Genomic DNA, 57671 nt, shown 5'->3' on the forward strand with positions numbered 1-57671 from the left:
TTGACCGTATTCTTCTCCCATCCAGCTTTTCGCCAAACTCAAAATCGGCTCTCCAATGGCAAAACCAACAATTAAAGCTCCCATCATCGTGCTGGTAAACAGCGCATTGGCTGCCAACAAATTCTCTCGTTTCACCAACAAGGGAATCGCTGCTTGTTCAGCTGGTGCAAAAAACTGCGTCACCGTGGAAATGGCAAAAGTCAGGATTAACAGAATCAAGAAGTGTCGTGGTAACAAGGGAAGACACAGCGTTAATATTCCCCGCACGACATCTGAGCCGACCATAATCAGCTTTTTTGGCAAACGGTCAACAAAGATACCACCGGCAGAGCCGAACAAAATTGCTGGGATTGTAAACGACAGCATCAAGGTTGAGTACATCGAGTTTTGTGCCAAACCAGGAAGCGGTGGGTAGTTCTCCAGCAGAGCAATCAGCAAAACGAAGAAGACCTTATCTGCTAACTGGGACAGGAGTTGCCCAATCCACAGGAGCATAAAACCACGGTTTTTTAGTAGTGCGCCAAAGCCGTTATTAACAGCAGCCGGTTCAGTTGGAAACATTAGATACTTATTTTGGGTAGATGGGGCATAGGTCATGGGGCATAGGGCATGGGGCATAGGACATGGGCTATGGGGTATAGTTTTTCTTGACTGTCACCTGTAACCTGTTCCCTTCATCACTCCTCACTCCTAACTCCTGTTTACTTACTCCATTGTCCGGATTAATTTGCTTCATAGTGCTTTAACAGCATAAGCAAAAATTCAGTTGCTGTCAGACGACCTTTGGGTGGAATAATCTCAATGGATGAATCTACCCAGCAGCCTTGTACAATTTGGGGCGATCGCCAGATGGACAAATGATCGACTGCTGGCTCTGCATAAAAGTTATTTTGCCCACTGCCTAGCAAACATGAACTCCAATGGGTGAAATAATCATGACTCATCCGATGAATAGGGAAATTACCCTGTAAAGGGACTCCCCATCCATCTATAGCAATCAACGCTTTGACACGACCACCCAAGAGTTGCCACAAATGTGCTGCCCCTATTGCCCCAACTACGCCAGCACTAAAGCTGATGAATATAATTGGTGATTCTAGAGAGTCGGTTAAGCGATACCTGCGGTGAGCTACGCTAACGCGCAAAAACTGCAAAATGTGCAAGGCTGATAAAACTAAAACATCTTTACCCGGATAAATCAGTATATTTGTAGGGTTGTGTGCGATCGCGCCATTAGAAACTAAATCTAACAATCCGACTCTAAAGCTTTCTGTTAACTCTGGCTCATGAATTCCAGGGCAAATAATTATATTCATCTGTCTATTCTGATTGGGCATTGGAAGATAATTCTTTGTGCTTATACTCGGATATATATCGTACCAGCAGCTTTTAGTATCATCAAAAGTTAGATCCCCGACTTATTTAAGAAGTCGGGGATCTGCATACCTCTAAGTATTGTTACTAGTCGGAAAATAGCTCTTTGCCCTCGCTAGCCACATACCGAGTTTAAAGACTCCCGTATACCAATCTTTGGTGGCATTGAAAATTTTTCTGAATTTTTCTTTTAACTCATGCATTACTTTCAAAGTTGGACATAAGCTTTTAACTTGTAGCAGTTTTTTAACTTGCTCTTCATTTAACTTATCTTCATTCTTCAGCAGGATGTGATTTTAATGCTTTAGCATAACAGGTACTGAAGAACCATATTTTCTTTGTAGATGACATGATATACATAGCCATTGAAGAAGCAGTATAAAATAATATATTTGAGTCTAATTTATTTACAAGTATGTTGAAGTTTGCGCCTTTAAGAGAATATTTTGAAACTCTCAACTTGATGTTGGGAATTGTTGAAGACTTAAATCTTGATAGACGCATTTAGCAAAAAGCTCTACCAAATTAATTTCACTGAAAACGCGGCTTTTTGGCATCTTAAGCACTTTCGCTATTCCACGCAACATAGCAGATGCCGTATTGGTTCAATTTTCCATGCCTACCTGCCCTGAGCGTCCCGCAGGGAAGGGATGCCCAATGCCCCACGTAAGTTTTGTATGTCTTTTGATGTATTATCTTGATTTCCCCACCATCCTATCCCCCTGGATGGGATAATAAGTTACAAGTAGGGAAAATGTGCAAACTATTCCCTGACTTTATAATATTTCTCTGCACTCTGGTTATATTGAGGAACTAATTGTGGTTGCCACGCCGGAAAAAGTACAACACACCCACGAGCATCTATCAGGTAAAGACCGTGTAGCCGTACTGCTTATGGGCTACGGCGAAGTCGAAAGCTACGAAGATTTCGCCAACTATAACGAACAGGCTTTAAATCTACTGACAGCAAAATTCGCACCAGTACCAACCTGGATTTATCCGCCTCTGGCAAAGCTTTTGGCGCTATTTGACCGCCACGAGTGGGGACACACACACCACGATTTTATCTCCCCACACAACGCCATTTTTGAACAGCAACGGGCTGGGATTGAGAAGAATTTACAAGAGAAATGGGGCGATAAAGTTCAAGTTTTCAAGGCTTTTAACTTCTGCGCCCCTTTTCTACCCAATCAAGTCTTGGCAGAAATCAAAACCCAAGGCTTTGAGAAGCTGCTAATTTACCCACTGCTGGTTGTTGATTCTATCTTTACTAGTGGAATTGCGATCGAGCAAGTTAACAATGCTCTGGTTGAGTTGACTGACGGTGAAGAACACTGGGTGAAAGCACAGCGCTACATTCCTTCTTTCTTCAACGAACCAGCTTACATCGATTTAATGGCTCATCTGGTTGAAGAGAAAATTGCTGAGTTAGCAGGAGCTTATCTCCCTTCTCAAATTGGCATTGTGCTAATGAACCACGGCTGTCCCCATAAAGCTAAAGGCTTTACTTCTGGGATTGCCGAAAGTGAAGCAATGTACGACTTGGTTCGGGATAAGTTGATTAACCGCTATCCCTTAATCTCCGTGGGTTGGCTCAATCATGACACGCCCTTAATTGATTGGACGCAGCCAAATGCAGAGCAAGCTGCTAATAACCTGATTCAATTGGGTGCGAAAGTAGTGATCTTTATGCCAATTGGCTTTGCCACAGAAAACCACGAAACTTTATTGGATGTACACCATATCATCCATGCTTTAGAGAAACAGCATCCTGGCACGAACTACGTGCAAATGGCTTGCGTCAACGATCATCCAGAATTCTTGGCAATGGTGGCGCAATGGGCTGATGCTCATATAGCAGAGTTGTTGTCGGAGCAACCTTTGGCAATTAATCCCCAACTAGCTGGGGATCACCATCATCACCACCATCATCATTAAGTTTTGAGTTTACTAGGGTGGGCAAAACTAGACCCACCCTACAATTAATTTACGCCCCGTAGTTTGCGAGTGTTATCAACTAAACTCTGAGCAAATTGATCAAATCTTTGAGAGAGCTTTTCATCTACTAGTTTGCCTTCAGGACTGAATGCACCCCAAGCTTGTCCGATCGCAATTTGTTCAGGGATAGACCAACAATGAACCCATCTGGTAATTAACCGTAGTTCATTTAGAGCGTTGCTATTAGACTGACCACCCAAAACACTAATAAATCCTGCTACTTTATCAGATAGTTGATCAAAACTCATTAAGTCCAGAGCATTTTTTAGGACACCACTAACGCCACCATGATACTCAGGTGTCGCTAAAATTAACCCATCGGCCTGACTAACTGTTTCTTGCAACCGCTGAACATCTGGATACTCTGGATACTCCTTTGCGCCAGTGCAAAATGGTAGCTGTAACTGTCGTAAATCGAGAATTTCTACCTCTGCACCTACAGCTTCAACCCTTTGCGCTGCGACTTCTAAAGCAAGCTGGGTATAAGAGTTGGGTCTTAAACTACCACCAATGCCAATAATTTTCACCATAATTAACCCACAAACTATTAACTAGCTACTATCACCAGATTTCTTAAAAAGCGGAATCGTTATGACTATGTTTATCTTAGCGATTTGTGCCGTAATGTGTCAAATTAATATCTACTGGGGAATGGGGAGCAGAGGAGAAGTTGCAGTAAGATTTTTCCACTCTGCAACTTTGCCCCTCTGCCTCTTGTACCCAATGCCCAGTTTTAACAGCTGCATACTAGATAACGATCGCTCAACTTTATGTAATAGCCTGAAGAAACTTGGGAATGCTTTTGTGAGGAAGTTAGACTAGATAAGAAAAGTGTAATTTCCAGTTATTACAATTTTTGATAGAAGAATAGGCATAAAACCAGCGCTTAACTTGTGCCAGCAGACAAAGGGTAATTATTATGACAAATTCGGGAAAAAAAGCATTGATAAAAAGGCAGTCCTCAAAGCGCGTTGCTTGGTTTGGTGCAATTGCTGCTAGTTTGATTATGTTGCCAGGAATTTTCGGAAGTACTCCTGTCATGGCACAAAAGGCAGAAACCGCCTCGCTAAATTATGGTGACTTGATCAAGAAAGTGAAGGCGGGAGAAGTCGAGAAAGTAGAGCTTGACGAAACCGAACAGCTAGCAAAGGTTTATCTCAAGGGACAAAAAGATAATACACCACCGCAACAGGTGAGACTTTTGGCGCAAAACACAGAGTTAATCAACATTCTCAAAGATAAGAATGTTGATTTTGGCGAAGTTTCCTCTGCGAACAGTCGAGCTGCTGTTGGACTGTTGATCAACTTGATGTGGATTTTGCCACTAGTAGCTTTAATGCTATTGTTCCTCCGACGCTCTACTAATGCTTCTAGCCAAGCGATGAGTTTCGGCAAATCCAAAGCTCGCTTCCAAATGGAGGCAAAAACTGGAGTGAAATTTGAAGATGTCGCCGGGGTTGAAGAAGCTAAAGAAGAACTTGAAGAAGTTGTGACTTTCCTAAAACAGCCAGAAAGATTTACTGCTGTAGGCGCACGGATTCCCAAAGGAGTGCTGTTAATTGGCCCTCCTGGTACTGGTAAAACTTTACTAGCAAAAGCGATCGCTGGTGAAGCTGGTGTACCATTCTTCAGTATTTCCGGTTCAGAATTTGTGGAAATGTTCGTTGGTGTGGGTGCATCTCGCGTGCGCGACCTCTTCAAGAAAGCCAAAGAGAATGCCCCTTGTCTAATATTTATCGATGAAATTGATGCAGTAGGTAGACAACGGGGTGCTGGGATTGGTGGCGGTAACGACGAGCGCGAACAAACCCTCAACCAACTGCTCACCGAAATGGATGGGTTTGAAGGTAACACAGGCATTATTATTATTGCTGCCACTAACCGCCCAGATGTTTTAGATACAGCGTTACTCAGACCGGGACGCTTTGACAGACAAGTGATGGTCGATCCACCCGATCTCAAAGGGCGACTGGAAATTTTGCAAGTCCATGCGCGGAATAAGAAAATCGATCCTAGCGTATCATTAGAAGCGATCGCTCGCCGCACTCCTGGTTTTACCGGCGCAGATTTAGCTAACTTACTCAACGAAGCCGCTATTCTCACCGCTAGAAGACGTAAAGAAGCCGTCACCCTTTTAGAAATTGATGCTGCTGTAGACCGAGTTGTTGCAGGTATGGAAGGTACCGCCTTAGTAGACAGTAAGAGCAAGCGCTTGATTGCTTATCATGAAGTTGGACACGCTTTAGTGGGCACATTGCTCAAAGACCACGATCCTGTGCAGAAAGTTACATTAATTCCACGGGGACAAGCACTGGGATTAACTTGGTTTACTCCCAACGAAGAACAGGGGTTAATTTCCCGTTCCCAACTCAAAGCTAGGATTACTGCTACTTTGGGTGGCCGCGCCGCCGAGGAAATCGTTTTTGGTAAGCCAGAAGTGACCACAGGTGCAAGCAATGACTTGCAACATGTGACAGGGATGGCGCGGCAGATGGTGACACGCTTCGGGATGTCAGAATTAGGCCCATTGTCCTTGGAAAATCAGAGTGGAGAGGTATTTTTAGGACGCGACTGGATGAATAAATCAGACTATTCTGAGGAAATTGCCGCCAAAATTGATTCTCAGGTGCGCGAAATTGTTAACAATTCCTACATTAAGTCCAAAGAACTGTTGCAAGAAAACCGTGTAGTTTTGGAACGTTTAGTAGATTTGCTAGTAGAACAGGAAACAATTGAAGGCGATTTATTCCGCAAAATTGTTGCTGATAATGCTCAGGTAGCCGATGCAAAGTTGGCTGTACCTCATTAGAAAGATGAGTGAAAAATAATGTAGATACGTAGCAGTGCTACGTATCTACAAGGATTCTGGATAAAGCATCTTTTATTTCACCAGATGTCTATTAAGGAATAGGCAAAAGCTAATAGTCCATCAACTTTAGACTACTAAAAATCCAAAGGTTAAGATTCCCGACTTTTTAAAAAAGTTGGGAATTTTGTTGTAAAAAAATTACAATACTACCTCAGCTTTCCCAGAAAGTAGCACACATCAAGTCTTTTCACTGTAAAGCTTAGGCTATTGTATTATATATACCCAAACAATGTACTACAAGTAAACATAAACATCATGAAATATAGATATTGGGCAAGTTATCTGCTTGCTGCTTTAGCATTTCTGCCCTTCGAGCCTGTAACCATGACTCAGGTTTTGGCAAAAGAGTCAGTTTACCAACTGGCACAAGGAAAATCTGCTTACACCCAATATATGCAGCTTGGTTATAACGAAACCAAACGGAGAAACTATAGAAAAGCTTTATTGAATTTTCAGCAAGCAGAGCGGCTACGTCCTGGAGATAGATATGCGACTTCTGCAATTAGAAATGTTACAAGTTACATTCAACGCGGTAGAAATCGTATCGCCTTTGTCCCAGGTAGACCTGGTAGGGTAAGGTCAGCAGGAACACGAGGAAGTTGCTTTCAAACTGGACAATATCTTATTCCCTTGACACCAACAGATAAAGAAGCTCAACGCACCACATCAGAGCATCCCACATTCTTTTTCTACGTTCCTCAAACCTCGACAACAGTGCAAGCACTAGAATTTGTTTTGCGGGATGGTGATAGCATTGACCCCTTGTATAAGGGAATTTTCAAACCTGTTGGGCAGAATGGTATTGTTAGTGTAAACGTACCTGTCGATCAGCCATCTCTACAAATCGGTAAAGAGTACAATTGGACTTTTTCGATGATTTGCGATCCTAATAATCGCGATAAAGACTTTTATGTAGAAGGTACAATTGTGCGATCGCAAGATGAAAACCTATCTCTTCAGCTAAACCAACCAAACACAGACTTAGATCGTGCCGTTTTATTCGCCACAGCCGGATTTTGGGAAGATGCTCTGAGAACTTTAGCTAATTTACGCCGCCAGCGTCCTAACGATCCCGAAGTTCAGAAATATTGGGAAGATTTGTTAAATTCAGTAGAGATTAAAGAAGTTGTAAATAAGCCTTTATTGCCCTGTTGTACTGCTCAGAAATAAATTAACAATTACTTAAAAACCCGGTTTTCATAGAGAAGCTGGGTTTTTTACCCTTCAATATAAGATTAAGCGATCGCAAATACCTACCCAAACCTATACAAAGCGGAGTCTGATGCAGCAATGTAGTTAAGGTGCTTGACATCACTTTGTAGTGCGATCGCAAACCGCTTTCATGAGAATCACTTAGAGCAGACAACATCAATTCTCGTTAACTACTGCTGTAAGTCAACCTGGTAGAGAAATAGGAAGTGCAAGATCAAATGAAACGCTACATTTTGCGTAACTATCTTTTTAAGTTCGGTAATCCACACTACATATGTATTATTATACTAAAGCAAATCTTCCATAGTAATGCTAATTTATACATAACTTTGACTAAAGTTTCATAGGTAGACAACCTTGTGAGACAGTCAATTGCAACTGTTTGAGTATTTTATGAGTTTATTTGACGGTGTATTTGATGATGCAAAAAATGCTCTCTTTCTTAGAGAAGATTCTAGGACAGAAGGTAAGTTGCCGCTTGCTATTGAGCAAATAATTGAAACAGAATTAGGATATTTTAATCAATCAGTATCTATTACTAACCAAAATCAGATTCCAGACACGCCTCAAATACCGATTCAGAATCCTACAACTTGGTTAAAGGTTCCAGATGTCATCTGTTGCTTTGTAGATATGGAAGGATCTACAAAACTTAGTGCCGGATTACATGACAAAACAACAGCAAAAGCGTATCGATTTTTTACAGAAACTGCTATCCGAATTTTTCATAAATTTGGAGCTGCATATATTGATATTAAAGGAGACGGAGTTTTTAGCCTATTTAACAAGAGCCAATCTTATACAGCACTTGCTGCAACTATATCATTTAAAACATTTGTTTATGAACATTTTACGCCTAAAGTTCAAAAACTAACTGAACAGAATGTTGGCGGTCATTTTGGAATTGATCAGAAAACTGTCTTAGTTCGTAGATTTGGGTTGAAGAGTTATCAAAATAGGACAGATAGGCAGAATGAGGTCTGGGCTGGAAAACCCATAAATATGGCAGCAAAACTAGCTAGTTTATCTACAAATAATAGGCTTTGGGTATCAGATAGATTTTTCTCTAATCTCAAAGATGAGCAGGCTATATATTCTTGTGGATGTCCAAATGGTGTTAATGAGGAGCTTTGGACAAAAGAAGATGTATCCAATGATAGTCGATTTGACTTTGATAATGCTTACAGTCTCGGCAGTAATTGGTGTGAAAAACATGGAAAGTCTTTTTGCTCAAATTTAGTAAAGCTAGACACTGTAAATTAGGCTTAATTTTTATGATTACATCCAAGCTTACTTCAATTTCTGAAATAGTAAATAATTGGCTTAAATTTGCTGAGGCTAAAAATGCTATTCTTCTGAGTTTTTCGGGTGTTATAATTACCATTATTTTTACATATATTAAAACTAGTACAAATATATCATTTACAGTTTATATAGGATTTACGATTGTCGTTTTTATATTATTTATTAGCTTGTTAATTTGTTCTTTATCCTTTCTTCCTAAAATTGATATCGAGCATTTTATTTGGTTAAGATCAAAACCATCCAGAAAATCTAAAATTTTGCTGAAAGATACGGATAACTTCTATTTTTTCAACGATCTTAAAAAATATCAACCTGAGACTTTGTTAGACTCAATGAATAGATTATATTTTGATAATCAAGTACAAATACCATATAGAAAAGAAGACTTAGATATAGCAAATCAAATAATTATTAATTCAGAAATTACATCAATAAAGTTCATATTTTTCAGAATAGCTTTATGGCACCTAATATTTTCTATTATTACTATTGGATTTTCATTACTGATTAGTGTATTGCTACATAGTAAATTATAAGTTCTAAGCATCCTACGCGCGAGTAGACAGGCTGTACTAAAAAATTTATTAGTTTAAAGTGTATTCTTTAAGACAAGACAAAAGACAAATATAGTTACAGCAATTGCAACAGCGCTCCACAATCAGGCATCCCGTTGATATAATTTACCTCTAAACTGAGTTGAGCAATTGTCAAAGCTTTTTGGTACAGTATTCTAGAAAATCCATATCACGAAAATAGGCGATCGCTAATTACAATTGCCAGTTTATTACTCAAAATCTAGAACGCAGTTGCTATGATCAAACGCCTGCTTGTAGTAGAATCTCCCGGAAAAGTCAAAAAACTCAGTCAAATTCTGGGTTCGGATTGGAAAGTTTTAGCTAGTTGTGGTCACATCCGAGAACTCAGCAATGAAGGGGACGATTCCTTGGGCTTTGTCATGGACGGCAGTAATGTCCGATGCAATTACGTTCCGCGTGACCAACGAGCGAAAGAAACAATCCAGAAGCTCAAGTCTGCGGTGAGGCAGGTTGATGAGGTTGTCTTAGCAACTGACCCAGACCGGGAAGGCGAAACAATTGCTTGGCATCTCAAAGAAACGCTGGGTTTAAGGGAACCGAAACGAGTAATTTATACTGAGATTACAGCATCGGCGGTGCAGAGTGCGATCGCTAATCCTAGAAAGCTAGACCAAAACTTAATTGGTGCTGGACTGTGCCGAGATTGCCTAGATAAGCTGGTGGGTTATAAAGGTAGCCCTTTAGTTTGGGCATTGAATAACGGCGCTAAGAGTGTTGGCAGAGTTCAAAGCGCGACGTTGCACTTGATTTGTCAGCGAGAAAACGAAATTCTGGCTTTTGTCCCCCAAGATTACTGGAGTGTTTGGGTAGATTATGCTGAAGGATTTCGGGCTTTTTACAAAGGGACGATTGATTCTGCGAAAGATGCGGCAGAGCAAGAAACTGAAACTCACGATGACGCAAAGGTAGGTAATAGTCCAGAAACACCGGAGTCTAAGCGCGTTCTTTCGGAAGCAGAGGCTACACGTTTAGTTGAAGAAGCACAGCGACATCCTCATCAGGTGATTCATTATGAAGGAAAAATTGTTAACCGCCAGCCACCGCCACCATTTACAACCTCCAGCCTTCAGCAAGCAGCCGGTTCAAAGTTGAGGTTTGCTCCCGACAAAACCATGATTGTTGCCCAAAAGCTTTATGAGGCAGGGCTGATAACATATATGCGAACAGATTCAGTAATGCTGAGTCCAGAATTTTGTGCCAGCGCCCGTAAATGGTTGGAGCAAAATGATCCGCCGAATGTACCGCAGCAAGTCGCCAAGCATCGTAGTAGCAAATCGGCTCAAGAAGCACATGAAGCCATTCGTCCAACTGATGTGTTTCGTCCCTCAGTTCAATTGCGCTTAGAACTTCCTGATGATGAGTTTAATCTGTATGTGATGATTTGGAAACGGTCAATTGCTTCTCAGTGTCGTGCTGCCCAATTGCGTAAAACTTTGGTTATTACTCGGTCTGGTTCTCTACTGTGGTCAGCCAGAGGGCAAGTAATTGAATTTTACGGTTATGCTCGGTACTGGAACAATCTCAGCAAGGATAGTGTTTTACCTTCATTACAACAGGGACAAGCATTAAAACTGGAGAATGCTGGACATGAAAAGAAGCAGACGCAGCCACCACCCCGTTACAGTGAACCAAAATTGGTGCAACTGATGGAACGTAAAGGAATTGGTCGCCCAAGTACTTATGCTCCTACTGTTGCTACTTTAAAAAAACGAAATTATGTCGAGTTGAAAAAAGACCATCTGCAACCGACAGCGTTAGGGTTAGAAGTTGATGCGTTTTTGCTCAAAGCACTGCCGGATTTACTAGAAGCGGAATTCACAGCAAAAATGGAGGATGCTCTTGATGCAATTTCTGAAGGAAAGAATTCTTGGCAGCATTATTTAACTAGTTGGAATCAGAATTACTTTATACCAGCGCTCTCCAAAGCTAAAACTGTAGTTGCGAGTTCCCCAAAAGGTAAAGCTAATGTGATAACTGAGTGCAAATATGAAACTTCTAAAACGCGATGCCCTGAGTGCAAAAATTTTCTCGCCAAAATTCCGAGTACTAAGGTTAAAAAGAAATATTTCCTCAAATGCACAAAAGGCTGTGATGTCGTGCTATTTTGGAGCGACTTTAATAAAACTTGGCAGCCACCACAAACTAAAGCAGTCCAAGCTGAGAATCAACAAAAACCTCCCGTCAAGATGACAGCATATCCCTGCCCAATATGTAAGAAACCTCTAGAGGAGTACAGTTATATCAAAGAGGGGCAGAGTAAGACAATGTTACGATGTTCTGACTCACAATCCCGTAAGGATACTAAACATAAAGATGTGGCTTATTTCAGTACACCAAAAGGGTGGTGGAGTCCTAAGTTTGGGGAGATATCAAAAACTTAACTAATTTTAGCTATTAATGTTGCAGGTCATTAAATTTTAGTCTTTTACTTCTTCAGTTTCTTTAAAAATATCCTCATCATCTTCAATTTCATCAGATTCCTCTTCGTCCTCCTCAGAAGAGTCAAGCAAATCTCGAACTTCAGCAAAGGAGTCATCTGATTCAGAAGATTCCTTTATCTGCTCATCAATAAAATCAACTTTAGGTAATTCTACATGAAAATCTTTTCTCCAAGTGGAAATCAAATTTTCATTCCAGTTAACCTCATTACTGACATCATCTTTAGTACGTTTTATCAAATCTCTCACCCCATCAGAAGAATCAAGCAATATCATTCTGACAAGATCAATACATCTTTCAACTCCAGATCCTGTAGTGATAATGGTTAGGTTTTGATTTGGGCGTACTAGAACATTAGACCAATGAGATTGATCTCGACTGAAAAAACCATCTTTATCCATTTTAGTAATACTAAGCGATATCGCATTAAGAATTGCTGGAATACGATACTCTATTCTTATCTTAAGTAAGAACCTTGAAACAGCAAAAAAAAGAATTTTTTGTCCTAAAAGAGTATAAAGAATGCTGGAATCTCGTAATTTTTTTATACTTGCTTTTTGACTTGCGTTTAATCGAGATTGCTCTGGTTGAATAGGAATATCTATACCTACGTGACTAATCTGTGATACCCAATCTTTGAATGGCTGAAGTTCAGTGAAAAACCACTTAAGCAATTCTTTTGTACCTATTTCTGGAAGTTTAGGATGAGACTCATAATAAGTCTCCAAAGCAATATTACGCTCAGTTGGTGAATTAAATGATTTCTTTAAAGCTTGCTTAGGATAATCTTTTAATAGTTCAATAGTACATTGACTAACCAAATCTAGAGTCGTTAAGTAAGGTTCTGATTGGTTTAGGCTTCTTGCTGTGGAAGACCATTTAACGAATCTATCTTCAAGCACTCCTTCCTCTAAAAGCTTTCTAGGAATTAATGCTGATATTTTACTATCATCAAGCAATAGCTGAGTTTGTTTATCAATTGATTTTGCAGTCTTGTTTATCACTGTAAAGATATTACGAGTTGCTTTAATGATCTCATCTCTTACAGTTTCGCTTAAGTCTGAATGGCCAACTCTGCCTAGATTGCCAAACACTAGATAAACAACTGGTATGTCAAAAGTTTCTGAACAACTAAAATTTTCTTTTATTTGTTGAGAGTTTAAAGGCTCTTTTCCAGTATGGGCGTTCCAATATCTTCTTAATGAAAGAAGTCTATGTTGACCATCAATTACAATTCTAGCTACATTTTTATATAGCTTTAAATTGACCCATTTTTCGACAGTTTTCCCCTGACTACTAACTGTAGAGAAGTCCCAAAACTCTCTTTGGTCATTTGAGTTGGGTAAAAGTACAACTACAATTGAATTAAAAAAGCGAATTCCACCCTGTGCTAGGTAAGAAAATATTTCTGTATTCGCTCTGTTTTCATCTAGTTTTCTTTGAACTCGTTCAGAGAAGCTCCAACTGCCTTGAATTTCATCAGCAAATCTAATATTTTCAACTGCATCACTTTGCTCAAGAGTTGTTATGAAGTACCTTACCTCACCAAACTCACCACTAATTGCCTTATATTCAATAGTCTCTGGAGACTGGTTATCTAATTCCATTTTTAACTCCTCTGTGTATTAAATTTAGGCTGACATAGCTGAATTAACAGGCTTTCCAACTCTCTAGAAATGTTTTTTGGGCAAGGTAAAAATACGAACAAAAATTCATCATTGGGTCTTAAGTTTGCGTACTTTGAGAAAAATCCATCATCTCGCTCCAAATGCTGAATGAATCTATCTCTTAAGTTGCTTGCAGTGCCAATGTAATCTGGGCGTTGGAGAATGCTACATGAGATTAGAAGATTTTTTAATATTCTTCGCTCTTTAGGCTGAGAAACAGCTTTAATAAATTGATCCATTTTTGGAGACAAACCAATTGACTCTCCACAAGTATCGACAATGAACTTACTTCTATTATCTTTCTCAGAAAACTTTGTTTTAAATACCGTATTTTTCATACGAGTATCTATATGATCAGATAATTTATTTTCTAAAAAATCAAATGCATGATACAAGGCATAAATACCTGATGTTTCAGGAAGATAGTCTGCGGCAGATATAGTTGCTGTAACTACAGTAAAGTTCTTGAAAAAGTTGTCGTGGACTGTTTCTTCCATAGATAGAAATCACAAAAAATTTAGATCAGAAAGCTCCGTTCCATGACTATGAGCAGAAAGCTATCCCTTTCCTCAATACCTGGCATTCAAGACGTTATCTATTCACGCCTGAAGAACAAGAGTACATATCAAAGACTAACAATGCTCCTAAAACAGAATATAGACTGTTTAGAGGTTTCAATGTGTACTTGAGCAGAAGTAAAGAGCAGCTAGAAGCTGGTGAATATGAGTCTATGTCTTTTTTAACACAGTTGACTTGCTTTAGCCGCAAGTTCTGCGGGGTTTATCTGCTCGTAGTGTTCAAAGGGTTGGTGAATCCACGGGTTGTCAGGCAGATAATCAACATAATAATCGGGTGCTATAACTGAACAAGCTTTATACCAAAGAACGGCGGTGCGAATTTCCTCAATGGGAAAATCAATATTTTGCTTGAGCCAAGGTATAGTCTGTTGGAGTGTTACCCCAGAGTCTACCAAATCATCCACTAGGAGAATGCGCGAACCTAACTTTTCGGCAGTCATTGTCAAGTGGCGGGAGAAAATTAGATTATTTCTTTCTTGCTTGCCAGGACCACTGTAAGATGAGGTTGCTAAAATTGCCAGTGGTTGCTGGTATATCCGGGAGAGAATATCTCCAACTCTTAATCCTCCTCTGGCAAGACAGATAATCTGGTTGAATTCCCAACCTGATTGATAAATCTGAATAGCCAGTTGTTCAATTTTTTGGTGATAATCTGACCAAGAAACATAAAGGTCTGGCATAAGTCTAACGGGAGTGGTAGATGACTGTATTGAAGGCGATGTCTACGACGGGCTATTGGGCGTCGCAGATTTTTTATTTTAGTATGAGTGCAAAGTTTTATGAATGATTCTGCTGCTGATGGCGGTGCCAAACGAGATATTCTCAGTGAAAAACTCGACTTAAAAACAAAGCTGGCTTACGGTGCAGGAGATTTAGGGCCAGCAATCACCGCAAATATCTCCGTCTTTTTTCTGCTGGTTTTCTTCACGAATGTTGCTGGTATCCCTGCGGGTCTAGCGGGCAGTATTTTGATGATTGGCAAAATCTGGGATGGCATAAACGATCCGTTTGTCGGCTTTCTGACTGATAAAACGAAATCTCGTCGTTGGGGGCGTCGTCTTCCTTGGATGTTTTATGGGGCAATCCCCTTTGGAATTTTCTTTTTCTTGCAGTGGATTGTACCGCAATTTAGTGCAAATCAGAGTGAGAATATTTGGCCATTATTTTGGTATTACGTAGTCATTGGGGTGATATCTCAGGCGTTTTACACGGTTGTGAATTTGCCTTATACGGCGATGACTCCAGAATTAACTCAAGATTATGACGAACGCACCAGCCTTAACAGCTATCGCTTTACATTTTCTATTGGTGGCAGTATTTTATCGTTGATTTTAACGCAAATTGTTTTTTCGCTGATTGCCGATCGCAAACAACAATATCTTGTTTTAGCAGCAGTTTCTACTGTAATTTCAATTTTAGGATTATATTGGTGCGTTTTTGGAGTCCGCGATCGCATCTTAGCTTTTGAGGCTAAACGCAGCCAAACCGAGGAACCTGCATCTCTCCCTTTCTTTGAACAGCTAAAAATTGTCTTTAGCAACCGACCTTTTTTATTTGTTATTGGTATATATCTTTGTTCTTGGCTAGGTGTGCAGGTAACAGCCAGCATTATTCCCTATTTTGTAGTCAATTGTATGGGACTCAAAGAATCAGATGTCCCCACAGTCATGATTGCAGTCCAAGGAACTGCTTTGTTGATGCTATTTGTCTGGGGAGCGTTGAGTAAAAAAATCGGCAAAAAAGTTGTTTATTTTCTGGGAATGAGTTTGTGGATTATAGCCGCCGCCGGACTATTTTTCTTACAGCCTGGTCAAATAGTTTTGATGTATGTGATGGCTGTGATGGCAGGTATTGGTGTATCCACAGCTTATCTAATTCCCTGGTCAATGATTCCAGATGTGATTGAATTAGATGAACTGCAAACCGGACAACGCAGAGAAGGCATTTTTTATGGCTTCATGGTTTTGCTGCAAAAATTTGGTTTAGCTTTGGGGCTATTTTTGGTGGGAAATTCTTTGCAAGTATCGGGTTTCAAAGAATCTGTAGCCGGAAGTCCACTACCCATCCAACCGGAATCAGCACTGTTTGCTATTCGCGTTGCCGTTGGCCCCATACCGACAGTTTGTTTGATTTTTGGCTTAGTTTTAACGTATTTTTACCCAATTACCCGCGAGATGCACGCTGAAATTATGCTGAAACTCAAAGAACGGCAAGAGAAGAGGGGGAGTTGAGGGGGCTGGGGTGCATGTTAAAGGTTACTGGGTTTGGGAAAATTCCATACCTTTACCCTTTTCCCCACAATGCCAAGAAGTCTATAAGATCAAAAATCAATAAAGGCACAACGGCTTAAAACAATTTCTCTCCAAAAGGGGTAGGCTAAAAAATAAATTATTAGTACACTAATGTTTAGTTTAACTAATATTGCGCTTATCTAATTAGAATCAATCGCAACCAACCATTTTGCGGAAGATGCGATGTCTAAAGACAAGCTAGTATGTGTCTGTGCTTCCCCTTTCCCCCAGATTGTTGATATGCGCTGTTTAGCTCCTGTTCAGACGATAAAGCCTTCGTCTTTGGCTGCTGAAACTGTTCCTCGTTTTCAGAGCATGATTCAAAGAGGGCGGTTCTCGCTACTTATATTAAGTCTAGCCTACTTGTGTAGTGCCTGTAATGCTTCCGAAGCCCAATCAAGTGGCAAAGAAGCAGGAAAAAAACGAGCTGTGCCAGTGGTGGTTGCTACTGCGACTCAAAAAACGATTCCAATACAGCTATCAGCGACGGGAACGGTGGAAGCATATTCTATAGTATCTGTCAAGTCTCAGGTGGGCGGTCAGCTTACTGGTGTCTATTTTCAGCAAGGACAGAACGTTAAAAAAGGAGACTTGTTATTTAAAATTGATTCTCGTCCTTTACAAGCTGCGCTGATGCAAGCTAATGCTGCCAAAGCGAAAGATTTAGCCCAAGTGAAACAGGCACAGGCAAATGTCCTCAAAGCGATCGCTCAAGTAAACCAGGCAAAAGCGAATGTAGTCAAGGATAAAGCCCAGGCAACAAATGCAGATGCACAAGCGCAACGTTATAGTAGTTTGCTTAAGCAAGGGGCAATCAGTAAAGAACAGGCCGAACAGTATCAAACCAGTGCTGATGCTCAACAAGCGACGGTGAACGCAGATCGAGGTGGTGTGGCAAATGCTCAAGCAGCAGTGGCGGCAGCCCAAGCAGATGTCCAAAATGCCCAGGCAGTAGTGGCATCAGATGAAGCTGCGATCGACAATGCCAAAGTTCAGCTTTCTTATAGTTCCATCTACTCACCAATTGCCGGACGCACAGGTAGCCTGAAGCTAAATCAAGGCAACTTGGTACAGGCGAATGCTACCGATCCGCTAATTACAATCAGCCAAATTCGCCCGATTTACGTCAACTTTTCTATTCCCCAGCGATTGCTGCCAGATATCAAAAAATACAGTGCCAATAACGGCAAGTTAGAAGTCGATGCTTTACCTCCTAAAGATGCAGGGCATCCGGTACGGGGCGAACTAACTTTTGTTGATAGTGGAGTCAATACCCAAACAGGCACAATTCAACTTAAGGGTACTTTTGCCAATGCTGATGAGCGGCTATTTCCGGGGCAGTTTGTCAATGTAGTACTCAAACTCAGCGAAGAACCAAATGCCATTACTGTGCCTTCTCAGGCGGTACAGAGTGGACAACAGGGGCAGTTTGTGTATGTAGTTAAACCTGACAAAACAGCAGAAATGCGTTTAATTACCGTCGGCGATACCGTTGGGAATGAAACGGTAATTAAGCAAGGGGTGAAACCAGGTGAGCAAGTAGTTACTGATGGACAATTCAACCTAGTGCCTGCTGCAACAGTCCAAGTGAAACCGGAAGTAGGAAGTAGAGGGGCAGGGGAGCAGGGGAGCAGAGGCGCAGAGGGGCAGAGGTGATGGAAAAGATGACAAATGACAAATGACCAACTACTAAGATGAACATTTCCGAGCTATTTATCCGGCGTCCAATCATGACGACTCTAGTTATGGTTGGCATTTTGATATTTGGGCTGATCGCTTACCAACAGCTACCCGTTAGCGACTTACCCAATGTAGATTATCCAACACTTCAGGTAACAGCGAACCTGCCCGGAGCTAGCCCTGAAACAATGGCTGCCTCAGTCGCAACTCCCTTAGAACAGCAGTTTTCTAGCATAGCGGGATTGAGTTCGATGAACTCTACCAGTTCTTTGGGTACTACACAGCTGACGCTGCAATTTGACCTCAATCGGGACATCGACGGCGCAGCCCAGGATGTGCAGTCTGCTATTTCTAAGGGAGCGAAGCAGTTACCGACTAATATGCCTAATCCGCCATCTTACCGAAAGGTAAATCCGGCGGATCAACCAGTTCTTTATATCTCCCTGAATTCTTCTATTCTGCCCTTGTCAACTGTAGACAAGTATGCTGAGACATTGCTGGCACAACGTCTATCAATGGTAGATGGGGTGGCGCAAGTGCAGGTTTTTGGTTCTCAAAAGTACGCGGTACGAATTCAGCTTGACCCCGAATCGCTGAGTGTAAAGGGAATAGGAATTGATGAAGTAGCTGATGCGATCGCTAATGGAAATGTCAATCTACCTACTGGGACACTTTACGGTCAACAGCAGAATTCTACCATCCAAGCAAACGGTCAACTTAATGATGCTGCCAGCTATCGTTCCCTGAATGTGGCTTATCAAAACGGCGCACCAGTGCAGTTAGGTGAACTAGGTCAAGTTCTGGACAGCGTGGAAAATGATAAGATTGCCAGTTGGTATTTTCCTGTCAAGAAGGAGAGTAAGGGAGCAGGGGAGCAGGGGAGCAGGGGAGCAGGGGAGCAGGGGAGCAGGGGAGCAGGGGAGAAGTCCCCATCTAAAATTCAAAATTCTGGTGTGCGAGCGATCGTTTTGGCAATTCAGCGCCAACCGGGAACTAATACTGTTCAAGTAGTAGATGCAATCAAGAAACTGTTACCCACCTTTCGGACACAGATTCCGGCGGCTGTGAACATGGATATTCTCTACGATCGCTCTCAGTCAATTCGGGAGTCGGTGGATGATGTACAATTCACGCTGTTGCTCACCATCGCTCTGGTGGTGCTGGTAATCTTTCTGTTTCTCCGCAATATCTCTGCAACAGTCATTCCCAGTTTGGCAGTGCCGCTTTCGATAGTAGCGACTTTTGGAGTCATGGTGTTGCTCGGCTTCTCCCTCGATAACCTGTCGCTGATGGCGTTAACCCTATCAGTAGGTTTCGTGGTTGATGATGCCGTAGTTATGCTGGAGAACATTGTCCGCCACATGGAAATGGGTGAAAGCCGGATGGAAGCAGCCCTAAATGGTTCTAAAGAAATTGGTTTCACAATTTTATCTATGACCATTTCTTTAGTAGCAGTATTTATCCCGATACTGTTCATGGAAGGTATTCTGGGGCGATTATTCCGCGAGTTTGCTGTTACTATCAGCGTTGCAATCTTGGTATCTGGCGTAATTTCCCTCAGCTTAACGCCAATGCTGTGTTCCAGATTCTTGAGTCCACCTCATCATGAGGAAGAGAGTGAGGGGGCAGGGGAGCAGATGAGCATGGAAGAAATTCTTAATTCTCAGTCTCCAGATCCCAATCCCTTATTGCCAGAGGAGGCTCCATCTTCCCCAGCCCCTAGTCTCCAGTCCCGAATCAAAAATTTCAACCGTCGTCTTTATAACTTTTCAGAAAACATTTTTAATGTGATATTGGGCGGATACGATTGGAGTTTGAAGAAATCACTCAAGTATCACCGCACGACGATGGTGATTTCGGGAGCGATTCTTGTAGCGACAGTGTATCTATTTATCATTGTGCCTAAAGGGTTTGTTCCCAACGCAGATGTTGGACAAATTACGGCAACTACTCAGGCATCAGAGGATATATCCTTTGATGAGATGGTAAAACATCAACAGGCTGTAGCTGCGATCGCTTACCGCGATCCGAATGTCGATTCCATCAACTCTAGTGTCGGGGCTGGTGGGCCAAATGCTTCCGCCAACGCAGGACGAATTTTAATCGAACTCAAGCCTCGCCATGAGCGCCATCTCAGTGCTGATGAAGTTGTGCAGGAACTCCGACCGAAGTTGTCAGTTGTGCCTGGAATCAAGGTTTTCTTGCAAAATCCCCCAGCTATTAATGTCGGTGGACAACAGACAAAAGCACAGTATCAATTTACTCTGCAAACTCCCAATATTCAAGAACTTTACCAGTATGCTCCAGCTTTAGAAGAGAAATTGCGATCGCTATCAGATTTACAAGATGTTAACAGTGATTTGCAAATCAAGAATCCCCAAATAAAAGTAGACATCAACCGCGACCAAGCTTCGGCTCTAGGTTTGACCGCCAATCAAATCGAAACTGCTCTGAGTAATGCTTATGGCACTCGCCAAGTTTCTACCATCTACGCCCCCGATAGCCAGTATCAAGTAATTATGGGCGTGGAACCAAAATATCAGCAAAATGCCAATGCTTTAGATTTACTCTCAGTTCGCGCCCCTAGTGGACAACTTGTACCTCTTAACGCTGTAGCTACCTTGAGCAAAGATGTGGGGCCGCTGACTATTAACCACAAAGGGCAACTAGCATCTGTCACCTTCTCTTTTAACCTCAAACCAGGAGTATCACTCGGTAACGTCACTGGCAAAATTGAGGAACTCGCCCGTCAAACCCTGCCACCTACTATTAGTACAGGTTTCCAAGGTTCAGCGCAAGCATTTCAATCTTCAATTCAGGGTTTAGGATTGCTACTGCTAGTTGCCATCTTGGTGATTTATATCGTGCTGGGGATTCTCTACGAGAACTTCATTCACCCACTGACAATCCTTTCTAGCTTACCCTCCGCTGGATTTGGGGCAATACTGACCCTGTTGCTGTTTCAAGTTGACTTGAATATTTACGCCTTCGTGGGCATTATCCTGCTAGTTGGCATCGTGAAGAAAAACGGGATCATGATGGTTGACTTTGCGATTATTGCCCGTCAAAACGGTAAAACGCCCTATGAAGCTATCTATGAAGCTTGCTTAGTGAGGTTCCGTCCAATTATGATGACCACAATGGCAGCACTTATGGGTACGCTTCCCATCGCCCTCGGTTTGGGAGCCGGAGCAGATACACGCCGTCCCCTTGGTTTAGCAGTAGTTGGGGGGTTAGTATTCTCACAGTTTCTCACACTTTATTTAACACCTGTTTTCTACACCTACATGGAGTCTTGGCAAACAAAGCTGAAAAAACGCAGTTGGCGCAAACAGCCAATTTGAAACTCCCCCGACTGAACAAATAACACTTAGTTAATTTGTTCAGTCGTGTTTCAACAATTCATTGTGGTAAAAATAGACGTGAGTTCGTTGCTCCTCCCTCTCCGAAACGGAAAGGGAGGAGCAACGAAAGATTCAGCTTTTTGCTCCCCTCTGCGTGTCGGAGAGGGGTTGGGGGAGAGGTCAAATAAGACTTGTCGAACTCACGTTAAAAATAGAATTTTTTATCGCTAACGATGACAGATATCTATGAGGATATTTTTTGATTTTGGCGATAGCTACATCTCAAGGCGCGATGTCTGCGACGGGCTACGCCTACGTAAACCTGTGTAATTGATTTTGAGACTGATTCACTGATTCGTTATAATATTAGACGATAAACTTCCCGTCATCTGAGCGCGATCGCATAAGTTGAAATGATACCCGCTTTTGATTTGATTAAAATTGAACTAGCGATCGCTATTCATCAATCAATATTTAAACCTAACCTATAGCAAACTCCGTATCAGAGCGCACCCTAGCAGGTTGAAAACCCAAAACTATATCTTGATATGGTACACCCAATTTTAATAACTCATAGGCAATCCCATCTTCCGTACCATCATATTGAATCCAAATCTTGCCATTTTTAATATCCAAATGTAGCAAACATCCATAATCCCTGATATCATTCTGCGTCCAACCCACATACACTAATTGATAGTGATCTCGCTCCGTATCAAAAATAGGTTGAGCCTCAACATCTTTTGCGGATTTCATCGAGCGATCAGCTTTTGCTTGGATTAGTTGTTGAATATATTGCCTGTAGAGAGCTACTTTATCCATTGCTCAATCGTCTCCTTTTCTAAGTCATAAACTAAAAGTTTAATTTGACTGCGTTGTACCACACTATTAATAAAAGCTAAGTTAAAAAAGGTTTGATAAACAAAACGAGGTACTGCTAAATATAAAATTCGCTCTGGATCTTTATCTTCTAAAGCATAGCGATAATCTAAAAACTGTCCATGCGCTAAATGAAAATCAGAAATCCTTGAGGGACTAATAAAACTTTTCACCTCAACCGCAATTTTATCATTTCCCCTTTGGGCACCAATAATCTGTTCCGCCCCAATGTCTATATACATTTCAACTCCACCTATACGCAATTCGTATGGATCGTGAGTTATTTGCCATCCGTCTTTTTCAAGAGCGCGTTTAACTTGCTCGTGATACAAATCTTTTGCCATATTATGGGTTGCGTTGAGGAACTTGAGCGATCGCTAATAAATTACGGCACTAGAACATTTTAGCTAAAATTTGACAGACTCAAAACCTTCAGTGCGATAGCTATGCAGGAAAAACCTATGCTGTATAGTATTTGCTATCGTCCCAATTACAAGATTGCGATGTCTACGACGGGCTACGCCTACGCGGCATAAAGCATATAGAAAATCACAAAGTTGAAGAATACCTGTATCAACGTGTGAATAATTTTAATCAGCGTCAATTTGGTTTCACTTTTTATAAAAGCAATGCAAGTACTTCAACACGATATTTAGGTACTTCAACACGATATTTGGGTACCTCAACACGATATTTGGGTACCTCAACACGATATTTGGGTACTTCAACACGATATTTAAATGCTTGTGGACTTGGGGTGCGAGTAGCAATGGAACAGAAAACCGGGATAAGAAAATAAAATCAAAAATATTACGTGGTTAGTCCTTTGGGGTGGACGATGGAAGTGGACAGACTTCCATAGCTTGAATCAAGCCGTGTTCAAGGGTGAATCGATGACCCACGTGTTCATTGGCAAGAACTGCTCCATCCAAGTCACGCACGACTTGATGCACATCGACCAAAATGCGTCCGCCCTCCTCCGAGTAAAAGGAAACCGGCTCGACGTGCGGATTGATCTCGCTCCATTGTTCCGTCCAGTAAGCGCGAACTTCTTCAGACCCACGGACAAAACCGCCTTTGAACGCTTTCGGCCAAGCCACGTCTGGAGTCATGAGGGCAAGGGCAGCGTCAATGTCTCGCGCGTTGAAGGCTGCGTAAGCCGCACGGAGCAGTTCAATTTCTGGTGCAGGTTGATCTGACATTTATTGGTATGGTGAAGGAGATGCAGCAAGGACTAATAATTTATTGTACAGAGTTTAGCTGAAGCTTTTTTTATCGACACTATCATGTCTGATGTCAGGTTTATTTCGAGGATTTCTCGTTTTTAATTCTTCTATTGTAAGGAAGGTTGTTTTATTTTCTTATCCGGGTTTTCTGTTCCGTTCGCCACAAACAATGCCATCTCTGCTATTGCAAATCTAATAGATATCTCCGAAAAAGATTTAAATACCACAAATTTGCATCCAGACCTAACCCCCCTTCCCCCCTTCCCTACCAGGGAAGGGGGGTTTTAAAGCCTCTTGACCTTTCGGGGAGAGGTTTGGAGAGGGGTCTTTTTTCTTTTCTGGAGATGTCTAATGAGTGCGATCGCACATCTTCTTTTTCAGAGACGCTGTACTTTTTATTTTAACCCCGACTGCACGTTCCATAAACTAGCATAAATCCCATTCTTCCCCAACAATTTTTCATGTGTTCCCGACTCAACTAATTTCCCATATTCCATCACATAAATACAATCAGCATTGCGGATAGTGGAAAGACGATGGGCTATGGCTATCGTTGTTCGATTAACAGTAATACGTTCCAAAGAACGCTGAATAGCAGCTTCAGTTTCATTATCTACCGCTGAAGTGGCTTCATCTAATATCAAAATTGGTGGATTCTTTAAAACAGCTCTAGCGATCGCAATTCTTTGGCGTTGTCCACCAGATAATTTTTGACCCCGTTCTCCGACTATTGTCTCATAACCTTGGGGTAGCCGCAGAATAAAATTATCAGCTTCAGCAATTTTCGCAGCTTCGATTATTTGTTCATCGGTAGCATTAAAAGTACCATAGGCGATATTTTCAGCAATAGTACCATGAAATAAGAATACGTCTTGGCTGACCAAGCCGATACTGCGACGCAAATCACCTAGATTTAATTTTTGGATATTAATATTATCAATAGTAATTGTCCCAGAAGAAATATCATATAATCGCAATAATAATTTTACCAAAGTGCTTTTACCAGAACCTGTAGAACCAACAATCGCGATCGTTTTACCTGCGGGGATATGTAAGGATAGTTTTTTAATTACTGGCTCTCTATCTTGATAAGCAAAAGTAACTTCTTTAAAATCAATTTCACCACGAACTTTCTCAATAGGTAAAAATTTGTCTCCCGTAGCAATGTTGATGGGAGTATCTAATAAATTCATTACCCGATTGGTAGAAGCCATTGACCTTTGATATTTGTCAAATATTTCTCCTAATGTTACTAAAGGCCACAATAATCTCTGTAATAAAACGAGTAAAACACTGTAACTACCAATAGATATTTTTCCAGCGTATGTTGCCATACCTCCCCAAAACAATAAAGCTGTGAACCCTGCTAAAACTAACATTCTAATTAAGGGCACAAATGCAGCAGAAAGTTTAATTGCTTTCGTGTTACTTTTTCTATATGCTTCGCTATCTCCTGCCAATCTAGCGCTTTCATAAGCTTCAGCAGTGAAACTTTTAATTGTGGTAATACCACTAATATTATTTGCTAGTCGTGAGTTGAGAAAGCCTACCCTTTCCCGTACCTCAGCGTAACGAGCTTCCAGACGCTTTTGATAAATAAAGGAACCCCAAACAATAAATGGCATTGGTAACATTGCGGCAAAGGTGATGGAGGGGGGTAAAATAAAGAATGCACCACTAGTTAAAATGATCAGTGAAGTGATAATACTGATAATCTCATTGGCTCCATAATTTAAAAAATCTTCTAGCTCGTTGATATCATCATTCAAAATTGACATCAAGCCGCCAGTACTGCTTTCTTCAAAGTAAGCTGAATCTAATTCTTGTACATGATTGTAGGCATTTAAGCGTAAATTATGCTGGATATTTTGGGCTAAATTACGCCAAAGTCTATTATATGCGTACTCAGAAATCGATTCTAGTATCCAGACAATAATAGTGATCAATGAAAGTAGTAAAAATTGCCAAAATATATCTTTTATACCGAATTTGGCAAATACAGAATTTTGCTGTTCTACGAGAATATCTACCGCAATACCAATTAACCAGGGTGGAGCTAAATCTAAAATTGTATTGATGATAGAAAATGATGTTGCCTGCAAAATTTGTTGGTGATATTGGCTACCATAGTTGAGCAAACGTTGTAAAGGATGGGCTGAATTTCTCTGATTTTGAGATACTGGAGAAGATTTGGATGTGATTGCCACGACTGTTTATTGTTTGTAGTTAAGTAGGTCGGCGTAAATATTTGTAGTTGGAATAAAGCAGGAGCAGGAGGATTTTAGGCTAGTTAATTTTTCTTCACGGGGATTGCCAAATTTAGGTCACGGATAATCAGCGCACCATCGTAAGCTAAAGACAGACTTTTGGTTGAGAGTCCTTTCATAAGTGAAACCATTTTAGATTTTGGATTTATGAAAACCTGATTTTTGGGTTGATAAAATATTGTTTTTACCAAATTACCAATCCCCAGTCCCTTATTTTTTGCGGTTACGAATTAATAAATAAAGAAAATAAGGAGCGCCAACAGCAGCAGTTACTACCCCACAAGGAAGTTCGATAGGTGCAAACAGCGTTCTTCCTAGCAAGTCTGCCATTACAACAATCACTCCCCCCAAGAGTGCGGAAATAGGAATCAAGCTTTCATGGGTTGCACCTACCAACTGTCGTCCTAAATGGGGTGCGATTAAACCAACAAAACCAATATTTCCAGCTGTGGCTACTCCTGCACCTGCTAAGGCTACACCCACCAGTATGAGTAAAGCACGTTGCCATTCCACTTGACTACCTAAACTTTTGGCGATATCATCTCCTAAATTTAAAGCGTTCAAATGCCTTGCTAATGTCAAAGCCATTGGGACAAAAACAATTAACCAAGGTAACAAGGAAAAGACTTGCTCCCAAGTCCGGCCGTAGACGCTCCCAGCTAACCAAACCAAAGCATTACTAACGTCATAAATTTCCCCAAAGGTAATCATCAAGCTGGTTATGGCACTGGCGATCGCAGACAAGCCAACACCCATTAAAATTAATAGAATCGGGGAACTACCGTTATTCCAAGCCAGCGAGTAAATTAAAATCGCCATCAGCAAAGCACCAGCAAAAGCTGATAGAGGCAAGGTATAAATGGGTGTTGATGGAAACAGTACAATTACTATAACTGCCGCCAGACTCGCCCCAGCATTGATACCGATAATACCGGGGTCAGCCAATGGATTGCGTGTCAACCCTTGGAAAATAGTGCCAGAAATTGCCAGCGCCATTCCTACCATAAAAGCTACAAGAGTGCGGGGTAGACGCAGATTTTGAATCACGAATGGATGGTCTGGGTTTCCCGTATCTAAACCCAATATAGTTTTCACGATATCAAAAGGCGAGATTGGATATTCACCCCGTCCTATATTCATCACCATCGCCATTAGAATCGCTACTGCCAAACATAACAGTATGACTGGTACACGTCGGTCGATGCGGAAAGATATCCCTTGATAACGAATGACTAGCCAATCAACCTTCATTTCTTCACCTTTGACTTAGCCAAATATACAAAAAAAGGAGCGCCAACGATTGCTGTCATTACACCTACAGGTAATTCCTGTGGTTTGAGCAATATACGGGCGGCAATATCTGCGACCAAGAGTAAAATTGCCCCCAAAACTGCACAATAAGGTAATATCCAACGATAGTCGGCTTTAATGTAAAATCTCACTATATGGGGAACTACTAAACCAATGAAGCCGATTGGCCCTGCAAGAGCAACGGAACTCCCTGCCAGTAAAACTACACTGATAGCGGTAATTATTTTGATCCAAGCTGTCTGTTGACCCAAGCCTTTGGCGACATCTTCACCTAAACTCATAGTGGTAATTTGTCTGCCAAGGGCAAAAGCTATTACTAATCCCATACCGACAAAAGGCAATAATTGTAAGAATAAATTAAAATCTCGACCAGATAATGAACCAGCTAACCAAAATCTAACTTCTTCGAGTGTTTGTTGACTAACAATCAGGATACCGGTGGTGAAAGAAGAAATCAGAGCAGTTAACGCCGCGCCAGCTACCGTTAAATTCAGTGGAGTGGCTCCTCCCCGTCCCAGAGAACCAAGGATGTAAACTAACACTGCTGTGACTCCCGCACCCAGAAAAGCCACAAGAGCGTAAAGACTTAGGGATGAACTGCCAAAAATAAAAATTGCGACAACGACAAAAAGGGCGGCTCCTGACTCAATACCTAAAATACCTGGATCTGCTAGGGGGTTTCGCGTCAAACCCTGCATCAATGCTCCCGATACAGCAAGGGCTGAACCGACAAGGATCGCAATTAGCGATCGCGGTAATCTCACGGTTTGAATGACTAGGTGATCGTAGGAACCATCAAAGGCTATAAAAGATGTCAAAATCTTGCCTAGAGGTATTTCTACTGCACCTAGCGTCACACTGTACACCAAACAAATTAACAGCATACACAGTCCCAATACCAGACCAAATAAGGCTGACATTTGTGGCTTTTTCAATCCTCTAGGTGACAATCTAGTGACTTCTATCATGATCTTGCCATCACTTTAATTAACGCTCTCAATATTTAAGAGCTTTTTAATCATTAGAGTTGATAATCTTTCTTGATAAATATATAGATTACACGATCTTGTAGCCTTTCCCCCATTTTTAAAAGGAATAAAGGATACCCTTCTAACTTTGATATACTTTCTCAACAAAGTGGTATTGTTAGATCAACTTATACCATTTTGGATTTTAGATTTTAGATTTTGGATTGTGAAACATCCATTGGATAAGTGTTTCAGTTTTCCATCCGTCACAATCATTTTTCAAATTGGTATTAAATCTGACTTGAAAGTAGGGAGTGGGGAGTAGGGAGCAGGAGAGACAAGAGGACAAGGGGATTTGAGTGATAGCTTGCAACAAGTCTTTCCCCAATACCGAGTCCTCAATCCCCAAGCGTTACATCTATAGATAGTGGGTTTATGAACATGGTGGAGATGGCAGCCTGGGAATTTTTCGTACACTCGATTTTGCTCCTGAAGCAAACGGTCAGTTCCAAGGCGTTGCAGGTGATTTCTATGTGGCTGCGATTGAATTTTCCAACCCTGTACGGGCAATGGTACTTACCAGCTATGGTAATGCAAGTCAAGCTGGATCGCACCACATTAGCGACCAGTTATAGATGTTCGCTAACACAAAGTTACGTCCTGTGTGGCGCGATCGCTCAGATATTCTTGCTCATCTAGAAGAACGCAAAATATTCTGAGGTCAATAGTCTGCTTCTAGCGCTGGCGATGTCTGCGACGGGCTACGCCTACGCCCAAAAACTTCTAAGTTTCAGAAGATGTCTGCGACAGGCTACGCCTAAGCACCAGAAATCGTATGACGGCACTTTCTTTTGACAAGCGATCGCAGTTTGCAGCGAGTAATTTAATCTAACATGAGCCTAAATAATACCGCTAATTTTGACTAGTGAACTAGGAGGCAAGATGGAGAACAACACTATAACGTGGTGGATATATGCATTACTTTCGGCTGGCTTTGCAGCATTAACAACTATCTTTGCCAAAATTGGGGTAGAAAATGTAAACTCTAATTTAGCAACAGCAATCCGAACTGTTGTCATCTTAGTAGTTGCTTGGGGAATTGTATTTTTTCAAGGAAATGTAGTTAATATCTTAGCTATTCCCCAAAGAACGATGATTTTTTTATTATTATCTGGAGTATCTACAGGATTATCATGGATTTTTTACTTCCAAGCTTTACAAACAGGAAAAGCTTCCCTTGTTGCACCAATTGATAAATCAAGCTTGGTATTAGTTTTATTGTTTTCGGTTATTTTTCTAGGAGAACCATTAAACTTTAAAATGATATTAGGAAGCAGTTTAGTAGTTATGGGTACTTTAGTTCTAATCCTTTAAGCTCTTAACTAAGACTACAAAGGGAGCAATGCGATTTGGTGAGGTGCTAAAACCTGGGACGGTCGATCAGGTATCTAAATAAGTCATCAATTATTGTATTGATTGCAAAAATATCGCCTTCATGCCAGCGCAATCCGTCAACGAAATAAACTTGATTTCGTTGAACCGCTTTAAGTTGTCGCCACAAAGGTTTTTGTTGGAGCTTTTCTAAACTCTCTTTAGCACTCTTGCTTCCCCAAGATAAGAAGAAGAGAACATCACCGTCAATATCAGACAGACGCTCTTCAGAAATATTTTCTATATAGAAAAAATTCCCCCTTTGTGAGGATGGGCGTTCTAGCCCAATATCATTAAGAATTCTACCAACAGGACTTTTTTCGCCATAAGACCAAATTCCAGATAATACTTTTGTCGAGGCAACTGAAATCTGCATTTGGTGACGACGGCTACCCAAGGCTTGTTTAAGTTTTTCAATCCGCTGCCAATATTCCTTAATTAATTGATTGACAGCTTCTTCTTTATTTAAGACCTTGCCAAGGTCTACCAAATCTTGCTCCCAACGACGAGTGAGTAAATCGGGATGCCCTATTATGACCGTAGGTGCAATCGTTGATATCTGCTTATAATAAACATTCAGAATGTAAGGATCAGCCAAAATTAGGTCGGGTTTCAGGAGCAAAATCTTTTCGAGGTTTGGTTCATTTACGCTTCCAATTAAATCAACTCCATCTACTCTGTCTCGAAGATATTCTGGAAAAGGCTCACTAGAATCATATCCCGTTGCAATTGGTTTAATCCCCAATGCTAGTGTATCAGCCAAAAAACTTGACCATATCGTTATGACTCGTTGAGGACGGAGAGGGATACAAGTCTTTCCCATCAAATGTTGTACCTTTCGGCAGTTTTGCGTTGGCTGTTTCAAGCTTGTAGCACTATAATTCAAATTTCTGCTACAAGCCGAAACAAGTACAAACATCAAAACTCCTAATAATAGTAGATAGATGAAGCGACGTAAAAACATTGAAAATTAGTGTCAATAGGATATTTGCAACACGTTGTTCAGCCGATTACCAATACAACAGCGAGTTAAAGCTCCCAACGAATAGAGCCGATGATTGTAAAGGGTGCGCCTCTTTCCAGACCTAAAGTGTAACCGTAAGTAGAACTAAAATAGTCCGTATCCAATAGATTACGAATATTGATCGCAGCATTAAAGCGATCTCTACGATAGAAAATCGCCGCATCGGTACGCCAGTAATTGGGTAGTTCAACCGAGTTGTCTGAAAGTGCCGCCCGCTCACCCACATAAAAAAGCCCTAAACCAAATCCCAAACCTTTGAGATCGCCCTTCTGGATTTCATAGGTTGTCCAGAGGCTAGCTTGATTTTCTGGCACACCCAGCAATTTATTACCTACAGAAATGTCAATATCCTCGGTAACTTCTGCATCTGTATAGGCATAAGAACCGATCACCTTCCATCCTGGTAGAATCTCACCCGTGATATCTAACTCAATCCCTCGACTCCTTTGCTCTCCCACTTGAATCTGGAAATCACGGTTATTTTGATCCTGTATTGTAACATTAGTCTTGGTGATTTGATAGGCTGCCAATGTTGTTGAAAGCTTTCCGTCTAGAAAGTCAGTTTTAATGCCTGCTTCATATTGGGTTCCTTTGGTCGGCTTAAACGCTCTACCATCAGGATTGAATCCAGAGGTAGGAAGAAAAGATTGACTATAGCTGGTGTAGAGAGAAACCGATTTACTCGGCTGATACACCAACCCAACTCGGGGACTGAAAGCACTATCATTCTGTTCGGGAGAATCAATTCCGCTATTTGTCTGATTTTGTGAAACCCAATCTAAGCGCCCCCCAACCAATAGCTTCAGGTTGTCTAAAATACTGATTTGATCTTGAAGGTAAGCACCGTAAGATTGGGTAGATGAATCGAAACTATAATTTGGAATATATACGGGGTTTGAAATGTTGTAATCTGGGTTGAAGATATCTAGATTAGGAAGAGCAGAATCGGAAATCGTAGACTCAAAAATCTGAACATTGCGATTGAAATCAAAACCCATTAAGAGTTGGTGCGAAATCGATCCCGTCTTAAACTTTCCAAGCAAGTCGATCTGTCCAAAATAGTTATCTATTGAGTATCGACGTCTTTCAGCGTTAATATCTACTAGCAAAGTATCGTCTACTATATCTAATCCTCCAGCAAATGCGTCTCTAGTTCTAGTAGTAGCCACCGCAAAATTGTTACGAATCTGCCAGTTGTCACTCAACTTGTGATTCAGGGTGTAGCCAAATTTTTGAGTCTTGGCATCAATAAAGGTTAAATCAGGATAGCCGAGAAAGAGACTCCGAGGCAGGAAGCTACCATCGCTAAAAAACCAACTGCCAGACTGATTAGGATATCCATTATAGTTAGTGTATTCATAGTATAAATTCAGGTCTGTCCTATCCCCCAATTTGAGAGTGATTGAGGGTGCGATCGTGGTTATATCTGTGTGGACGAAATCTTGAAATCCGCTCGAATTTTGATAGCTTGCAATAAAGCGATAGAGTACAGTTTTATCAGTATTTAATGGCCCTGAAAAATCGATGCTGGGTTGATAATATCCAAAATTTCCTGCCTCAAATTCGAGACTGTAGTAGGGTTCACTCAAAGGTTGTTTGGTGGTAACGTTGACAATTCCACCCGGTTCTACAGCTCCAAATAGAACTGAGGCGGGGCCTTTGAGAACTTCTACTTGTTCGATCGTCCCAATGCCTGTCAGCGAAAAGTTATCATTTGTATCTCGATAGCCATTGCGGAAATTTCCGGTCTGCACAAATCCTCTGATGACTCTGCCTCCTGAAGGCGCACCGAAGTTGGTTCCTCCATCAACAACGCCACTGACCGTTTCCACTGCCTCTTTTAAACTTCTTACCTTGCGATCTTCCAGTACCTGTCGCGGCACCACCTGAATCGATTGGGGAATATCGCGCAATGGTGTGTCGGTTTTAGTCGCAGTTGACGTTTCTGGTACGTTATACCTATCTTGATCCCCCGTCACTAACAACTCGATCGGCTCATCCTGCTGTGCTGTTGGTTCTTGCTGCGGTGTCTCGCTTGCTGGCTTTTGTTGATCTTGTGGTGTTTGGGGTTGCTGCGGTGGAGAAGTTGCTATAGCCGCAGAATTTATACCAAATACCAGCCCTGTATTATCATCAAATAACTCAACTGTGGGTAACTTTTTCTCACCCAACACCGTCACTCGGACAGTATTCGCATCGATATTTGTAACTGTTATCTCAGTAATTTCTGCAAGGGGTTTTTCGGAACGAAATGTAAAAGCTTCTCCCGATGCTAAACGCAACTGTGCGCCAGGTATATCTGCAATAAAATTATTGCCCGTACTGCGATTTGTAACTTGTAGTTGTTCCCCACGAGTCGTCTCTAAAATCAACTCCACACCTTTGTTTGTGGGATTGGCTTTAACTCCCATAATTGGTACAACTTGATCCCCACTTCTTTGTTCTGGATTTGGAGGGTTGGTTGGTGTTGGTGTCTGCACTAGCATTTGAGCGCTAGTTGCGGGAAATTCGATTTCGCTGAGTTGGGAAATGTTTTTACTTGCTTTACCAGATGCTGTTTGCGGTGAAGTAGATTTCCCTATCACTTGGGTAAAAGATTCGCCTTGAACATCTTCTTGTACTTCCTCGCCTTTAGCAGGAGCGCTGAGACAAACAAAAACCATACCTGTCAGCAGCAGGCTTTGAAACAATTTATCTAACTTCATTTATCCGCTTACACTCAATCACACTACTTGGTTGTACCTGAAGATACAATGACGATCTCTGAAAAAAATTGTCATTTAAGTTGAAATTATTTGAATCATATTATGAAGCGATGCAAGACACAAGATAATTAATAGTTTTTTTCATTTAGCTATGAATACTCAACAATAAAATCTTATAAAGCATCTTATTTGCTTGACATAAAATCAGAGATTGTATTCCTAGCTAAAACTACTTTTCTGCCTTGAAAACAAGGATTGGTGACTAGGAATTAGGGATGAGGACAAGTTAATTTTCATCGGGTGGTTGCAGGCGATCGCTCGTGGAGTTTTAACTTGAAAATGGGGCATTGGTCATTTTCCCTTTGTCAGGGAATATTGATTTTCCCAGAATTGACTGTCTTCAAATGAAGTTTGTAGATTTATCATCTATCTACAGATGTAAACAAAGTATTATATGTAAAACTTATATAAGGGGATTTGTTGATACTAACTTTCTATACTTTCTCTATTGCTAAAGCAACTCATTCTCGTTAGTGTAATCGAAGATAAATAAAAATTAATTGCAATAAGCTAGAGATTGCTCCCAGAAAATCACTAATTAGGATTTAGACAATTTTAAGTAATTGGCTGAATTAATTAACGATTTGCTCTTTATTTTCTCTACAGGACTTACGCAAAATCATGAAAAAACCAACCGCATACTCCTACGGAGAAGCAAGCTACGCGCAGCGTCTCGTAAGAGTTGGACGCATAGACACGAAATGGCTTCCCGAAGGGCAGGACACAAAGGAATAAGAGTTTCAGAGAGCTTTTGCGTAAGTCCTAATCTAGTCAGAGCGAGAAAAAGAGTATCAGGGTTGTATCTAGTTGAAAATCAAAATGAATCAATATTCTCATTGTGTTCTTGAAGTTTCTGGCAGTAGTTCTACATTTGTTGATTTACTGCGCTTAAGAAGCTCTATCCAGCCAAATAGAGATGCTTTTACCTTCTTGCTGGATGGGGAAACAGAACAAACAACGCTAACCTATCAAGAATTGGATAGGCGATCGCGTCGAATAGCTGCTCAGTTACAAGCATTGGGTTTGACTGGAGAACGCGCCTTACTACTTTATCCAGCCGGACTAGATTTTTTGGTTGCTTTTTTCGGTTGTTTATATGCGGGAGTTGTGGCTGTAACGGCATATCCCCCTAGAAATGAGCGCAACACACCGAGAATAAAAGCTATTTCTATAGACGCACAAGCAGCGATCGCTCTCACTACAACAGAAATCCTGCCTACAGTGCGGTCTTTAATCTCACAAAAGACTGACTTAGAATCCTTACAGTGGCTAACTACAGATAATCTTGCTCTAGGAATAGAAGATACTTGGCAACAACCTTCTATTGATCGAGATACCTTAGCTTTTCTGCAATACACCTCTGGTTCTACAGGCACACCCAAAGGTGTAATGATTAGTCATGGAAACCTACTGCACAACGCTGACACAACTTACCAATTTATGGAGCATTCTCCAGAAAGTAAGTTCGTGACGTGGTTGCCGATGTACCACGATATGGGTCTGATTGGAGGAATATTGCAACCCTTGTATGGGGGTTTTCCTTGCATCATCATGCCTCCAACTTCCTTTCTCCAACGTCCTTATCGTTGGTTACAAGCTATTTCTCACTACAAAGGGACAACCAGTGGTGGCCCAAATTTTGCCTATGAGTTATGTACTCAGAAAATTACTCCTGAACAAAAAGAGACTCTTGACTTGAGTAGTTGGAGTGTAGCATTTAACGGCGCGGAACCGATTCGGGATGACACTTTAGAGCGGTTTGCAGCAGCTTTTGCCGGTTGTGGCTTCCGTAAAGAGGCATTCTACCCTTGTTACGGAATGGCTGAAACAACTCTGATGGTTTCTGGTGTGCAGAAGGCAACATCACCGATTATCAAGACAGTCCAAAAGTCTGCACTAGAATCTAATCGGGTAGTTGAATCATCTGTTAAAGATGAAGATGTTTATCATTTCGTCAGTTGTGGTCGAGTCATACCACAACTGGAAGTGGCGATCGCTAATCCCGAAACCCTCAGTAGTTGTAAACCTGATGAAATCGGGGAAATCTGGGTATCGGGGCCGAGTGTTGGTCAAGGTTATTGGAATCGCGATCGAGAGACAGCAGAAACTTTCCATGCTTATCTATCAGACACAGGTGTAGGCCCTTTTCTACGGACGGGAGATTTAGGCTTTTTACAAAATAACGAGCTTTTCATTACAGGTAGAGCCAAAGATTTAATTATTATTCGCGGTAGAAATCTTTACCCACAGGATATAGAGTTAACCGCAGAACGCAGTCATCCATCTTTAAATTCCGGTGCTAGCGCAGCATTTACAGTTGAGGTTGACAACGAAGAACGGGTGGTAATCGTCCAAGAGTTGAAGTTTCGCGCCAAGCCAAATTTAGCAGAGGTTATATCTGCAATTCGCCAAGCTGTGACTGAAGAACACGAAGTACAAGTTTATGCTGTGGTTTTGATCAAACCAGGTAGTATTGCCAAAACTTCCAGTGGTAAGATTCAACGTCGTGCAACTCGCGCTCAGTTTCAGAATGGTGAATTGAATATTATTCTCAGTAACATTCTCAAAATTAGTAATATTGTCAGAGAGGAAACTCGATTACAGCGTTCCGAACTTTTGGCACTTCCTCCAAGGGAATGTCAACGGCTTTTAGAAATCTATCTGATTGAACAGGAAGCGAGAGTACTGGCGATCGCACCAGATGATATCAGTCCTGATGAACCATTAAGCGCTCTGGGGCTTGATTCTTTAAAAGTATTTGAGTTGAAAAACCGAGTTGAGGTTGATTTAGAAGTAGAAGTATCAGTAGCAGACTTCTTTGAAGGGATGAGTACGCGATCGCTAGCTACAAAAATCCTCGCTCAACTGACAACAGATGCACTACCGTCAATATCCCTTACCAAACAAGATAAAAATCCATCTATTCAGCCTCTATCTTTTGGCCAGCAGGGATTATGGTTTATCAATCAGCTAACTCCCAATAGTCCTACATATAACATTCCTATAGTTATTAGCTTAAAGGGCTGCATTAATTTAGCAATTTTACAAGATAGTCTTAACGAAATTATTAGACGACACGAAGTATTACGGACAAGCTTTACAGTAGTTGATGGACAACCAGTCCAAGTTATAAATCAAGCGCCACCTTTAATTTTGGCGGTTGAAGATTTGCGTTCACTCCCAGAAGAGGAACACCTTCAAGAAGCACAACGTTTGGCTACAGAATTTGCACAGCAGCCATTTGATTTATCTGCTCAATCGCTTTTGCGTGCTAAAATTTTGCAATTAAGTGAGAAAAATTATCATTTAATTATCACTCTGCATCATATAATTGCAGATGGTTGGTCTATCGGTATTCTGATCAAAGAAATAGCTGTATTATATGAAACATTATCCACAGGCGAACTCCCAGCACTTCCTGAATTACCCATTCAGTATCGGGATTTTGTCAATTGGCAACGAAAATGGCTTGATTGTGAGCGTATTCAATCTTTATTGACTTATTGGAAACAAAAGTTGCAGGGTGAGCTACCTATATTAAACTTACCAACTGATCGTCCGCGTAGAAGCTTTGCTTCTGATCGTCAAACATTCAAAGGCGCTCAAGGGAAATTAGTTCTATCTCAAACTCTGACAAAAAAGCTAAAGAATTTGAGCCGTCATTCGGGAGTAACTCTGTTTATGACCTTGCTTACAGCCTTCAAAACCTTGCTGTATCGCTACACAGGTCAGACTGATATTGTAGTAGGTTCGCCAATTGCCAGTCGTAACAGAGCAGAAGTTGAGTCATTAATTGGATTCTTTGTCAATGTTTTGGTGTTGCGTACAGACCTTTCTGGCGATTTGAGTTTTCAGGAGTTACTAGCGCAGGTAAAGTCAACAGCTTTAGAGGCATACATTCATCAAGACTTACCTTTTGAAAAATTAGTAGAAGAAATACAGCCAAATAGAGACTTGAGTTACAATCCACTATTTCAAGTAATGTTCGTTCTCCAGAATGTGCCAATATCAAATCCTAGACTCTCAGATGTCTCTGTTACTTGTCAGGAGGGTTATAACGGGACATCAAAATTTGATTTGACATTATTTATGGAGGATGAAGAGCAAGGGTTGGTTGCAACTTGTGAGTACAACACAGATTTATTTAATGCAGATACTATCGCTCGGATGCTAGTACATTTCCAGACGTTATTAGAAAGTATAGTTAGCAATCCCGAACAACGGATTTCAGGCTTGCAACTCCTGACACCATCTGAAGTACAGCAGTTATTAGTTGAGTGGAATAATACTGAGACAAATTACCCACAAGATAAATGTATTCATCAACTATTTGAAGCACAGGTAGAGAAAACGCCATCTAATATTGCTGTTATTTTTGAGAACCAAAAATTAACCTACCAGGAATTAAACGAGCAAGCAAATCAACTAGCACACTACTTACAAAAACTAGGGGTGAAGCCAGAAGTAATTGTAGGTGTCTGTATGAAGCGCAGCCCAGAAATGCTGATTGCATTGTTGGCTATTTTAAAAGTTGGCGGGGCTTATGTACCATTAGATCCAGCCTATCCCCAGGAACGCTTAAGTTTCATGGTAGAAGACAGTCAGACCAAGGTACTGCTGACTCAAAGCCATCTAGTTGAATTGTTTGCTAAATCGAATGTGCATATTGTCTGCATCGATAGAGATTCACAATTACTTAGCCAACAGAGTAGAGAAAATCTGTTTAGTGAAGTAAAATCCAATAACCTAGCTTATGTCATCTATACTTCTGGTTCTACTGGTGTACCAAAAGGTGTTGTGATCGCTCATCAAAGTTGTACTGCTTTCTTAACATGGTCAAGAGAACTTTTTACAGATGATGACCTTGCTGGGGTTTTAGCATCAACCTCTATTTGCTTTGATTTGTCAGTATTTGAACTGTTTGTTCCTCTCAGTTGGGGTGGTAGAGTAATTCTCGTAGAGAATGCTTTGCACTTACCCTCCTTGGTTGCGGAGGTAAGCTTGGTTAATACAGTCCCAAGCATCATTGCAGAATTACTACAAGTAGATGGTTTACCTCCTTCAGTCAGGACGGTTAATCTTGCTGGCGAACCACTACAAAATCAACTTGTGCAGCAGATTTATCAAAACGATCGTATTCAGAAAGTTTTTAATCTTTATGGCCCATCTGAAGATACGACCTATTCCACATTTACTCAAGTAAATAAAGGAGATAGCAACGTAACTATCGGCCGTCCTATTGCCAATACACAAATTTATTTACTTGATACTAAGTTACAACCAGTACCAATCGGTGTTCCAGGAGAAATTTACATTGGTGGTGCGGGTTTAGCTAGAGGTTATTTAAACCGACCAGAGTTAACAAAGGAGCGGTTTATATCTAATCCGCTTAATAATAAACTTGAATCATGGCTATATAAAACTGGAGATTTAGCTCGTTATTTACCAGATGGAAATTTAGAGTATTTGGGGCGAATTGATCATCAGGTTAAAATTAGAGGATTTCGGATTGAGTTGGGTGAAATTGAGAATGCCTTACTCAAACATCCAGCAGTGCAGAAAATTGTAGTTTTAGCGCGAGAAGATAAACCACGTGTTCAACAATTGGTAGCTTATATTGTTCTTTTACCAGACCAAATGCTTACAACTAGTGAACTGCGAAGCTATCTCAAAGAACTGTTACCGGCATATATGGTTCCTGGTGTTTTTATCTTCCTAGACACCTTACCACTTTTGCCTAACGGAAAAGTAAACCGTCGTGCTTTACCTGTACCAGAAGACTTACGTCCAGCATTGACGACTACTTATCAAGTACCCCAGTCGGAAATGGAACAGCAGATAGCAAAACTTTGGCAAGAGGTGTTACATCTTGAACGAGTAGGTATTCATGATAATTTCTTTGACCTTGGTGGGCATTCACTACTAATGATTCAGGTTAATCATAAACTGCAAGTAAATTTGCAGCGAAATATATCAGTTGTAGAAATGTTTCAGAACCCGACTATTTACTCACTGGCGCAATATTTAAGTCAACAGCGACAGCTTTCTTTTACAGGGACGCGCGATCGCGCGAATAAGCAAATTGAGGCTATAAATCGCCAAAAACAACAATTGACTAAGAAAGGTAAAAAGATTTATGATTAGCACTATACATAATGATGCTGTAGAAGGCATTGCCATTATTGGAATGGCAGGACGTTTTCCCGGTGCTAAAAATATTGATGAATTTTGGCAGAATTTACAATCTGGTGTAGAGTCAATTTCTATCTTCACAAATGAAGAGATAATATCTGACGGTATAGATTCCGTTACACTTAGCGATCGCAATTATGTAAAGTCTAGTGCCATATTAGAAAATATCGATTTATTTGACGCTGCATTTTTTAGTTTTAATGCCAAAGAAGCAGAAGTTACTAACCCCCAAAACCGGATTTTTTTAGAGTGTGCTTGGGAAGCATTAGAAAATGCTGGCTATGATTCCAATAGGTATGATAGTCGGATCGGAGTTTATGCTGGTGCTAGCCTAAATAACTATTATTCATTAGATTTAAACCGCGATCCTATAGGATCGGCGCAATGCTATCAAACATTAATTGGTAATGATAAAGATTTTCTGACTACCCGTGTTTCTTACAAATTAAATCTCACTGGCCCAAGTATTACAGTACAAACAGCTTGCTCTACCTCATTAGTTGCAACAACACTTGCTTGCCAAAGTTTGTTGAATTATCAATGTGATATGGCTTTAGCTGGCGGGGTTTCGATCCACATACCCCAGAAAGCAGGTTATTTGCATGAACCGGGAGGCACACTGTCTCCTGATGGTCATTGTCGTGCTTTTGATGCCAAAGCACAGGGAACAACTATTGGTAATGGTGTAGGAGTTGTTGTCCTCAAACGATTGAGCGATGCTCTAGCAGATGGTGATTGTATCCATGCTGTAATTAGAGGTTCAGCCATCAATAACGATGGTTCTGGTAAAGTTGGCTACACAGCGCCTAGCGTCAATGGTCAAGCAGAAGTGATTGCCGAGGCGATGATGCTGGCGGGAGTTGAGCCTGAGACAATCAACTATATTGAAGCTCATGGCACTGGTACAGCTTTAGGCGATCCGATTGAGATTGCCGCCCTCTCTCAAGCTTTTTGTCGCAGTACCAACAAAAAAGGCTTCTGTGCCGTCGGTTCAGTGAAAACAAACATTGGTCATCTAGATGCAGCAGCTGGGATTGCCGGACTGATTAAAACAGTTTTAGCCCTAAAACACAAGCAGATACCAGCAAGCTTGAATTTTGAGCAGCCAAATCCCCAGATAGATTTTGCCAACAGCCCCTTTTATATCAATGCAAAGCTAGCAGAATGGAAAACAGGAAGTACTCCTCGTCGTGCTGGTGTGAGTTCCTTGGGTATAGGTGGGACTAATGCTCATGTCATTCTAGAAGAAGCACCAGTACAAGTCAAAAGTCAAAAGTCAAAAGGCAAAAGTAAATATTTGCTGTGTCTATCGGCTAAAACTAGCTCTGCCTTGGAGACAGCAACAGTAAATTTGGCTAATTATCTCAAAGCGCATCCCAATGTGAACTTAGCGGATGTTGCCTATACCCTGCAAGTGGGGCGTGCTGAGTTCAATCATCGTCGCGTGCTGGTGTGCCAAGATATCGAGGATGCAGTCTTACAAGATCCAGAAAGAGTTTTCACTCGCTTAGTTGAAAGTGGCGTTCACGTTGGCGCAGCCTCTCGTAGAGAAGTGACTCCGCAGGAGTATCGCCCCATTGTCTTCATGTTTCCTGGACAGGGCGCTCAATATGTGGACATGGGTAAAGAACTTTATCAAACTGAGCCGATTTTTCAACAACAGGTTGATTTATGTTGTAAATTGCTGCAACCCCATCTTGGGTTGGATTTGCAATCGCTGATTTATCCCAACGAGTCTGAGTCAAAAGCCGCAGCAGAAAGACTGCAAAAAACTGATATTACTCAGCCTGCATTATTTGTCATAGAATATGCTCTGGCTAAATTATGGATGTCCTGGGGCATTTCTCCCCAAATGATGATTGGTCATAGCATAGGAGAATATGTAGCAGCTTGCCTTGCTGGTGTATTTTCCCTGGAAGATGCTTTGGCAATAGTAGCTATCCGTGGACGACTGATGCAACAACTTCCAGCTGGTGCTATGCTTTCGGTTCCACAAACAGAAGCAGAGATTAAAACTTTACTAAATGAAAATTTAAATTTATCTTTAGCCGCCAGCAATGCTCCTGGTTTGTGCGTAGTTTCAGGAACCCATAATGCTGTAGATACGATTCATGAGCAACTTACAGCATTAGGTGTAGAGTGTCGCCGTTTGCATACTTCCCACGCCTTTCATTCTGCGATGATGGAACCGATCGTTGAGCCATTCATCAAAGAAGTTAAAAAAGTCAAACTAAATCCGCCGCAGATTCCTTTTATCTCTAACGTCACAGGAGCCTGGATAACAGCAGAAGAAGCCACAGATCCCGATTACTGGGCAAGACATTTACGCCAAACAGTACAGTTTGCAGCAGGCATCTCTGCATTGCAGCAAGAGGCAAATTGCATCATGCTAGAAGTGGGGCCAGGAAGCAGCTTGTGTACTTTTGTTAAAAAGCATTCAGATACTCCAGCACTCTGTTCATTACGACATCCTCAAGAAAAACAGTCAGATATAGCATTTTTACTGAACACACTAGGCAAACTCTGGTTATATGGAGTACAGCCAAATTGGTCAGAATTTTACGCCCACGAACACCGTCATCGTCTCCCACTACCAACATATCCCTTTGAGCGGCAGAGTTACTGGATTGAAGACTATAAACAGAGACAGGATAACAGTGCTAAACCTGTTTCATTTGGCAAAAAGCCAGATATTGCCGATTGGTTCTACTTACCTTTGTGGAAACAATCTGTACCTGCTGTACTGTTAAACCAGAAGGAATTGGTAACTCAGAAATCTTGCACTCTTGTGTTTCTTGATGAGTGCGGTTTGGCAGAAGAACTGGTAAAACGACTTCAGCTTAATGGTCAGGATGTAATTATAGTGAAGGCGGGGTCAAAGTTTACTAAGTTGAATGAGCGTGCATATAGCCTTAATCCTAGCCAACGTGATGACTATAATGTCCTGCTCAATGAACTAGTAGCACAAAACAAGATTCCAAAAACGATTGTTCATTTATGGAGTGTGACTTCTGTTAGTCAGATTGAATCTGGACTCGCAGGAGTTGATAAAGTCCAAGAAAAAGGTTTTTATAGTCTGCTGTTTTTAGCTCAAGCACTTGGAAAACAGCGGATCGCAGATGAGCTTCAAATAACGGTCATTTCCAACAATATACACTCAGTCACTGGAGAAGAAGCACTATGCCCAGAAAAGGCGACTGTACTGGGAGCTGTTAAGATCGTTCCCCAAGAATATCCAAATATCAGCTGTCGTAGCATTGATGTTGTGATTCCAAGGGAAGTAAGTTGGCAAGAGGAGAAACTTGTAAATCAGCTGCTGAACGAGCTACAAATACAATCCTCCGATATAGTTGTTGCCTACCGTGGTTTTCATCGCTGGGTGCAAACCTTTGAAGCAGTCCGATTGGAAGAAGCAGAGGGAGAAACATCGCGATTAAGGCAAGGAGGAGTGTATTTAATCACAGGTGGACTCGGAGGCATTGGACTTGCTCTAGCGTCACACCTGGCGAAAGCGGTACAAGCCAAACTAGTTTTGATCGGACGTTCAGCTTTTCCTCCTAGACAAGAGTGGGAACAATGGCTAGCTACTAACGATCGCCAAGATCATATCAGTCATAAAATTTTGAAAGTACAGGAACTTGAAGAACTAGGTGCAGAAGTTTTAGTACTGAACGCTGATGTAGCTAACCTAGAACAGATGCAAGAAGCGATCGCAACAGTCCAGAAACAGTTTGGCCAAATCAATGGTGTTCTTCATTGTGCAGGAATTGCTGATTATGCGGGTGTGATTTCTCGAAGAACGCGAGAGATGACAGAAAATATTATGGCCCCTAAAGTCAAGGGTACACTAGTATTAGATAGCCTTTTGAAAGATGTTAAGTTAGATTTTTTAATTCTTTGTTCATCTCTTAGTTCAATTATTTATAGAAAGAAATTTAGTGAAGTTGGCTATTGTGCTGCCAATGAGTTTCTTGACGCTTTTGCTTATCATAAAACTAATCGAGATCGGACATTCACAGTTTCTATTAACTGGACTGATTGGCAAGATGTTGGGATGTCAGTAGAGGCGGTGAAGCGATTAGCTAACAAACAAGATATTTCTGATGTTAAATCCCTATTAATGGATGCTTTATTACCTTCAGAAGGGATAAAAGTCTTTAGACATATTCTCAACAGTGGAGTCCCTAGAGTTGCAGTATCAACTGAAGATTTGACAACTGTGATTGAACGCGATCGCAATTTTAATCCCCAAGCTCTTTTGGAATCTTTAGGCAAGAATAACCAGTCGAAATTGGTACATCAACGGACTCAGTTGAGTAATGCCTATTTTGCTCCGAGAAATAAAACTGAGCAAACAATTGCAGATATTTGGCAAAAACTACTTGGTATTGATTTAGTAGGTATCCACGATAACTTCTTTGAACTCGGTGGCGACTCTCTAATAGGTATTCAAGTTATTTCGCAATTAAGTAAAGAATTGCATATAGAAATTCCTGTAGTCAGTCTTTATGAAAGTCCAACAGTCACTTCTTTGAGCAAAGCTTTAAATATGGAACAGGCTGAAAAACCTATGGAAGAAAGGAGTGGACGGGGACAAAGACGAAGAGAGAAAAGAATGCAACAGAAGAGCGCTCTATAAAAAATTAATAAAAGAGGTACTAATGAAAATCGATGAAACATTTTCTAATTTAGCGGGTTTAGATATAGCTATAGTGGGTATGGCAGGTCAGTTTCCAGGTGCAAAAAATATTGATCGGTTTTGGCAAAATTTGCAGGACGGCGTAGAATCAATTTCATTTCTTTCTGAGAGTGATTTAGTATCTTCAAATATCGATCCTGCCTTGTTAAATAATCCTAATTATGTTAAAGCCGCATCTATACTGGAAAACGTAGAGGAATTTGACGCGTCATTTTTTGGTTTTGAACCTAAAGAAGCTGAAGTTATAGATCCCCAATATCGTCTCTTTTTGGAGTGTGCTTGGGAAGCAATTGAAAACGCTGGCTACGATCCTGAAACCTATAAGGGTTTGATTGGGGTTTACGCCGGGGCAAATATGAATACCTACCTATTAGAAAACCTTTATCCAAACCGCGATACTATAAATCCTGTAGATGGAGCTTTACAACCTCTACATGGCAGCGGTCAAGCTTTTCTAACCACAAGTGTATCTTATAAATTAAACCTTAAAGGGCCTAGTATTACTCTCCAAACCTTCTGTTCTACATCATTGGTTGCAGTTCACTTAGCCTGCCAAAGTTTGTTGAATGAAGAATGTGATATGGCTTTGGCTGGTGGTGTTTCAATTAAAGTTCCACAAAAAGCTGGCTATTTATATCAACAAGGAGGGATGTTGTCTCCCGATGGGCACTGTCGAGCCTTTGATGCTAAAGCACAGGGAACTGTTTTCGGCAGTGGAGCTGGAATTGTTGTATTAAAGAGATTAGAGGATGCTGTTGCTGATGGAGATTGTATTCATGCAGTCATCAAAGGTTCAGCAGTCAATAACGATGGCTCTTTGAAAGTAAATTTCACTGCCCCTAGTGTAGAAGGTCAGGCGGAGGTAATTGTAGAAACCCTGAGAAATGCTGGAGTAGATGCCGAGGATATAACCTATATAGAAACTCATGGAACCGGAACGGCTATGGGCGATCTCATTGAAATCGCTGCACTCAAAAAAGCTTTTCATACTACTACTCAGAAGAAGGGTTTCTGTGCGATCGGTTCAGTGAAAACCAATATCGGACATCTAGATGCCGCAGCCGGTGTAACAAGTCTCATCAAGACTACCTTAGCGCTCAAACACAAGCTGCTCCCACCTAGCCTACACTTTGAACAAGCCAATCCCCAAATCGATTTCAACAACAGCCCCTTCTACGTCAATACCAAAGTTTCTGAATGGAAGGGAGATCGCGCACCTCGTCTGACTGGGGTCAATTCATCGGGTTATGGTGGAACCAATGCCTTTGTCATTCTCGAAGAAGCTCCGCCGATCGAACATTCGGAAGAATCGAGACCCTGGCAATTGTTGGTACTCTCCGCCAAAACCATCTCTGCACTTGAAATTGCCACTGCAAATCTAATCGCGTACTTAAAGCAGCATTCAAATGTTAACCTCGCTAATGTTGCTTATACACTTCAGGTTGGTCGCAGGGCTTTCAACCATCGCCGGATAGTAATCTGCCATGACACTAATGATGCGATCGCTACTTTAGAAACACAAGATCCGAAACGGGTTTTTCAGGTCTACCAAGATCGCCTAGATCGTCCCGTCGTGTTTATGTTTCCAGGGCAAGGAGTACAGTCCGTAAATATGGCGCTGGATCTCTACCAGACAGAGCCAACTTTTCGGAAGCAGGTAGATATCTGCTCAGAGTTTCTCCAACCACATCTAGGGCTTGACCTGCGACATGTACTCTACCCCAACACAGAAAGGACTCAAGAAGCCGCGCAACAACTAAAACAGACAGCAATTGCTCAACCAGCGCTCTTTGTTATCGAGTACGCCCTAGCAAAGTTGTGGATGGAGTGGGGAATACATCCCCAGGCTTTAATTGGTGAAAGCCTTGGGGAATATGTCGCTGCGTGTCTGGCAGGAGTATTTTCATTAGAAGATGCTTTAACTTTAGTAGCTGCGCGGGGACAACTCATGCAGCAAGTGCCTGAAGGTGCAATGCTTGCCATTCCACTTTCAGAAAAAGAAGTTCAACCCCTGCTAGGCAAAACACTATCTCTAGCTGAGATTAAGGAATCATCTCTTTGTATAGTTTCAGGTTTCATAGAAGCTGTAGAGGTATTACAGAAGCAGCTAGCTTCCCAAGGTGTTGAGTGTATGCGTCTGCATACCTCCCATGCCTTTCATTCTCTGATGATGGATGCCATCTTAGAGCCATTCACAGAGGAAGTTAAAAAAATCAAACTGAATCCTGCCAAAATTCCTTTTGTATCCAATGTTACTGGAGCTTGGATTACAGAAGCGGAGGTGACAGATCCAAACTATTGGGTGAAGCATCTGCGGCAAACAGTTCGCCTTGCTCAGAGTATGCAAGAATTGTTGAAAGAACCAGAGCGCATTTTGCTAGAGGTTGGTCCTGGGCAGACTTTGAGTGCATTCGCCCGTCGTCATTCTGATAAAGAAGCCCAGCAAATTGTATTAACTTCCTTGGGCTATGCACAAGAAAGTCAGTCAGATGTAGCATTCTTGTTAAATACATTGGGTCAGCTATGGCTGGCTGGAGTACAAGTAGATTGGTCAGGATTCTATATCCATGAGCGCCGTCATCGGATGCCTTTACCTACTTATCCTTTTGAGCGTCAACGTTACTGGATTGAACCCAAAATCCAGGTAAACGCTCTCAAGACGGGTGAAAAAAAATTGCCTACAACCTCTCTACTAGGTAAAAAGCCGGACATTGCCGACTGGTTTTATGTCCCATCTTGGAAACGCTCTCTGCTGGTTGCCCCTCAACTAAGTCAAAAGTCGGTTTTGTCTTGCACTCTTGTATTTATCGATGAGTGCGGTTTAGGTTCTGAGTTGTTAAAACGACTCGAACTTGAGGGTCAAGATGTGATTACCGTGAAGATTGGGTCAGCGTTTACAAAGTCGAGCGATCGCGCATATATCCTTAATCCTCGACAACGTGATGATTATGATACCTTGTTCAATGAACTTCTAGCACAAAATAAACGCCCCAAAACGATTGTTCATTTATGGAGTATTACACCCCACAGTTACGCAGAATTAAGACTTGAGGAAGTTGACAAAATTCAAGAAAATGGATTTTACAGTCTGCTGTTTTTAGCTCAAGCACTTAGTAAACACCATACTACAGATGAATATCAAATCGCGGTTGTCTCCAACGATATGCAAGAAGTTGTGGGGGAAGAGTTGCTGTGCCCAGAAAAGGCGACTTTACTCGGACTCATTAGGGTGATTGCGGAAGAATACTCAAACATTACTTGTCGTAGCATTGATGTTGTTATTCCCCAATTGGGAGTTAAGACTGAGCCGAAACTTTTGGAGCAGTTGCTCTGCGAGCTACAAGCCCTAAATTCTGAGAAGGTTATTGCTTACCGTGGAAATCATCGTTGGGTGCAAACTTTTGAGCCAATTCGATTGGAGAAAGCTGGCCAAGGAATATCAAGGTTAAAAGAAGGAGGCGTTTATCTCATTACAGGTGGATTAGAAGGCATTGGTCTTGTCCTAGCCCAACATTTAGCACAGACTGTACAAGCCAAGCTGCTGCTGACAGGAGGTTTAGCTTTTCCTTTACCAGAAGAATGGGAACAATGGCTGGCTACTCACGATGAGCATGATAATACAAGCCGCCAGATTTGGGAAATCCAGAAGCTTAAACAGCTAGGTGCAGAAGTTTTGGTAGTCAGCGCCGATGTCGCCAATCTTGAACAGATGCAACAAGCGATCGCGTTAGCCCAAGAGCGATTTGGCCAGATTAATGGTGCGATCCATGCAGCCGAGGTTTCTGCTAGCGGCGTGATTTTGCAAAAAACGCCAGAAATGACAGAAAGTATTCTGGTATCTAAAGTAAAAGGCACATTAATTCTAAATAAAATTTTCAAGGATATTCCACTAGATTTCTTTGTTTTATGTTCATCAACCACTTCCATTGCAAGTAAATTTGGGCAAATAGATAATGCTGCTGCTAATGCTTTTGTTGATGCTTTTGCTCGTCATAAAAGCGACCGAGATGGCAAATTTACCGTATCTATTAATTGGGATTATTGGCAAAAACTGGGGAAGGTAACAGAGGCGATGAAGCAATCAACACCAACTCTGGATATTTCCCCATCTCAATTAAAAGAAGTGTCTCACCCTTTATTCGCTCAATGTATAGTTGAAGGGAAACAGCAAGAGATATACATCAGCAAATTTAGCGTCATCAAACACTGGGTTTTAGATGAACACAGGGCTATGGGTAAGGCGACACTTCCGGGAACAGCTTACTTGGAAATGGCTTTAGCTGCTTTTGAAACCCATGCTAAGAACGGAACGATTGAAATTCGGGAAGTATTTTTCTTAACCCCCTTGGTAATAGAAGATGATGAGGAAAAAGAAGTTCGTACAGTCCTGAATAAGAAAGGAGAGGGCTTTGAATTTTTGGTAATAAGCCAATCAAACTCAGAGTCTAAGCAATGGATCGAACATGCCAAGGGCGAAATAGCCTGTATAATAGCAGAATCATCAGCAAAACAAGAACTCAGAGAAATTGAGGCAAGATGTAATCAAAAGGAAATAATTATTCCAGAAGGAGAGCATAAGCTTCAAACAGGATTTATAGAGTTTGGTTCTAGATGGAATAACTTGAAACAGGCAAAATTAGGAACAGATCAGGGGTTGATTGTTCTGGAACTACCCGAAGTATTTGCCACCGATATTAATTCATATAAATTACATCCTGCTTTATTGGATAATGCCACGGGTTTTCTAAGTATTGAAAACGAAGGGGTTTACTTACCGTTTTCCTATAAAAGTCTGAAAATAAAAAAATCTTTGCCAAGCAAAGTATATAGCCACATCAGATATACAGAAAATAATCAGTTCAGAGAAAGAACTTTAAAATTTAACATCACCATCATGGACGACCAGGGAAACGAACTGGTTGAGATTGAAGAATTCATCATGAGGAAAGTAGATATTGGCACAATTACTGCTGAACAGTCTGACGATAAACCTCAAAAAATTTCTTCCGTTTCTGGAAGCGAAAACTTCTCTTTAGAGATTGCTTCCCCTGGCATCTTAGATACCCTGACTTTCCGACCTAGTACACGCCAAAAGCCAGGTCTGGGTGAGGTAGAAATTGAAGTCTGTGCGGCTAGCCTCAACTTCAAGGAAGTGCTTATAGCGTTGGGGTTGCTTCCTGTTCCACCCAATGTTCGTATCAACTTCGGTAGAGAGTGTTCTGGAAAAATAGTCGCTCTGGGAGAAGGCGTTAAGGGTTTTGAGGTAGGAGATGAAGTTATGGCGTTTGGCGATTCCTGCTTTAACCAATTCACAACGACTTCTGCTTCTTTGGTGGCACTAAAACCAGAACATCTTAGTTTAGAAGAGGCAGCAACAATTCCCGTTGCCTTTATTACGGCTTACTATGCCTTGATAAAATTAGCTAGGCTTCGTCAGGGTGAGCGTGTTCTCATCCATGCTGCTGCCGGTGGTGTTGGGATGGCTGCCGTGCAAATAGCCCAGTGGGCAGGAGCCAAAATCTTCGCCACAGCAGGCAACCCGGAAAAACGAGCATTTCTGCATTCGTTGGGTATTGAATATGTCATGGATTCCAGGTCTTTGGCTTTTGCCGATGAAGTGATGAAATATACTGACGGTAAAGGTGTGGACGTGGTTTTGAATTCCCTATCAGGAGAATTCATGACTAAAAGCCTTTCGCTTCTAGCACCCTATGGACGTTTTCTAGAACTCGGCAAACGGGATATCCTCAACAATAGCCAATTAGGTCTACGACCTTTTGAGAAATGCTTATCGTTCTTTGCTACAGATGTAGGAAATGATCTCCCTGACTTCATTTCTACGTGGCACGAAGTAGTGCAACACTTTAAAGATGGTAATTTTAATTCCCTTCCTTATCAGATATTTCCAATTACAGAAATAGCTCGCGCCTTTGAATACATGGCTAAAGCCAAACATATCGGCAAGATTGTGGTATCTTGGCAGAATCAGGAGGCTTTGAAAGCGCTGGTTGCTTCAGAAGGGGAAGTTAATCAGGAAAGGAAAGGAACTGTAGCTTCTTCTGCTGGGTTGGGTTCTCCGTCTACCATCCTTTCCGCAGTTAGCTCTGGTATGCAGGACAAAGCTGCTATTCTCAAGGAAGGGTTATTACCAAAAGAATGTGTAGAGGCATTTGACCGCATTTTAGGAAGTACGCTCACCCAGGTTCTGGTATCGACTCGTGATTTCTTAAGCCGAGTTGAGCAGGATAATAGTTTTAACTCACAACCTTTCCAAGAAGCCTCACAAAAGTATAATCTCTCTAAACCGACACAATCAGAACCTGCACTTAGTGGTGCTTATGTAGCTCCCAGAAATGAGATTGAGCAAAAGCTTGCTGTCATCTGGAAAGAACTTCTTGGGAAAGATTTGGTGGGAATACAAGACAACTTCTTTGAAATCGGTGGCAATTCCCTCCTAATAGTCCAAGTTCGCAGCCAACTGCAACAAGTGTTTAATAGTGATATCGCAACGGCTGACTTGTTTGAATATCCAACCATAAGTGCCTTAGCAGAATATTTAAGTCGGAAACAGGCCCAGCAACCTGCCTTTGGGCAAGCATATAACCGTGCTAAGAGGCAACAGGAGGTTATGGAAGAAGAAATGCAACTAATGAAGCAAAGGAGGAAAATACGTGAGTAACCAGTTGAAAGGCGTAGCCATAATCGGCATGAGTGGTCGTTTTCCAGGAGCCAAAAATACTGATCAATTTTGGCAGAATCTGTGTAACGGTGTGGAATCAATTTCATTCTTTAGCGATCGCCAGTTAGTCGCTTCAGGCGTAGATCCAGCTTGGTTGAATGACCCTCAGTACGTCAAAGCGGGGGCTGTGTTAGAAGACATTGAGATGTTTGACGCTCCATTTTTTGGCTTTTCGCCTAGAGAAGCTGAAATCATGGACCCGCAACAACGTCTTTTTTTGGAGTGTGCTTGGGAAGCGCTGGAAAATGCTGGTTATGACCCGAAAACAGACAAAAATCTAATTGGTGTTTATGCAGGGGGTAACTTAAGTACCTATTTGCTTAACAATCTGGCCTCACACCCTGAACTCATTAAAGCGCTGGAGTCGCAAATTACAATTGCTAATGATAAAGACTTTATATCCACACGAGTTTCTTATAAATTAAACCTAAAAGGGCCCAGTATTAGCGTCGGCACGGCCTGCTCTACGTCATTAGTCGCAGTTCACTTGGCGTGCCGAGGATTGCTCAGTTATCAGTGTGATATGGCGCTAGCTGGTGGCATTGCGATACAAGTTCCACAAAAACAAGGTTATTTCTATCAAGAAGGTGGGATGGCCTCTCCTGATGGTCACTGTCGGGCTTTTGATGCTAAAGCACAGGGCAGCCCTTTCGGTAAAGGAGCGGGTATTGTCGTGCTGAAAAGATTGGAAGATGCTGTAGCTGATGGGGACTGCATTTATGGGGTTATCAAAGGTTCAGCTATCAATAATGATGGTTCCGAGAAGGTGAGTTACACCGCACCTAGTGTAACAGGCCAAGCAGAAGTGATTGCTGAGGCTCAGGCGATCGCTAACTTTGATTCTGAAACAATCACCTACATTGAAACCCACGGAACTGCTACACCTCTAGGCGATCCAATTGAATTTAGGGCGCTTAAAAAGGTGTTTAGTGCCGGAACTAGCCAAAAAAACTTCTGCGCCATTGGTTCAGTCAAGACTAATGTCAGCCATCTGAGTTCAGCATCTGGCGTGACGGGCTTGATCAAAACAGTCCTGGCGCTCAAACACAAGATAATTCCGCCTACCCTGCACTTTGAACAACCTAATCCAGAGATTGACTTCGCTAACAGCCCCTTTTACATCAATACTCAACTTCATGAATGGAAAACAGAAGGAACTCCTCGCCGGGCTGGGGTTAGTTCTTTTGGCATCGGCGGAACTAATGCTCATGTTGTTTTAGAAGAAGCCCCTGGAGGGGAGCAGGGGAGCAGAGGGGCAGGGGAGCAGGGGAGAAAGTATCAATTGCTGGTAGTTTCTGCAAAAACTGACTCTGCTTTAGAGACGGCAACTACAAATTTGGTTAAGCATCTGCAACAGCACCCAGAACTTAACCTTGCAGATGTAGCTTATACATTGCAAGTTGGTCGGCATGGTTTGAGCCATCGGCGCACAGTTGTTTGTCAAGATACTCAAGATGCGATCGCAGCCCTCCAAAATCCCAAACGAGTTCTCACTAGCGCTCAGGAAACAAATCAGCGCCCAGTAGTCTTTATGTTTACTGGTTTGGGAACCCATTATGTCAATATGGGTTATGAATTATACCAAACTGAAACAACTTTCCGTGAACACCTTGATCGCTGTTGCTCGTTGTTTGAACCTCTGTTAGGTCTTAATCTCAAAGAAGTTATTTATCCTACTTCCTGTGCCAAGCAAGAAGCAACAAAAGAAAAATCGGGTATAGATTTACGGCAAATGCTTGGTCGCGATCGCCAATCCCCAGATGTCGCCGCCCAAAAATTAAATCAGACATACCTCACTCAGCCAGCACTGTTTGCCATTGAGTATGCTTTAGCTCAATTATGGATATCCTGGGGCATTCGTCCAGTAGCAATGATTGGTTACAGCATTGGTGAATATGTAGCAGCAACAATAGCCGGAGTATTGTCTCTAGAAGATGCGATTACTCTTGTTGCCAAAAGAGCGCAAATGATTCAAGAGTTGCCAGGGGGAGCAATGCTGGCGATTCCCTTGACAGAGCAAGAAGTGCAACCTTTCTTAAATGAAAACCTTTCATTATCAGCAGTCAATGGCTCATTCCAATGTGTAGTTGCGGGAACTACACAGGCTGTAGAGGAATTGGCAGGAAAGTTGAGTGCTAAGGGATTAGCCTGTCGGCAATTGCAGACTTCTCATGCCTTTCATTCTTACATGATGGAGGCGATCGCTGACTCTTTCACCGAACTGGTTAAAAATATTAGTCTCAAAGCACCGCAAATTCCTTATATATCTAACGTTACCGGAACTTGGATTACACCAGAGCAAGCCACAAATCCCAGCTACTGGACACAGCATCTGTGCCAACCCGTGCTATTTGCCGATGGAATAGATCAGTTGTGGACACAACACAGTCCAATTTTATTAGAGGTGGGCCCAGGACAGACCTTAAGCAGTTTAACGATGCAATGTTTAGATCATGTTTCTAATGATCACAAAGTAATATTATCTTCGCTGCGCTATGCTTATGAGCGACAATCTGACCTTGCTTTCATCCTAAATACATTAGGACAACTATGGCTTGAGGGAATCAAGATAGATTGGTCGGGATTTTATGCCGATGAGCGCCGATATCGCCTTCCCTTGCCAACATATCCCTTTGAGCGACAAAGATATTGGATTGAACCGCAAAAATTATTACCTGCACAAAGAAATTTCCAGTCCCAGTTAACAGCATCAGAACTTTGGAAATCTTTGGTAGAAGCTGGTCAACTCCAAGCTAGTGCAGGGTCTGCGGAATTTGACGAGCAAATTTCTCAAGCGAAAAGAGAGTGTTTAGATCGTTTATGTATTGCTTATATTAATCTTACAACAGCACATTTAAGAGCTTTTAGCAATCCCACTAAAAAGTATTTTTTGGAAGAGTTATTTGACCAATGTCAGATTATTCCTACCTATAGAGAATTGTTCAGTCGATGGTTAGAAATATTGGTCGAACAGGGTCAGTTACATGAAGAACAAGGGCTATTTACTAACTTTTTACCAATATCAACAGACTTTGTTAATGAGCTTTTGGTAGAAGTCAGAGCCAAATGGGCAGACACACCGCAACAAATAGATTTGCTGCAACTGTATGGCGAAAATATGGTATCTCTGCTTACTGGTAAAAAAGAACCATTGGAGTTCCATGTTTCTACTTTATTAAAATCAGGAGAATTTTCAGTCCAAGAATCGCCTGAAAATAAGTACTACAACTCAATCATGCGGGTATGCTTAGAACAGGTGTTAAAAGCACTACCATCTCAAGTTAATCTCAGAATTCTGGAACTTGGTGCTGGAACTGGTACTGGTACCGCAGAGTTATTACCTATACTGCTATCAGAGAAAACAAATTATACCTTCACTGATGTAGGAGGTTTTTTCCTGAATGCAGCTAAGAAGAAATTTAGCGATTATCCATTTGTTGAATACCAATTGCTAGACCTTGAGCGATCGCTACAAGAACAAGGATACTCAAATCACAGTTTTGATGTAATTGTAGCTTTCCAGGTGCTGCACGTTACTCGAAATATTGGAGAAACTCTCGACCGCATTCGCTCTTTACTTGCTCCTGGAGGTTTACTTCTATTTTGGGAAACAACTCAACCCAGGTTGGAATTTGAGTTCATTGACGCACTACTGATGAATCCGATAGGGAATCCAGAAAGCGATCGCAATATGTGCAATCCCTTTTTATCTAAGGAGAAATGGCAACAAGAACTCAAATCTCATGGTTTTGTGCAGGTGACAGCTTTCTCAGAATTCGCACCTTTTACAGACCACATAATTGTCGCTCAAGCTACTGCCCCAGCAACGCCCAAAGCACCAGCAGCCTTTACAGCATTACTTCATGAACAAGAAGTTTCATTTGGCAAAAAGTCCAACATTTCTGACTGGTTCTACATCCCTTCATGGAAACGTTCGCTACCACCACAGTCAAACGGTCAGTTGAAACAAGCAGAACGCTGGTTAGTCTTTGTTGATGAGTATGGGTTAGGCGCTCAAATCGTCAAGCGCCTCGAACTTGAAGGTCATGATGTAATTACCATCAGACTTGGGGAGCAATTTGGCAACCAAAGCGAATCTTCAGAAAAGCATCTGGGTAAGCGTGCATATACAATAGCACCTCAACAACAGGATGATTACAATACCCTACTCAAAGAACTTCGCGCCCAAGATTTGATACCACAAAGAATTATTCATCTGTGGAGTATAACCCAGTCAGAATATGCAGACTTTGATACAGATGAAACACAAGGATTCCAGAGTTTGCTGTTTTTGGCACAGTCGCTAGAAAAACAGAATTTTACTGATGAATTTCAGCTTGCAGTTATCTCCAACAATATGCAACCTGTAACTGGAGTTGAAAATCTCTGCCCAGAAAAAGCAACACTCCTTGGACTAGTTAAGGTCATCCCACAAGAATATTCAAATATAAAATGTCGTAGCATTGATGTTATTATTCCCTTATCAGAAAGTTGGCAAGAAGAGAAATTTGTAGAACAACTACTGACAGAACTGAAAGCCAATTCCTCTGACTCAGTTATTGCTTATCGTGGTTTGGAACGTTGGGTACAAACCTTTGAGTCTGTCCAATTAGATGCAAACGTCCCGGATACACCCAGGTTCAGAGAAAAAGGAGTCTACTTAATTACTGGTGGACTCGAAAAAATAGGACTTGTAGTAGCCGAACATTTAGCAAAGACAGTACAGGCAAAACTGCTGTTTTTAGAGGCTGAGGATTTTCCCAACCGACAGGAGTGGTTAGAGTGGCTGAAAACTCACGATGAGCAAGATAACATCAGCGATAAGATTCGGAAAGTGCAGGAACTGGAAAATCTGGGCGCAGAAGTCTTAATCAAGAGCGTTGATGTAGTAAATTTAGCACAAATGCAAAGTGCGATCGCTCAAACACAAGAGCAGTTTGGGCAACTCAACGGGGTGTTTTATACAACTAAGATAGCTCTAGAGAATTCATTTAGTGCTATTACAGAGATAGAACCAACGCAGTGCAAACAGCAACTTCAAGCCAAGAAACAGGGACTCTTAGTATTAGAAAAAGTTTTACAGTCCCAAAAGCTTGATTTTTGTCTATTAATGTCTTCATTAACCTCTATCTTAGGAGGATTAGGCTCTGTAACCTATTCAGCAGCAAGTCTTTTAATGGACGCTTTTGCTTACCAGCATAATCAGAAAAATCCTGTTCCTTGGATGAGTATTAACTGGGATGCATGGCAATTTGCAGCAGAAAATTCACAAATACCTACTGGTACAAGTTTAGCTGAATTCGCCATCGAACCTTTAGAAGGTATCAAGACCCTGGAACGAATTCTTTTGTGGAGTCAATATCATCAAATAGTTGTCTCAACAGGTAATTTACAATCTAGAATTGACCAATGGATTAGATTAAAGCCTTTACAACAAAAAATTACTGCCCAAAAAGTTAATTTATCTTCTCGTCACTCTAGACCAAACTTAAAAAATGCATACATTGCTCCTACTAATGATGTAGAGCAAAAACTAGTTGAAGTTTTTCAAGAGTTACTGGGTATAGAGCCAGTAGGTATTCATGACAGCTTTTTTGCTTTAGGGGGAGACTCTCTAACGGGAACTGTACTTATTTCTCAACTTCGCAAAACTTTTCAAATCGAACTACCTGTTCGTTCTCTTTTTGAAGCCTCTACCATCGATGAATTAGCTTTGGTGATTGAAGAAATCCTTATAGAAGAGTTAGAACAATTATCTGGAAATGAAACAAGTGAGGATATCAACAAAATTCTTGATGTGCAATTTTCAAACTAGATTACAAAACTTAGTCATTGTAGGATAAATCGATGAAAACATCAAAAAATAACTCTCACTAATGTTAAGTAGCTATTTTGGAGTTTGTAAACAATGCTTACTAGCCCTTCTCGTCCTTGGCAGTTATTAGTAATTTCTGCAAAGACCGACTCAGAACTAAAAACTGCTACTGTAAACCTTGCAGATTACTTGAGACAGCATCTTGACCTTAACCTTGCGGATATTGCTCATACATTGCAACGCGAACAAGAGGTTTTTAAGCATCGGCGGACGGTTGTTTGTCGGGATATTGAAGATGCTCTAGTTGCACTTCAAGATTCAAGACGAGTGCTTACCAACATCCAAGAAACAGAAGAACGTCCTGTAGCCTTTATGTTTCCTGGACTTGGTACTCATTACGTCAATATGGCTTGGGAACTTTACCAAGTCGAACCCGTATTTCGCACATCAGTTGACTACTGTTGTGAATTTCTCAAACCCCTTCTTGGTCAAGATTTAAAAGATGTAATCTATCCACACAGAGCTTCTCAACAAGACCAGCAGTCTTTGAGAGAAAATTCTCCAGGTCTGGACTTGCGAAAAATGTTAGGTCGCAGCCAGACACAAGCGGATGCAAAGATGGTAGCTGCTAAATCTTTACTCAATCAAACTCACCTCGCTCAACCAGCGATTTTTGTAATTGAATATGCCTTAGCAGAGCTATTGATGTCCTGGGGAATTCGTCCGGCGGCAATGATTGGCTATAGCATTGGTGAATATGTAGCAGCGACTTTGGCAGGGGTTTTATCTTTAGAAGAGGGTTTAACACTAATTGCTGCAAGAGCGCAGATAATTCAAAAGTTGCCAGGTGGAGCAATGCTTGCAGTTCCACTTTCGCAAACAGAGATATCTCCCTTACTCAATGATAAACTCTCACTTTCTGCGGTCAATGGCCCATCTATGGGTGTAATCGCAGGTGAAACCAATGCTATAGAAATTTTAGAACAACAGTTAACACAAAAA

At 41.4% G+C, this 57671-nt stretch carries 31 protein-coding genes and 2 pseudogenes (2 of these 33 cut by a window edge); 17 read left to right on the plus strand and 16 right to left on the minus strand.

What is annotated here, in order from left to right; genetic code table 11:
• From HWQ42_RS09845 to HWQ42_RS09855, 3 genes are all read right to left on the minus strand, one after another.
• Positions 1-561, minus strand: partial view of an MFS transporter gene (locus HWQ42_RS09845; RefSeq protein WP_292811400.1) — the beginning only. The gene continues 702 nt to the left of window position 1, outside the view; only the first 561 of its 1263 coding nucleotides appear in the window; the start codon lies at positions 559-561; its stop codon lies off the left edge, out of view.
• Positions 562-722: 161 nt separating this feature from the next.
• Positions 723-1316, minus strand: a complete 594-nt coding sequence (locus HWQ42_RS09850) for a hypothetical protein (RefSeq protein ID WP_292811402.1) — start codon at positions 1314-1316, stop codon at positions 723-725.
• A gap of 132 nt (positions 1317-1448) precedes the next feature.
• Complete coding sequence (locus tag HWQ42_RS09855) at positions 1449-1664, minus strand: transposase (protein ID WP_334813719.1); 216 nt, start codon at positions 1662-1664, stop codon at positions 1449-1451.
• Positions 1665-1762: 98 nt separating this feature from the next.
• Between HWQ42_RS09855 and HWQ42_RS09860 the strand changes: the two genes are divergently transcribed.
• Together HWQ42_RS09860 and HWQ42_RS09865 are read left to right on the plus strand one after the other, a co-directional pair.
• Complete coding sequence (locus HWQ42_RS09860; RefSeq protein ID WP_292811560.1) at positions 1763-1882, plus strand: DUF3137 domain-containing protein; 120 nt, start codon at positions 1763-1765, stop codon at positions 1880-1882.
• A 311-nt stretch (positions 1883-2193) separates the two neighbouring features.
• The gene (locus HWQ42_RS09865; RefSeq protein WP_292811404.1) at positions 2194-3312 is read left to right on the plus strand and encodes a ferrochelatase; all 1119 of its coding nucleotides are present in this window, start codon (positions 2194-2196) and stop codon (positions 3310-3312) included.
• A gap of 44 nt (positions 3313-3356) precedes the next feature.
• Here HWQ42_RS09865 and HWQ42_RS09870 read toward each other — a convergent pair whose 3' ends face one another.
• The gene (locus HWQ42_RS09870) at positions 3357-3902 is read right to left on the minus strand and encodes an NADPH-dependent FMN reductase (protein ID WP_094353353.1); all 546 of its coding nucleotides are present in this window, start codon (positions 3900-3902) and stop codon (positions 3357-3359) included.
• 389 nt (positions 3903-4291) lie between these two features.
• Between HWQ42_RS09870 and ftsH the strand changes: the two genes are divergently transcribed.
• From ftsH to topA, 5 genes are all read left to right on the plus strand, one after another.
• Complete coding sequence (ftsH, locus tag HWQ42_RS09875; RefSeq protein ID WP_292811407.1) at positions 4292-6181, plus strand: ATP-dependent zinc metalloprotease FtsH; 1890 nt, start codon at positions 4292-4294, stop codon at positions 6179-6181.
• A 315-nt stretch (positions 6182-6496) separates the two neighbouring features.
• Entirely contained in the window at positions 6497-7411 is a 915-nt protein-coding gene (locus tag HWQ42_RS09880) for a DUF928 domain-containing protein (protein WP_292811409.1), read from the plus strand.
• Between the two features lie 435 nt (positions 7412-7846).
• Positions 7847-8716: a hypothetical protein gene (locus tag HWQ42_RS09885; protein ID WP_292811411.1), complete on the plus strand. Its 870-nt coding sequence runs from the start codon at positions 7847-7849 to the stop codon at positions 8714-8716.
• Positions 8717-8727: 11 nt separating this feature from the next.
• Positions 8728-9294: a hypothetical protein gene (locus tag HWQ42_RS09890; RefSeq protein ID WP_292811413.1), complete on the plus strand. Its 567-nt coding sequence runs from the start codon at positions 8728-8730 to the stop codon at positions 9292-9294.
• Between the two features lie 275 nt (positions 9295-9569).
• Positions 9570-11735, plus strand: coding sequence for a type I DNA topoisomerase (gene topA / locus HWQ42_RS09895; protein WP_292811415.1), 2166 nt, complete (start codon positions 9570-9572; stop codon positions 11733-11735).
• A 36-nt stretch (positions 11736-11771) separates the two neighbouring features.
• Here topA and HWQ42_RS09900 read toward each other — a convergent pair whose 3' ends face one another.
• From HWQ42_RS09900 to HWQ42_RS09910, 3 genes are all read right to left on the minus strand, one after another.
• Positions 11772-13400 (minus strand): DNA sulfur modification protein DndB, encoded by a 1629-nt coding sequence (locus HWQ42_RS09900; protein ID WP_292735984.1) that lies wholly within the window; start codon positions 13398-13400, stop codon positions 11772-11774.
• A 2-nt stretch (positions 13401-13402) separates the two neighbouring features.
• Positions 13403-13957: a GIY-YIG nuclease family protein gene (locus HWQ42_RS09905; RefSeq protein ID WP_292735986.1), complete on the minus strand. Its 555-nt coding sequence runs from the start codon at positions 13955-13957 to the stop codon at positions 13403-13405.
• A gap of 242 nt (positions 13958-14199) precedes the next feature.
• Positions 14200-14718 carry a phosphoribosyltransferase gene (locus tag HWQ42_RS09910; RefSeq protein WP_292811417.1) on the minus strand — a complete coding sequence of 173 codons (519 nt, stop codon included), beginning with the start codon at positions 14716-14718 and terminating at the stop codon, positions 14200-14202.
• 99 nt (positions 14719-14817) lie between these two features.
• Between HWQ42_RS09910 and HWQ42_RS09915 the strand changes: the two genes are divergently transcribed.
• The 3 genes from HWQ42_RS09915 to HWQ42_RS09925 all read left to right on the plus strand — a co-directional run bounded on the left by HWQ42_RS09915 (position 14818) and on the right by HWQ42_RS09925 (position 21353).
• Positions 14818-16269, plus strand: coding sequence for an MFS transporter (locus HWQ42_RS09915; RefSeq protein ID WP_292811420.1), 1452 nt, complete (start codon positions 14818-14820; stop codon positions 16267-16269).
• 243 nt (positions 16270-16512) lie between these two features.
• Positions 16513-17985: an efflux RND transporter periplasmic adaptor subunit gene (locus tag HWQ42_RS09920; protein ID WP_292811422.1), complete on the plus strand. Its 1473-nt coding sequence runs from the start codon at positions 16513-16515 to the stop codon at positions 17983-17985.
• Positions 17986-18023: 38 nt separating this feature from the next.
• On the plus strand, positions 18024-21353 hold the full coding sequence (locus HWQ42_RS09925; RefSeq protein WP_292811424.1) for an efflux RND transporter permease subunit: 3330 nt from the start codon (positions 18024-18026) through the stop codon (positions 21351-21353).
• A 480-nt stretch (positions 21354-21833) separates the two neighbouring features.
• On the opposite strand, the gene HWQ42_RS09930 is transcribed toward HWQ42_RS09925, so the two are convergent.
• The 7 genes and pseudogenes from HWQ42_RS09930 to HWQ42_RS09960 form a co-directional block, all read right to left on the minus strand.
• Entirely contained in the window at positions 21834-22175 is a 342-nt protein-coding gene (locus HWQ42_RS09930; protein WP_292811427.1) for a XisI protein, read from the minus strand.
• On the minus strand, positions 22163-22576 hold the full coding sequence (locus HWQ42_RS09935) for a XisH family protein (protein ID WP_292811429.1): 414 nt from the start codon (positions 22574-22576) through the stop codon (positions 22163-22165). The genes HWQ42_RS09930 and HWQ42_RS09935 overlap by 13 nt, the downstream gene beginning before the upstream one ends.
• A 474-nt stretch (positions 22577-23050) precedes the next feature.
• Positions 23051-23434, minus strand: coding sequence for a nuclear transport factor 2 family protein (locus tag HWQ42_RS09940; protein WP_292811432.1), 384 nt, complete (start codon positions 23432-23434; stop codon positions 23051-23053).
• A gap of 419 nt (positions 23435-23853) precedes the next feature.
• Entirely contained in the window at positions 23854-25665 is a 1812-nt protein-coding gene (locus tag HWQ42_RS09945) for an ABC transporter ATP-binding protein (RefSeq protein WP_292811434.1), read from the minus strand.
• A gap of 98 nt (positions 25666-25763) precedes the next feature.
• A pseudogene (locus HWQ42_RS09950) lies at positions 25764-25844 on the minus strand (cobalamin/Fe(3+)-siderophore ABC transporter ATP-binding protein); the annotation flags it as partial.
• A gap of 91 nt (positions 25845-25935) precedes the next feature.
• A complete protein-coding gene (locus HWQ42_RS09955) occupies positions 25936-26976 on the minus strand; it encodes an iron ABC transporter permease (RefSeq protein ID WP_292811436.1) in 1041 nt (346 codons plus the stop codon).
• Positions 26973-28004, minus strand: a complete 1032-nt coding sequence (locus HWQ42_RS09960; RefSeq protein ID WP_292811438.1) for an iron ABC transporter permease — start codon at positions 28002-28004, stop codon at positions 26973-26975. The genes HWQ42_RS09955 and HWQ42_RS09960 overlap by 4 nt, the downstream gene beginning before the upstream one ends.
• Before the next feature lie 440 nt (positions 28005-28444).
• Here HWQ42_RS09960 and HWQ42_RS09965 point away from each other — a divergent pair.
• Positions 28445-28723: pseudogene (locus HWQ42_RS09965) on the plus strand (penicillin acylase family protein); the annotation flags it as partial.
• Between the two features lie 223 nt (positions 28724-28946).
• Positions 28947-29378 carry an EamA family transporter gene (locus tag HWQ42_RS09970; RefSeq protein WP_292811440.1) on the plus strand — a complete coding sequence of 144 codons (432 nt, stop codon included), beginning with the start codon at positions 28947-28949 and terminating at the stop codon, positions 29376-29378.
• Between the two features lie 46 nt (positions 29379-29424).
• Here the strand turns inward: HWQ42_RS09970 and HWQ42_RS09975 are convergent, their stop codons facing one another.
• Together HWQ42_RS09975 and HWQ42_RS09980 are read right to left on the minus strand one after the other, a co-directional pair.
• On the minus strand, positions 29425-30399 hold the full coding sequence (locus tag HWQ42_RS09975; protein ID WP_334812470.1) for an iron-siderophore ABC transporter substrate-binding protein: 975 nt from the start codon (positions 30397-30399) through the stop codon (positions 29425-29427).
• Between the two features lie 65 nt (positions 30400-30464).
• A complete protein-coding gene (locus tag HWQ42_RS09980) occupies positions 30465-33164 on the minus strand; it encodes a TonB-dependent siderophore receptor (RefSeq protein WP_292811443.1) in 2700 nt (899 codons plus the stop codon).
• Between the two features lie 879 nt (positions 33165-34043).
• Here HWQ42_RS09980 and HWQ42_RS09985 point away from each other — a divergent pair.
• The 5 genes from HWQ42_RS09985 to HWQ42_RS10005 all read left to right on the plus strand — a co-directional run.
• Positions 34044-39368, plus strand: coding sequence for a non-ribosomal peptide synthetase (locus tag HWQ42_RS09985; protein ID WP_292811445.1), 5325 nt, complete (start codon positions 34044-34046; stop codon positions 39366-39368).
• Positions 39361-44055 (plus strand): type I polyketide synthase, encoded by a 4695-nt coding sequence (locus HWQ42_RS09990; protein WP_292811447.1) that lies wholly within the window; start codon positions 39361-39363, stop codon positions 44053-44055. Before HWQ42_RS09985 ends, HWQ42_RS09990 begins: the two co-directional genes overlap by 8 nt.
• A 22-nt stretch (positions 44056-44077) precedes the next feature.
• On the plus strand, positions 44078-50794 hold the full coding sequence (locus tag HWQ42_RS09995; protein ID WP_292811449.1) for a type I polyketide synthase: 6717 nt from the start codon (positions 44078-44080) through the stop codon (positions 50792-50794).
• On the plus strand, positions 50787-56669 hold the full coding sequence (locus HWQ42_RS10000; protein ID WP_292811451.1) for a type I polyketide synthase: 5883 nt from the start codon (positions 50787-50789) through the stop codon (positions 56667-56669). Before HWQ42_RS09995 ends, HWQ42_RS10000 begins: the two co-directional genes overlap by 8 nt.
• Positions 56670-56762: 93 nt before the next feature.
• Positions 56763-57671: the 5' portion of an acyltransferase domain-containing protein gene (locus HWQ42_RS10005; protein ID WP_292811453.1), read on the plus strand. The gene runs 498 nt beyond the window's last position; only the first 909 of its 1407 coding nucleotides appear in the window; the start codon lies at positions 56763-56765; its stop codon lies off the right edge, out of view.

The sequence above is a fragment of the Nostoc sp. JL23 genome (assembly GCF_017115065.1).
Classification (GTDB): domain Bacteria; phylum Cyanobacteriota; class Cyanobacteriia; order Cyanobacteriales; family Nostocaceae; genus Nostoc; species Nostoc punctiforme_A.

Bases quoted from the DNA above. Each gene is read 5' to 3' on its own strand.
- HWQ42_RS09850 (WP_292811402.1), bottom strand. From the start codon at position 1,316: ATGAATATAATTATTTGCCCTGGAATTCATGAGCCAGAGTTAACAGAA.
- HWQ42_RS09870 (WP_094353353.1), bottom strand. From the start codon at position 3,902: ATGGTGAAAATTATTGGCATTGGTGGTAGTTTAAGACCCAACTCTTAT.
- ftsH (WP_292811407.1), top strand. From the start codon at position 4,292: ATGACAAATTCGGGAAAAAAAGCATTGATAAAAAGGCAGTCCTCAAAG.
- HWQ42_RS09880 (WP_292811409.1), top strand. From the start codon at position 6,497: ATGAAATATAGATATTGGGCAAGTTATCTGCTTGCTGCTTTAGCATTT.
- HWQ42_RS09885 (WP_292811411.1), top strand. From the start codon at position 7,847: ATGAGTTTATTTGACGGTGTATTTGATGATGCAAAAAATGCTCTCTTT.
- HWQ42_RS09890 (WP_292811413.1), top strand. From the start codon at position 8,728: ATGATTACATCCAAGCTTACTTCAATTTCTGAAATAGTAAATAATTGG.
- topA (WP_292811415.1), top strand. From the start codon at position 9,570: ATGATCAAACGCCTGCTTGTAGTAGAATCTCCCGGAAAAGTCAAAAAA.
- HWQ42_RS09900 (WP_292735984.1), bottom strand. From the start codon at position 13,400: ATGGAATTAGATAACCAGTCTCCAGAGACTATTGAATATAAGGCAATT.
- HWQ42_RS09905 (WP_292735986.1), bottom strand. From the start codon at position 13,957: ATGGAAGAAACAGTCCACGACAACTTTTTCAAGAACTTTACTGTAGTT.
- HWQ42_RS09910 (WP_292811417.1), bottom strand. From the start codon at position 14,718: ATGCCAGACCTTTATGTTTCTTGGTCAGATTATCACCAAAAAATTGAA.
- HWQ42_RS09915 (WP_292811420.1), top strand. From the start codon at position 14,818: ATGAATGATTCTGCTGCTGATGGCGGTGCCAAACGAGATATTCTCAGT.
- HWQ42_RS09920 (WP_292811422.1), top strand. From the start codon at position 16,513: ATGTCTAAAGACAAGCTAGTATGTGTCTGTGCTTCCCCTTTCCCCCAG.
- HWQ42_RS09925 (WP_292811424.1), top strand. From the start codon at position 18,024: ATGAACATTTCCGAGCTATTTATCCGGCGTCCAATCATGACGACTCTA.
- HWQ42_RS09930 (WP_292811427.1), bottom strand. From the start codon at position 22,175: ATGGATAAAGTAGCTCTCTACAGGCAATATATTCAACAACTAATCCAA.
- HWQ42_RS09935 (WP_292811429.1), bottom strand. From the start codon at position 22,576: ATGGCAAAAGATTTGTATCACGAGCAAGTTAAACGCGCTCTTGAAAAA.
- HWQ42_RS09940 (WP_292811432.1), bottom strand. From the start codon at position 23,434: ATGTCAGATCAACCTGCACCAGAAATTGAACTGCTCCGTGCGGCTTAC.
- HWQ42_RS09955 (WP_292811436.1), bottom strand. From the start codon at position 26,976: ATGAAGGTTGATTGGCTAGTCATTCGTTATCAAGGGATATCTTTCCGC.
- HWQ42_RS09960 (WP_292811438.1), bottom strand. From the start codon at position 28,004: ATGATAGAAGTCACTAGATTGTCACCTAGAGGATTGAAAAAGCCACAA.
- HWQ42_RS09970 (WP_292811440.1), top strand. From the start codon at position 28,947: ATGGAGAACAACACTATAACGTGGTGGATATATGCATTACTTTCGGCT.
- HWQ42_RS09975 (WP_334812470.1), bottom strand. From the start codon at position 30,399: ATGTTTTTACGTCGCTTCATCTATCTACTATTATTAGGAGTTTTGATG.
- HWQ42_RS09980 (WP_292811443.1), bottom strand. From the start codon at position 33,164: ATGAAGTTAGATAAATTGTTTCAAAGCCTGCTGCTGACAGGTATGGTT.
- HWQ42_RS09985 (WP_292811445.1), top strand. From the start codon at position 34,044: ATGAATCAATATTCTCATTGTGTTCTTGAAGTTTCTGGCAGTAGTTCT.
- HWQ42_RS09990 (WP_292811447.1), top strand. From the start codon at position 39,361: ATGATTAGCACTATACATAATGATGCTGTAGAAGGCATTGCCATTATT.
- HWQ42_RS09995 (WP_292811449.1), top strand. From the start codon at position 44,078: ATGAAAATCGATGAAACATTTTCTAATTTAGCGGGTTTAGATATAGCT.